Raw genomic sequence first — 51618 nt, forward strand, 5'->3', positions numbered from 1 at the left:
CCATGTTGGCGTAGGCGCGGGCCTCCATCGCATACAGCATGGCCTGGGTGCGCGGGCCGGCGCAGTCGCGGCTGCCGTACTGCGCGAGGTGGATGAGTTCCAGGGCGTCCTCGGGGCGGCCCAGGTGGATCATCTGGCGGCTCATGCTGGACAGGATGTACGAGCCGAGCGGCTTGTCCCCGCCCTCCTTGGCGGCGTGCAGCGCGAGGACGAAGTACTTCTGGGCGGTGGGGTGCAGGCCGATGTCGTAGCTCATCCAGCCGGCGAGTTCGGCGAGTTCGGCGGCCACTTTGAAGAGCCGCTTCATGACCGGGGCCGGGTGGTTCTCCTGGAGCAGGTCGGTGACCTCGTGCAGCTGGCCCACGACGGCCTTGCGGCGCAGTCCGCCGCCGCACTGGGCGTCCCACTGGCGGAACATCACGGTGGTGGCTTCGAGGAGGTCGAGTTCCGGTTCCGAGAGCCGGGGCGGCCGGTGGCCGCCGGCCTGGCCCGCCGGCCCGCCCTCGGCGCGCGGTCCGGGGTCGGCGGCCGGGACCGGGACGAGCCAGCGCTGCATGGGCTCGATGAGGGCGGGGCCGGCGGAGAGCGCGAGCGAGGTCCCGAGGAAGCCGCGGCGGGCGAGCATGAGGTCGCTGCGGGAGAACTCGCTGAGCAGCTCGACGGTCTGCGGACCGGCCCAGGGCAGGTCCACGCCGGAGACCGAGGGCGTCTGGTGGGCGGTGCGCAGGCCGAGCTGTTCGATGGCGACGACGGAACCGAAGCGTTCGGAGAACAGCTCCGAGAGGATGCGCGGCACGGGTTCGCGGGGCTGTTCGCCGTCCAGCCAGCGGCGGACCCGGGAGGTGTCGGTGCTGATGTGGTGGGCGCCCATCTGGCGGGCCCGGCGGTTGACCTGGCGGGCCAGTTCGCCCTTGGACCAGCCGCTGCGGACGAACCACGAGGTCAGCTGAACATTGCGGTCAGCGGATTCCTCGATCGTTCCGCTTGCGCCGTTGCCGCTCACTGGAACGCCCCCATCCGCATCGCCTCTTCACACGGAACCCTGGCCGTGGCGGCCGTTGCCGCCGGGGACCTTCACAGGTCCTCCACGGATTGCCTCCGGCATACCCACGGTCGGGTCCGCCTTCGGGGTTCGTGCACCGAAAGTAATCCTACGATCACCCCTGCGGCGAGGTCGATTCCAGAAACGCCACCATTCGCCACCCCTTCGAATGAACTCGCCACCGGCCAGGCGCGATTCACTTGACATGAAGGCGGAACGGAACGGTTGGACGGGAGTGCGCACGGGGCGCGCGCGGCGAGGAGTGCGCCGGGCGGGCCCCGCCGGAGAACGTGCCGCACCCGGCCGCCGACAGGTCCCGCCGACGTCGTAACCACCGGCGCGTCCGACCCGTTGGAGGGGGCATGGGCATGGGCTTCACGATCGGCGGCAGCCGCGGCACCAAGGAGTTCCGTTCCGGCGTCCGGCGCCGGGGCAGGACCTCGGAGTGCACGACGGTGGCGGAGTACACGGGGCTGTGGGGCTGGGACACGGTGCCCGGCGCCCGGGCCGCCGCCCCCGCCCGGGACTGCTCCTGCGGTCATACGAAATGCGGTGCGCCGGGGGCGCATCCGCTGGACTTCGCTCCCACCGTCCCCGCGGGCGCCACCCTCGACGAGGTCACCGAGGTCTGGGGCGAGTACCCGGGCGCGGCGATCCTCCTCCCGGTCGGCCGGAGCTTCGACGTCATCGAGGTCTCCGAGGAAGCGGGGCGCCGGGCCCTGGTCCGGATGGAGCGGATGGGGCTGCCGCTCGGCCCGGTGACGGTGACCCCAGACGGCCGGTCGCAGTTCTTCGTGGCCCCCGGCGCCGCCGCCGAGCTGCCGCAGCTGCTGTACCGGATGGGCTGGGACGACGCCGATCTGGACCTGCGCGCCCTGGGCCACGGCGCCTTCCTGACCGCCCCGCCCTCCGACCACGCGGGCCTCGGCCCGGCCGGCTGGCTGCGCCGCCCCGCGCTGGACTGCGCGGGCGGGCCCCCGCAGGCCCGGCTGCTGCTCGGCACCCTGGCCTACATCTGCCACCGCTTCCGGCGCTGAGGCCCCGCACGGCGGCGGACGGCCCCGCAAGCGTCGGTGCCCCCGGGTCCGTGGGGACCCGGGGGCACCGGTGTGCGGAGCGGAGCGCGGTCGGCGCGTGGGGCGGGCTCAGTCGCCGATCAGGGCGTCCACGAACGCCTCCGGCTCGAAGGGGGCCAGGTCGTCCGGGCCCTCGCCGAGGCCGACGAGCTTGACCGGGACGCCCAGCTCGCGCTGGACGGCGACGACGATGCCGCCCTTGGCGGTGCCGTCGAGCTTGGTGAGCACGATGCCGGTGATGTCGACGACCTCGGCGAAGACGCGGGCCTGCGTCAGACCGTTCTGGCCGGTGGTGGCGTCGAGGACGAGCAGGACCTCGTCCAGCGGGCCGTGCTTCTCCACGACGCGCTTGACCTTGCCGAGCTCGTCCATGAGGCCGGTCTTGGTGTGGAGGCGGCCGGCGGTGTCGATGAGCACCACGTCGGCCCCCTCGGAGATGCCCTCCTTGACCGCGTCGTAGGCGATCGAGGCGGGGTCGCCGCCTTCGGGACCGCGCACGGTGCGCGCCCCGACCCGGTCGCCCCAGGTCTGGAGCTGGTCGGCGGCGGCCGCGCGGAAGGTGTCGGCCGCGCCGAGGACCACGCTGCGGCCGTCGGCCACGAGGACGCGGGCGAGCTTGCCGGTGGTGGTGGTCTTGCCGGTGCCGTTGACGCCGACGACCATCACGACGGCCGGGGTGTCGACGCCGGACTCGGTCTTCACGGCACGGTCGAAGTCGGTGCCGACCAGCGTCAGCAGCTCCTCCTTGAGCAGGGCGCGCAGGTCGGCGGGGGTGCGGGTGCCGAGCACCTTGACCCGCTCGCGGAGCCGGTCCACCAGCTCCTGGGTCGGCGCGACGCCCACGTCGGCGATGAGGAGGGTCTCCTCGATCTCCTCCCAGGTGTCCTCGTCGAGGTGCTCGCGCGAGAGGAGCGTGAGCAGCCCCTTGCCGAGGGAGTTCTGCGAACGGGCGAGCCGCGCGCGCAGCCGGACCAGGCGGCCGGCGGTGGGCTCGGGCACCTCGATCTCGGGCGCGGCCGGGGCCTCGACGACCGGATCCTCGACCGCGACCGGCGATTCGAGGGCGGCCCCGGCGTCGGGGAGGGTGACCTCCTCGATCGTGCGGCGCGGCTCTTCCGCCGTCGGTGCGGCGTCCTCCCCCACCTGCGGTTCGGCGGGCGGGGCAGTGATGGTCGGCGTGCTCGGCGGCGCCGTGGGGGGCAGCTGCTTCTTCTTGCGGCTGCTGACCACGAGCCCGCTGATCGCGCCGACCGCGACCAGGGCGATGACTACAGCAAGGATGAGGATTTCCATAACAGGGCCAGTATGCGCGACCGCGCGCACGGCACTCCGTCGGTGCGGCCCGGGCGTCCCCGGCGGTTCCCCAGAGCACTAAGCCTCTATTTGTCTTCTTCGCCGCGAATCTACGATGATGGGCGACTCCCCCACCCTGCCCCCACGGAGTAGCGCATGCCTGCCGAGACCGCCGACGGCGCGATAGCCGCCCCGGCCGAGACCGCCGTCGAGACCCGCGGGCTGGAGCCCGTACCCGACGGCGAGCGCACCGGACGCGTCCGCGAGCTCGTTCCCACCTGGGTCGCCGCGAACATCAGCGTGCTGCTGCTCACCATGGGCGCGGGGCTGGTGATCCTCAACGGGCTGAACATCTGGCAGGTGCTCGTCGTGGCGGTCGCCGCGCCCGTGATCTCGTACGGGATCGTGGGCCTGATCTCCATCGCCGGCAAGCGCGGCGGGGCGCCCGGCATGGCCCTGTCCCGGGCCGTCTTCGGGCAGCGCGGCAACCTGTTCCCGGGCGCGCTGATCTGGGTGGCCCGGTGGGGCTGGGAGACCATCAACGCGGTCAGCGGGGCCTACGCCGTGCTGACCGTCCTGGACCTCCTCTTCGGGATCGGGAGCAGCACCCCGCTCATCGTCGTGACCCTGCTGTTCTTCGTGGGCTGCACCTTCGTGGTCTCCGGGCTCGGCATCAACGCGCTGCGCGTCTGCTCCACCTGGTCGACGTACCTCTTCGGCGGCTTCAGCGTGCTCGTGCTGGGCTACCTGCTCTTCAACACCGACTGGTCGGCCGTCTTCGACAAGCCGGCCGGCTCCACGGCGATGATGATCGCGGGCATCGGCACCATCGCCGCGGGCGGCATCTCCTGGGTGCCCTCCGGCCCGGACTTCACCCGGTACCTGCCCCGCACCGCCTCGTCCCGCGGCATGGTCGGCGCGACGATCGGTGGCGCGGGGGTCGTGGTGCTGCCGATGGTGCTGATGGGCGCCGTGATGGCCGTCGGCACCCCCGACCTGGCCACGGCCCAGGATCCGGTCTCCTTCATCGGGGAACTGCTGCCCACCTGGCTCGCGGTGCCGTACCTGCTCATCGCGCTCATCGGCATGCTGCTGATCAACTCGATGTCCATGTACTCGGCCGGCTTCACCGCGCAGACCCTCGGCATCAAGGTCCCGCGGGCCTGGGCGGTCAGCGTCAACGCGATCATCAGCCTGGTCTTCGGCTTCCTGCTCATGGTCGTCGCGACGAGCTTCTTCGGCTCGTTCATCTCCTTCCTGACGCTGCTGGCCGTGGCCTTCTCCGCGTGGATCGGCGTGTTCGGCGTCGACATGCTGCGCCGCAGGACATACGACGGCCCCGCCCTGCTGGACACCACCCGGACCAGCGCCTACTGGTACCGGGGCGGCTTCGCCTGGCAGGCCATGACGGCCTGGGCGCTCGCCCTGGTGACGGGCCTGCTGTTCACCAAGGTGGACTGGTTCAGCGGGCCGCTCGCCTCCACCTGGATCGGACAGAACGGCCTGGGCTGGGTGACCGGCATCGTCACCTCCGGCGTGCTGTACGCCGTACTGCCGCGCACGGCGCCGGCGGAGCCCGCCCGCGGGGCCGCCGAGCAGCGCGAGCCCGCCGGGACCCTGTCCAACTGACGCCTCGTCAGCTAACGTCCCCCTTCGCCCGCCCACCCACATCCGGCGAAGGGGGACTCCTCCATGCCCATCACCGTGGCCCGGTTCAATCTCGTCGACCCGAACGGCGCCCCCGAGACCCTCTCCGCCCGTTACCGGGCGGCGCTGGAGATGGCCGCCTACGCGGACGACCGCGGGATCGACACCCTCCAGACCGAGGAGCATCACGGCACCGCGAACAACTGGATGCCCTCCCCCTTCACCTTCGCGGGCGCGGTCTTCGGCGCCACCCGCAGGATCGCGGTCACCGTCTCGGCGATCATCGGCCCGCTGCACGATCCGCTGAAGGTCGCCGAGGACATCGCCGTCCTGGACCTGCTCAGCGGGGGACGCCTCGTCACCGTGGCGGGCATCGGCTACCGGCCCGAGGAGTACGAGCAGCACGGCGTGGAGTGGGGCCGGCGCGGCAGGCTCCAGGACGAGCTGCTGGAGACCCTGCTGAAGGCCTGGACCGGCGAGCCGTTCGCCTTCCGCGGCCGGACCGTACGGGTCACCCCGCGCCCCTTCACCCGGCCGCACCCGCTCCTGCTGGTCGGCGGCAGTTCCGAGGCGGCGGCCCGCCGCGCGGCCCGGCTGGGGCTGCCCTTCTTCCCCAGCGCGCACCTGCCGGAGCTGGAGGCGTACTACAACGCGAGGCTCGCGGAGTACGGCACGGAGGGCTTCTGCATGATGCCGGCGGCCGAGACCCCGCTGCTGCACCTCGCGGAGGACCCGGACCGGGCGTGGGCCGAGTACGGCGGCCACTTCCTGCACGAGGCGGGCACGTACGCCTCCTGGCAGTCCAAGGACATCCGCAGCGCGGTGCGCTCCGGGGCGCGCACGGTCGAGGAGCTGCGCGCGGAGGGGGTGTACCGGATCCTGACCCCGGATCAGGCGGTGGAGTACGCGCGGGGCGCGGGCGAGGCGGGGAACCTGGTGCTGCACCCGCTGTGCGGGGGGATGCCGGTGGACGAGGGCTGGCGCAGCCTCCAGTTGCTGTGCGAACAGGTGCTGCCCCGGCTCAAGGACTGAGCCGGGGCAGCGCCCAGGGAGGAGAAGGGGTGGTGGCGGGGATGATTACCCCATCTCCTCCAACGCCTTGCCCTTGGTCTCCGGCACCCACTTGAGGACGAACGGGATCGAGAGCACGGCGAAGACCGCGTAGATGACGTAGGCGCCGGACAGGTTCCAGTCCGACAGGGACGGGAACGACACCGTGATGACCCAGTTGGCGATCCACTGGGCGGCGGCCGCCACGCCGAGGGCGGCGGCGCGGATCCGGCCCGGGAACATCTCGCCGAGCAGCACCCAGACCACGACGCCCCAGGACAGGGCGAAGAAGAGGACGAAGAAGTTGGCGGCGATGAGGGCGACGAGCCCCTGGGTGTGCGGCAGGGCGATGTCGCCGCCGGTGGTGTCCTTGTAGGAGAAGGCCCAGGCGGCGAGTCCGAGGGAGATCGCCATGCCGGTGGAGCCGATGAGGGCGAGCGGCTTGCGGCCGATCCGGTCGACGAACACCATCGCGATGACCGTACCGACGATGTTCACGACGGAGGTCTCGAAGGAGTACAGGAACGAGGAGCTCGGGTCGACGCCGACCGACTGCCACAGCGAGGAGCTGTAGTAGAAGATCACGTTGATGCCGACGAGCTGCTGGAAGAGCGAGAGGCCGATGCCGACCCAGACGATGGGCAGGAAGCCGAAGCGGCCGCCGAGCAGGTCCTTGAACGTCGACTTCTGCTCCGAATGGATGGCGTTGTCGATCTCGCGGACCCGGGCATCGGCGTCGATGCCCTCGCCCTCGACCTCGCGCAGGACCGTCTTGGCCTTCTCCATCTTGCCGACGGAGACGAGGAAGCGCGGGGACTCGGGGATGACGAAGGACAGCAGGCCGTAGAGCACGGCCGGGACGACCATGACGCCCAGCATCCACTGCCAGGCTTCCAGGCCGCCGATCTCGCCGCGCTGGTCGCCGTCGGCGAGGTTGAGGATGCCCCAGTTGACCAGCTGCGAGACGGCGATGCCGATGACGATGGCGGCCTGCTGGAAGGAGGCGAGCCGGCCGCGGTAGGCGGCCGGGGAGACCTCGGCGATGTAGGCGGGTCCGATCACCGAGGCCATGCCGATGCCGAAGCCGCCGACGATGCGCCACATGGCGAGGTCCCAGAGGGCGAACGGCAGGGCCGAACCGATGGCGCTCGCGCTGAAGAGGACGGCCGCGATCTGCATGCAGCGGATTCGGCCGATCCGGTCGGCGATGCGGCCGGCCGTGGCCGCGCCGAAGGCGCAGCCGATGAGTGCGGCCGCGATCACCTGGGCGAGGGTGGCGGAGCCGACGTCGAAACGGTCGCGGATGGCCTCGACGGCGCCGTTGATGACGGAGCTGTCGTAGCCGAAGAGGAAACCGCCCATGGCCGCGGCCGCGGTGATGAAGATGACGTGCCCGAGGTGGTCGGGCTGCGGCGTGCCGCCGCCCGGTGCGGGTGCCTTCGCTGTGCTGCTGGTCAAGGTGCGCTCCGTGGGGGGTTTTGTCCGTTCTCCTAGTGGCGCACAGGTCAAGATCGGGCACCACCCGAAGTCGGGGGACAGCGGAGCGAGCCTATGTGTTCATTTCCTGAAGTCAAGAGGTCATGTGAAGGTCTCGTTAACTGAGGCGATCGCCACTTGAGTTCACTTCTTGAAGAATGGACGGCTTGTGGAGTCTTCAGCGCAGCCGCTGGCTGATGACCTTCGAGACGCCGTCGCCCTGCATCGAGACCCCGTAGAGGGCGTCCGCGACCTCCATCGTCCGCTTCTGGTGCGTGATGACGATCAGCTGGGAGCTCTCCTGGAGCTCCTCCATGATGCGGATCAGCCGCTGGAGGTTGGTGTCGTCCAGGGCGGCCTCCACCTCGTCCATCACGTAGAACGGGCTGGGGCGCGCCTTGAAGATGGAGACCAGCAACGCCACGGCCGTCAGCGACCGTTCGCCGCCGGACAGCAGCGACAGCCGCTTGACCTTCTTGCCCGGCGGCCTGGCCTCGACGTCCACTCCGGTGGCCAGCATGTCGTCCGGGTCGGTGAGGATCAGCCGGCCCTCGCCACCGGGGAACAGCCGCGAGAACACCCCCTCGAACTCCCGGGCGGTGTCCCGGTAGGCCTCGGTGAACACCTGCTCGACCCGCTGGTCTACCTCCTTCACCACTTGAAGGAGATCGGTCCGCGTCTTGCGCAGGTCCTCCAGCTGCTCGCTGAGGAACTGATGACGCTCCTCCAGCGCCGCGAACTCCTCCAGCGCCAGCGGGTTGATCTTGCCGAGCTGCTGGTACGCCTTCTCGGCCGCCCGGAGCCGCTTCTCCTGCTCGGCCCGTACGAACGGTCCCGGCCGGAGGAGCGCGTCCTGCGGATCGGCCCCGTCCTCCCCGGCGGCGGGCACGGGCGGCGGGACGGGCTGGTCCGGACCGTACTCCGCCACCAGGGCGACCGGCTCCACCCCCAGCTCCTCCAGCGCGCGCGTCTCCAGCTGCTCGATCCGCAGCCGCTTCTCGGCGCCGAGCACCTCGCCCCGGTGCACGGAGTCGGTCAGCTTGTCCAGTTCGCCCTTCAGGTCGCGGCCCCGGCCCCGGGCCTCCGCCAGCTCCCGCTCGCGCAGCCCCTTCGCGTGCTCGGCGGCCGTACGCTCCCCCTCCGCGCGGCCCACCGACACCTCCAGGTGCGCCAGCAACTGCCGTGCCCCGTCGGCGACGGCCCGGGCCACCTCGGCCTCGTGGCGCAGCCGGGCGCGACGCCGCTCCGCGCGCGCCCGGGCCTCGCGTTCCGCCCTGGCCCCCCGGTCCAGCGCGTCCGCGCGCCCGGCCAGCCCCTTGACCCGTTCCTCGTGGGTCCGCAGCTGGAGCCGGGCCTCCATCTCGGTCTGCCGGGCGTTCGCCCCGTCGGCCGCGAGCCGCTCCCGCGCCGAGGTGTCGGGCTCCTCCTCGACGGGCATCTCCTGCGCCACCGCGAGCCGCTCCGCGCACTCCTCCACGTCGGCCCGCGCCCGCTCCAGCGCCTCCTGGGCGGTGGCCGCCGCGAGGGCGCTGCGCTCGGACTCGCCCAGTGCCCCCTTCGCCTGCCCGGCGAGCCTCCCGAGCTGCTGCGCGACCCCGGCCCGGGCCTGCTCGCCGGCCCGCCGCAGCCCGTCCAGCTCCTCGGCACGGGCGGCGGCCGCGGTACGGCGTTCCCGGGCGGCGTCCTGCGCCCCGGCCAGCTCGCGGCACCGTTCCTCCAGCCGGTCCAGCTCCGCCGCCGCCTCGTCGACGGCGGCCTGCACCTCGATCAGGCTGGGAGCGCCCGCCGAGCCGCCGTGCGCGCAGTGGGCCCCCAGCACGTCGCCCTCGGCGGTGACCGCCACCAGGTCCGGATGCGCGGCCACGACCGCCTCGGCCTCTTCCAGGGTCCCGACCACGACGTGGTCCCGCAGCACCCAGGCCACGGCCCGCCGCACCTCCGCGTCCCCGCCGACCAGCCCGGCGGCCTCCCGCCCGGGCCGTACGAGCACACCGACCGCGTCCCCCGCGGGAGCCTGGTGCGGCACGCCCCCCGACACCCCGCCCGGCACGTCGGTCCGGGCGGCACCCGCATCGGCCGTCCCCGCGCCGGCCGGGGCCGGGACGGTCTCGGCCGCACCGACGCCGTCCGGGGCGGGGACGCTTCCGGCCTGCCCCGCCCCGGCCGCGGGGTACTGACCCGGTACCCCGGGCACCGGGGCCGGCGGGGCGATCAGGAAGCTGGCGCGGCCCGCGTCGGCGGCCCGCAGGTGGCGGATGGCCTCCGCCGCGGCCCCGGGGCCCGTCACCGCCACCGCGTCGGCGGCGGCCCCGAGCGCCGCCGCCACCGCGACCTCGTACCCCGGGGTCACCGTCAGCCGCTCGGCCGCCGGACCGAGCAGACCGGCCGGCCTGTCGCTCGCCGCGAGCAGCGCGCCCGTTCCGTCCTTGCGGCGCAGCCCCAGCGCGAGGGCGTCCCGCCGCGCCGAGACGGCCGCGCGGGATCGTTCCGCCGAGGTCAGCGCCTCCCGGGCGGCGCCGAGCGCGGTCTCCGCCTCGGCCAGCTCGGCCCGGGCGGCCTCGTACTCCCCGTCCGCCGCGGGGTCCTCCAGTCCGCCGACCTCCTCGGCCAGCGCCTCGTACTCCTCCCGTGCCGCGTCCGCCCGCTCCCGCGCCGCGTCCCGGGCCGCCACGAGCCGGTCGATCTCCGCCTGGGCGGCGCCCGCCCGGGAGCGGGCCGCGCCGAGGCGGCCGGTCAGCCGGGCCAGCTCCTCGCGCCGGTCGGCGATGGCGCGCGCCGCGTCCCGCAGCCGGCGTTCCTCCGCGGCGAGCGCCCGCTCCAGCTCGGCGCGGTGCTCGGCGGTGTCCTCCAGCGCCCGTTCGGCGGCCTCCAGGGCGGCCGTCAGCTCCGCCTCCTGCTCGCGGATCCGCTCGGCCTCCCTCTCCATGTCCTCCGGGTCGCGCCCGCGCCGCTCCTCCTCCACCGGGTTGGTCGCGCTGCGGACCCGGGCGTCGGCGAGGGAGGCGGTGCCCCGTACCCGCTCGGCGAGCTGCGCCAGTTCGTGCCAGGTCTGCTGGGCCCGCTGGAGCCGGGGGGAGAGCTCCCGTACGGCACGTTCCAGGTCCGCCTCGCGGCGCATCGCCCCCGCGAGCTCGCGCTCGGCCGACTCCTTGCGCTCCTTGAGCGCCTCCTCGTCCGCGAGCTCGGCGTCCAGCGCACCGCGCAGCGTCACCAGGTCGTCGGCGAGCAGCCGCAGCCGCGCGTCGCGCAGGTCGGCCTGGATCACGGCCGCCCGCCGGGCCACCGCGGCCTGCCGTCCGAGCGGCTTGAGCTGGCGCCGCAGTTCGTCGGTGAGGTCCTGCACGCGCGCGAGGTTGGCCTGCATCGCGTCGAGCTTGCGGAGCGCCTTCTCCTTGCGCTTGCGGTGCTTCAGTACGCCCGCCGCCTCCTCGATGAAGGCGCGGCGGCCCATGGGATCGGCGTGCAGGACGGAGTCCAGCTGGCCCTGGCCGACGATGACGTGCATCTCGCGGCCGATGCCGGAGTCGGAGAGCAGTTCCTGGATGTCGAGGAGCCGGCAGGTGTCCCCGTTGATCTGGTACTCGCTGCTGCCGCCGCGGAACATGATCCGCGTGATGGTGACCTCGGCGTAGTCGATCGGCAGGGCGCCGTCGGAGTTGTCGATGGTCAGCGAGACCTCGGCGCGGCCGAGCGGGGGGCGTCCGGTCGTCCCGGCGAAGATGACGTCTTCCATCTTCCCGCCGCGCAGGGATTTCGCTCCCTGTTCCCCCATGACCCAGGACAGCGCGTCCACCACGTTGGACTTGCCGGAGCCGTTCGGACCGACGACGCAGGTGATCCCCGGTTCGAAGCGCAGGGTGGTCGCGGAGGCAAAGGATTTGAAGCCGCGCAGGGTCAGGGACTTGAGGTGCACGCCGCCGGACTCTACCTTTCGCGTTCGGTTTCACCCATGAAGGTGCAGGGCAGATCAGACGCCAAAGGAATCAGCCCCCCGCCTGGCCCAATGAGGATCCGGCGGCGGTGGTGACAGGAAGGGACGGGACCGCGGGAGGGGGGAAGAGGGCGCGGGTGAAAGAAAGAAGGGACGCCGGAGCGTCCCTTGCAGATCATGCGGGGCTGGAGTTGCGACGAGTGAAGCGCGGATCAGGTGAGCGCAGGCTCCGCCTGGGGTACGTCGAGGTCGATGCTGTCCAGCAGCGAGTCTCCGTGCTGAGCGGCGGCCGCGTTCAGTGCGTCGTTCTCGGACTGGATTCGTCCGAGCTCGGACTCGAGGTCCTGGACGCGCTGCTGAAGCCGTCGCATCTCGGCGAGGAGTCGCGGGTCGGAACCGCCGACGTAACCGAGAAGCGCCTTTGCCATGATGGATGGTCCTCCACACTGAGTGACCGACCGAAGCGGTGTGGGTCGTGAGGGAATCGCACCCGCGGATGTCCGGCAGCGACTGACAGTCACTGCGCTTACTACTGCCAACACTGCCAAACAGCTCAGGTGCGCGGGGCTTCCAGCGTCTCACCAAAAAGTTTGACGGTCAACACGATCACGCCCCGTATCGGCGGGCAGCCCGGCCCGCACAAGGGGCGGGGAGATCATCCTCGTCTCCGAGCCTTCCACGGATCGGCGGCCGCGGCAACGCGTCGGCGATGAATGCGCAGATCCGACCATGTGCGCGCCACCCGGGGATCTGATCAGTTCATGATCAGTCGAAAGATCACCGGATCCCGAACCCGTCGTAGCCACCGCGCGGTGTGCCCCATATCTCTGTCACCCCGTCCACCCTCCCGGGCGTGTCGGCCGAGCGGAGCCAGTCCAGCAGCCGGTGGCAATTCTCACGTTGACCTTCGGCCACCACCTGGACTCGTCCGTCGTCGAGATTGAGGGCGAAGCCGACCACGCCTCCGATCTCCAAAGCGTTAGCCCTGGTGAACCAGCGGAAGCCCACTCCCTGTACACGGCCGCGCACCCAGGCGGTCAGGCGGACATCTTCATTCATGCGTGAACGCTAACCGGGCAAACACTTTCCGGGCACATCGCCCCCCTGGCGTCATGGACTACAGTCCCCCACCAATGCATCACCCGTTCGGGTGAGTAACGGTTGATCTTGCAAGGAAGGGCGAGCCGCCGATGGGACGCCACCGACTCCACGCCGCGCCGCCCCGCCGCGGCGTCACGCGCCGCACCGCCGTGCGCACCGGCCTGCTCGGCGTCTCCGTGGCGGTGGCCCTCGGCACGGCGGCCGTCACGACGGGCTTCGTGCCGGTCGGCGGCTCCTTCCCCTACGTAGGCCCCGGCGCCGCCGGGGACGAGGCGAAGGCGAAGCCCTCCAAGAGCGCCGACCGGGCGCTGGAGCAGCAGGGCGGTCTCGCCAACCTCTCCGGCCGGGCCTCGTCGGCCCCCGGGGGCGGGGGCGCCGTGAGCAGCCCGCCGGCCTCCCCCAGCGCTTCGGCCTCTCCTTCCCCCTCCGCCTCGGCATCGGCTCCGGCCTCGCCCTCGGCCTCCCCGTCGACGGCGGCCCCTTCCCCGTCTCCCTCCACGAAGGAGCCGGAGCCGGAGAAGAGCGCCGCTCCGCCCGCCCCGCCCGCCCCGAAGCCGCCGGCGCCCAAGCCCCCGGCGCCGAAGCCCACCGCCCCGGCCCCCGGCGACGGTCACAACGCCGAGGAGGCGGCCGTCCTCACCCTGGTCAACCAGGAGCGGGCGATGGCCGGCTGCGGTCCGGTCCGGGCGAACCCGCCGCTGGCCGCGCTGGCCGGCGCCTTCAGCAAGGACATGGCGGTCCGGGGTTTCTTCGACCACACCGACCCGGACGGCAACACCCCGTGGATGCGGGCCGACAAGGCCGGTATCTCGGGCATGGGCGGCGAGAACATCGCGCGCGGCCAGGGCGACGCCGACGCCGTGATGAAGGCCTGGATGAACAGCCCGGGCCACAAGGCGAACATACTCAACTGCGAATTCCGCACCCTGGGCGTCGGCGTGTACGTCGCGTCCGGCGGCCCCTGGTGGACCCAGGACTTCGGCTTCTAGGGACACGGCCCAGCAGGCCCCGGGGCCGGCTTCCGGGACGGTCAGACGGCGGAGGCCGCCAGGGCCGCCCGGCCCGCCACGAGCACGCGGGCGTGGTCGGCGACCCGGCCGCCGAGGTGCTCGGCGGTCGCGATGTCGGCCTTGTGCACGCCCTCCGGGCCCTCGTCGGAGTTGGTCTGGGCGGCGGCGCCGGAGAAGAAGCCGAGGCGGTTCAGGTCGAACTCGGAGCCTGCGGTGGAGTTCCAGCCGGGCTTCAGGCCCAGGTTGACCCAGCTCATGCCGTGCTGCGCGGCCAGCGTCTGGAAGAACTGCAGGGTGTGCAGCTTGTCGCCGCTCTTGGAGCCGGAGTTGGTGAAGCCGGCGGCGACCTTGTCCTGCCACACGTCGCCGAACCAGCGCTTCGAGGTGGCCTCGGCGAAGACGTGGAACGCGCCGGAGGCGGTGCCCATGTAGGTCGGGGAGCCGAAGACGATGGCGTCGGAGCCGTCGAGCAGCTCCCATTCGGCGTCGGTGATCTCGTCGACCTTGATCAGGTGGACGGTCGCGCCGGCCGCGACGGCGCCCGCCCGCACGGCTTCGGCGACGACCGCGGTGTGCCCGTACCCGGAGTGGTAGGCGATCGAGACGACGGGGGCGGTGGTGACTGCGGACATGACGGTTCTCCTCGGGAGCGGTGCGGGGTGTGCCGCGGTGCGACGAGAGCAAGAGAACCACTAACTTTTAGAAAGCGCAAGCAGACAGTTAGCGCTACCTGGGGGTAGGCTTGCCCCTATGGAGACCCCTGTCTGTACCGAAGCCGACGGCGCGGCGAACCTGCCGTTCGACGTCTTCGCGCGCGCCTGCCCGTCCCGGGAGACCCTGGAACACGTCACCGGCCGCTGGGGCAGCCTGACCGTCGGCGCCCTGCGCGAAGGCCCCTGCCGCTTCAACGAGCTGCGCCGCCGGGTCGAGGGCGTGAGCGAGAAGATGCTCTCCCAGACGCTGCACGCGCTGGAGCGCGACGGCATCGTCAACCGCGAGGCCCAGCCGACCAACCCGCCCCGCGTCGACTACGAGCTCACGCCGCTCGGCCGCGAGGTCGCCGACCGGCTGCTGTCCCTGATCCACTTCCTGGAGCACAGCATGGACGAGGTGCTGGTCTCCCGGCAGGCCTACGACGCCACGCGCGGCGGCCGCTGACAGCGCGGGCAGAAGTAGCTGGACCGGTTCATCCAGGCCCGGCGCCGCATCGGCGTCCCGCAGCGCCGGCAGGGTTCACCCTCCCGGCCGTACGCGTCGAGCGAGCGGTCGAAGTAGCCGGACTCGCCGTTCACGTTGACGTACAGGCTGTCGAAGCTGGTCCCGCCCACCGCGAGCGCGGAGTTCATGACCTCCCGTACGTGGGTGAGGAGTTCCGTGCTCCGGGGGCGCGTCAGGGTGCCGGTGGGGCGCTCGTAATGCAGCTTCGCGCGCCAGAGAGCCTCGTCGGCGTAGATGTTGCCGACCCCGCTGATCAGCGACTGGTCCAGCAGGGCCCGCTTCACCGTGGTGCGCTTGGCGCGCAGCGCGAGGTGGTAGGCGCCCTCTTCGAAGAGCGGGTCCAGCGGGTCCCGGGCGATGTGCGCGATGACGTCGGGCAGCCCGTCGGCGCTGCCCGGGACGCTCTCGTGCAGCGAGAGCCCGCCGAAGGTCCGCTGGTCGACGAAGCGCAGCTCGGTCCCCGCGTCGTCGGCGAAGCGCACCCGGATCCGCAGGTGCTTCTCGTCGGGGGCGTCCGCCGGCTGCACCAGCAGCTGCCCGCTCATCCCGAGGTGGCCGAGCACCGAGAGCTCCCCGCCCTCCAGCGGCAGCCACAGGTACTTGCCGCGCCGGCGCGGCACCCCGATCGTCCGCCCGGCCAGGCGCGCCGCGAAATCGGGGCCGCCCGCCAGGTGGCGGCGTACCGCGCGCGGGTGGAGCACCTCCACGGACGCGACGGTCCGGCCGGCCACCCATCGCTCCAGACCCCGCCGCACGACTTCGACTTCGGGCAGCTCGGGCACGGCGTCTCCTCCGGAGGGTCCACGGACTGTGGGGGCTCCGGCGAGCCTACCGGCCCGTCCGTCCCGCGCGGAAAGGGCCCGGAAACGGGTCCGCCCGCCTCCTGCCGGGGCAGGGGGCGGGCGGGGAAAAACCCGAAGGGATCGGTCGGTCAGGCGCCCGGCGTCGGTTCGGCGGGCGTCGGCGCCCCGTCGTCCTCGGCCGGAGCGGCCACGGAAGCCGCGGCGGCCGCCGCGATCCGCTCGTCCGCCGCGGCACGGATCCCGCGCCAGGCGGACTCCGCTGCCTGCTGTTCCGCTTCCTTCTTGCTGCGGCCGGTGCCGGTGCCGTACGAGACACCACCGACGCGAGCGGCAGCGGTAAAGGTCTTCTCGTGGTCCGGTCCGGTCTCGGTCACCAGATATTCCGGTACGCCGAGGCCTTCAGCCGCCGTGAGCTCCTGGAGACTGGTCTTCCAGTCCAGGCCGGCCCCGAGGTTGGAGGACTTCTCGATGAGCGGGTCGAAGAGCCGGTGGACCAGCTCCGAGGCCGCGTCGAGGCCCTGATCGAGGTAGACCGCGCCGATCACCGCTTCAAGGGTGTCGGCGAGGATGGAGGCCTTGTCCCGGCCGCCCGTGCCCTCTTCGCCCCGGCCGAGCCGGATGAAGGAGCCGAGTTCGAGGCCGCGCCCCACCTCCGCCAGCGCACGCGAGTTGACCACCGCGGCCCGCAATTTGGCCAGCTGGCCTTCAGGCAGGTCGGGGTGGGTGGTGTACAGCGTGTCCGTGACCACCAGGCCCAGCACGGAGTCCCCGAGGAACTCCAGGCGTTCGTTGGTGGGCAGACCGCCGTTCTCGTACGCGTACGAACGGTGGGTGAGCGCACGCACCAGAAGGGCGGACTCGAGTTGATACCCGAGCCGCCCTTCCAGAAGCGTGTGGGACGAGGCCGCGTTGTTACTGTCTGCCTGCTTCTCAGCGTTGGACAGCTCAGACATTGCGCCTCTCACCAGCCGCTCAGACCTCGAGGACCTGGCGCTTGTTGTAGGTGCCGCAGCTCGGGCACGCGATGTGCTGGAGCTTCGGCTCCTGGCAACGCTCACACGAAACCAGGGTGGGGACCGCAGCCTTCCACTGCGACCGGCGGTGGCGCGTGTTGCTGCGCGACATCTTCCGCTTCGGAACAGCCACGGCTACTTCTCCTGCTTCTCGGCGGCGCCCTGAACTCCGTCAGAGGCAGTGCCGCTCATGTTGTCCTTCTCGTCGTCCTGATCGGTCACGACGAGTCCCTGCAATGCCGCCCAACGGATGTCGACGGCGTCATGGTGGTGGTCCGGGTCGTCGTTCAGGCTGAGCCCGCAATCGGGGCACAGTCCGAGACAGTCCTCCCGGCACACCGGCTGCATGGGCAGTGCGAGCACCACCACATCGCGCAGCACGGGTTCGAGGTCGAACAAGCCGTCCTCGAGGAAGAGCGTGTCCTCGTCGTCCTCGGCGTCGTCGGCCGGCTCCGCCTTGGAGCGGTTCCGGTCGTCGGCGTCAGGGTACGAGAACATCTCCTGGAAGTCCGCCTTGAGCTCGCGCTCGACGGTCTCCAGACACCTTACGCACTCCCCCACGGCCGATGCACGGGCGGTGCCTGTGACAAGCACCCCTTCCATGACCGACTCCAGGCGGAGGCTGAGCTTCAGCGGGGCGCCCTCCGGCACTCCGATGACACCGGCGAGACCGAAGTCCGCCGGGGTCGCGATCTCGCGGGACAGCCGCTGCATGGCACCAGGACGCCGACCCAGCTCGTGCGTGTCGAACACGAGGGGGTTGCGGTGGTCGAGGCGGGTATTCAGGGCCGTTCCTGCTTTCACAGATCGCTGAAGATCAAAGAATGCTGCATGAAATGCCGCACGTAAGGGCAGCACGGATCGCGGTGCATACGCGCGACCGAAGAGCCAGGATACCCGGCGACGCGCCCTGCGCCCAATCCGGTCCTACCGCCCCTGTTCGTACTGGCGCAGCTGGTCCAGGTTGATCATGCTCGTGTCGAAGAAGCTGGTCTCGTCGAGCGCCGGCTGCTGGAACTGCTGGTGCGGCTGCTGCTGGTAGGCCGCGTACGGATCGGGCTGCCCGCCGCCGCCGTACGGATCGGCGTACGGGGCCTGCTGCTGCATCCCGTACGCCTGCCCCGCGTAGGGGTCCTGGTATCCGTACCCGTCCTGCTGCGCGGCCGCGGGCTGCGCGTACCAGGCCTCGTACACCGGCTCCGGCTGGGCCTGGACCTGCGCGGGGATCGGGACGTGCACCGGACCCGGCTCGGCCAGGCCCGCCAGGAAGTCCGCGTCGCTGGACGCCCGTCCCGCCTGGGCGCCCGCCGCGTCCTGGGCGGCCATGTGGGCGCCGAGGTCGTCCGTCGGAACCCGGCCCAGCAGCTTCTGCCGGCCCCGGCCGACGGCCTCCAGGGTCTTGGCGAGCACCGCCTCGAAGGTCGCCAGCTTCGTGTCGACGTACGCGTCCGCCTGCTGCCGCTGCGTCTGCGGGTCGTGGCTGCGTTCCGGGGCGTCCGTGTCGTCCGGGAGGCCGTGGCCCTGCCCGTCCGGGCCCGGGCCGCGGCCCAGCAGCTTCTCGCGGCCCCGGTCGACCGCACCGATGGTCTTGCTGAGCACGACCTCGAAGTTGGCGAGCTTGCTGTCGACGTAGTCGTCCGCCTCGGCCCGGATCTCCTCGGCCTCGCGGCGGGCGTCCGCCAGGATCCGGTCCGCCTCGGCCTGCGAGCGGCGGGCGATCTCGGTGTCGGAGATCAGCGAACCGCGCTGCGCGTGCGCGGACTCGATGATCCGGTCCGCTTCCCGGCGGGCCTCCTCGACCATCTGCTCCCGCCCCCCGATGAGTTCGCGGGCCTGCGCGAGCGAGCCGGGCAGGGCCTTGCGCACCTCGTCGAGCTGGGCGAGGAGCTCCGCGCGGTTGAGCACGCAGGAGGCCGACATGGGCATGGACCGGGCGCCGCCGACGGCCGCGACGATCTCGTCCAGCTTCTTCTGTACGTCCATGGGGCTCGCACTCTCTGCCCCGGGCCGGTGCCGGGACGGACGGGACGGCTGAGGAGACGACTGTAGGGCCAACGGGCGGACCGGCGGGGCGGTCCGGGCGAAGCTCAGCCCGGGCCCCGCCGGGTCACCTGGCGCCCAGCCGCTCGATCAGCGCCGTGTGCACGTGCGCGGGCAGCAGGTGGGCGACGTCGCCGCCCCAGGCCGCGACCTCCTTGACCAGGGAGGACGACAGGAAGCTGTAGGTCGGGTTGGTCGGCACGAACAGTGTTTCGACCCCCGACAGGCCCATGTTCATCTGGGCCATCTGCAGCTCGTAGTCGAAGTCGCTGACGGCACGCAGGCCCTTGACGATGGCCGGGATGTCCCGCTGCTTGCAGAAGTCGACGAGCAGTCCGTGGAAGGACTCGACCTCGACGTTCCCGTAGTCGGCGGTCGCCTCGCGGATCAGCTCGATCCGCTCCTCGACCGTGAAGAGTCCCTGCTTGGACTGGTTGATCATCACGGCGACGTGGACGACGTCGTAGAGCCTGGAGGCCCGGCCGATGATGTCGAGGTGCCCGTTGGTGATGGGGTCGAACGACCCCGGACAGACGGCGCGGCGCAACTGAACTCCCTCGCTCTCCCGTGCGGGCATCATGAACCTTCGCTGGTGAAGGCGGCGCGACCGTACCAAAGGGTGCCCTCGCCGTACTTGCGCGACCGGAGCGCCTCGAATCCCTCGGGCCACGGGAACGCACCGCTCCTCGTGCTGCGCTCCACGGTGACGAGCGCGTCGTCCGTGAGCCAGCCATTGGACCGGAGTGTGAGGAGGATCTCGCCAAGATCGCCGTGCTCGACGGCGTACGGGGGGTCCAGGAAGACGATGTCGTACGGGTCCGCCTGCGCGGCGGCCGCGACGATCTGCTCCGCCTTGCCCGGCCGGAACTCGGCGCCGGGCAGGCCCAGCGTCTGGATGTTGTCCCGGATCGCCTTGGAGGCCTTGGCGTCGGCCTCGACCAGCAGGGCGTGGGCCGCGCCCCGGGAGAGGGCCTCCAGGCCCACGGCGCCGGAGCCGCCGTAGAGGTCGAGCACCCGGGCGCCCTCCAGGCCGTGCAGCGACTCCCAGGTGGAGAAGAGCCCCTCGCGCATCCGGTCGGAGGTCGGGCGGGTGCCGGTGCCGGGCGGCACGGCCAGCCGCCGCCCGCCGGCGGTGCCGGCGATCACGCGGGTCATCTGGGGGTCCTTCGCTGGGGTGGGCGGGTACGGGCGGTTTCGGTCTCGACCCCACGATAGGTCGTACCGCCCGGACGCCACCGCTCAGCCCTTCTCCAGGTACTGCTCCCGCTCGGTGTCGAGCAGCGCGTCGAGCGCGGTCCGCAGCCCCGGCAGCGCTTCCAGGTCCGGGTCTGCGGCGACGACCCGGGTGGCCTCCTCCCGGGCCTGGGCGATGACCTCCTCGTCCTCGATGACGGCGAGCATGCGCAGCGAGGACCGCACCCCGGACTGGGCCTGGCCGAGCACGTCTCCCTCGCGGCGCTGTTCCAGGTCGATGCGGGAGAGCTCGAACCCGTCGAGGGTGGCGGCGACCGCGGCGAGCCGGGCCCTGGCCGGGCTGGCCTCGTGCATCTCGCTGACCAGCAGGCACAGGCCCGGGGCGGAGCCGCGGCCGACGCGGCCGCGCAGCTGGTGGAGCTGGGAGACGCCGAACCGGTCCGCGTCCATGATCACCATGGCGGTGGAGTTGGGGACGTTCACGCCGACCTCGATGACGGTGGTGGCGACCAGCACCTTGACCTCGCCGGCGGCGAAGCGGCGCATCACGTCGTCCTTGTCGGCGGGGTCCATCCGCCCGTGCAGCACCTCGACGGACAGCCCGGCCAGGGGCCCCTTCACGAGCTGCTCGGCGATCTCCAGGACCGCGAGCGGGGGCCTGCGGTCGCCGTCCTCCTCCGCGGCCTTCTTCTTCTTGGGCTCGTCCTCGCCGTCGCCGATCCGGGGGCAGACGACATACGCCTGGTGGCCGTTCTCCACCTCCTCGCGCACGCGCTCCCAGGCGCGGGCGAGGAAGTGCGGCTTGTCCTTGGCGGGCACGACGTGCGTGGCGATCGGGGAGCGGCCGGCGGGCAGCTGGTCCAGGACGGACGTCTCCAGGTCGCCGAAGACGGTCATCGCCACCGTGCGCGGGATGGGGGTGGCGGTCATGACGAGCAGGTGCGGGGGCTGCTTGCCCTTCGACCGGAGGGCGTCGCGCTGTTCCACGCCGAAGCGGTGCTGTTCGTCGACCACGACCAGTCCGAGGTCCTGGAACTGGACCTTGTCCTCGATCAGGGCGTGCGTGCCGATCACGATCCCGGCCTCGCCGGTGACCAGGTCGAGCAGGGCCTGGCGGCGGGCGGGCATCCCCATGGACCCGGTGAGCAGCACCACCTTGGTGCCCTGGTCGGAGCCGCCGAGCATGCCCCCTTCGGCGAGTTCGCCCATCATCTCGGTGATCGACCGGTGGTGCTGCTGGGCGAGGACCTCGGTGGGCGCGAGCATCGCGGCCTGGCCCCCGGAGTCGACGACGGCGAGCATGGCCCGCAGGGCCACCATCGTCTTCCCGCTGCCGACTTCGCCCTGGAGGAGGCGGTGCATGGGGTGGCTGGTGGCGAGGTCGTCGAAGATCTCCTTCGAGACGTTGCGCTGGCCTTCGGTGAGGGTGAAGGGCAGTTTGGCGTCGAAGGAGTCGAGGAGGCCGCCGGGGCTGGGGCGGCGGGGGACGGCCGGGAGCTGGGAGTCGGCGTGCCGGCGGCGGGCCAGGGCGACCTGGAGGACGAAGGCCTCGTCCCACTTGAGGCGTTGGCGGGCGTCCTCGATGTCGGCCTTGGTGGTGGGCCGGTGGATCTTCAGGAGGGCTTCGGTGAGCGGGATCAGCCCGCGGCCCTCGCGCAGGGCGGGCGGGAGCGGGTCCACGACCTCGCTGACGCCGGCCAGGACCGCGTCCACGCATTTGGTGATCTTCCAGGACTCCATCTTGGCGCAGGCCGGGTAGATCGGGATGAGCTGGTTGGCGAACGCGGTGGCGGCGTCCCGGTCGGAGGCGTCCGCGCCGAGGGGTTCGTACGCGGGGTGGGCCAGCTGGAGCTTGTGGTTGAACTTCGAGACCTTGCCCGCGAACATGGCGCGGCTTCCCGGCAGCAGGTCCTTGTGCGGCTTGTGGACGCCCGCGCCGAAGAAGACCAGCTGGAGCCGGCCGCTGCCGTCGGTGATGGTGACCTCCAGGCGCTTCCCGCCGCCGCGGCTGCCCTGGTAGGTCAGCAGCCGGGCGTCGGCGACCTGGGCGACGACGGTGACGTGTTCGTCGATCTGGTCGGCGAGTTCGGCCAGCGAGGTCAGCTCGCCGCGCTCCGCGTACCGCCGGGGGTAGTGGTGGAGCAGGTCCAGGGCCGTGTGCAGGCCGAGCTGCTCGGCCAGCACCTTGGCGGTGGCGGGGCCGAGGGTCTTCTTGAGGTCTTCGTCGAGCGCGGGCACGTGTTCCATTGCACACCATGGCGCCGACAAGCCCGCTATTCCACCCCGATGAGCAGGGGCGCCGAGTAGCGGCCGCCCCGGTAGGTGACGGTGTCGACGGCCAGGTGCCCGTGCTGGACGTACGCCTCCAGGTGCGCGGCCAGGGTGTCGGGCACCTCGGGTCCCAGGACGAGGGTGACGAGTTCGCCGCCGGAGCCGAGCATCCGCTCCAGTACGGCCTCCGCGGTCTCGGGCAGTCCCGCGCCGATGACGGCGACGTCCCCGTCGATCAGTCCGAGCACGTCGCCGGCCTGGCAGATGCCGGCGGAGGTGAAGGACCGCGCCTCGGCGACGGCCAGTTCCGCGTACCGGGTGGCCCCGGCGGCCGCCGTCATGGCGACGACGTCCTCGTCGAAGCTGGCGTCCGGGTCGTGCACGGCGAGGGCGGCCAGGCCCTGGACGGCGGACCGGGTGGGGATCACGGCCACCCGGACCCCGTCGGCGCGGGCCTGCTCGGCCGCCGTGCCGGCGGCGGCGCGCAGTTCGGCGGAGCCGGGCAGCAGGACCACCTCGCGGGCGTGCGCCCGGGTGACGGCGTCGAGGAGTTCGGCGACGGCGGGCGCCTCCCCGGGGCGGGCCAGCACGGTCGTCGCGCCGGCCTCTCCGCACAGGGCGGCCAGCCCCTCGCCCGGGACGACGGCGACCACGGCCCGCTGGGCGCGCGGGGCCCGTGCGCGGCGGCGTTCGTCGCCGAAGTGCGTGATGCGGATCCGGTACGGGCGGCCGGCGACCACGCCCGCCTCCACGGCGGCGCCGGGGTCGTCGACGTGCACGTGGACGTTCCACAGTCCGTCGCCGCCGACGACCACGAGGGAGTCGCCGAGTCCGTCGAGGCGTTCGCGCAGCTCGCCGACGGCCTCTTCGGAGGCCTCCAGCAGGTAGATCACCTCGTACCCGGGTCCGCCCTGCTCCTCGGCGCAGGGCTGCGGCGCCTGCGGTACGGGCACGGCCCGGCCGCGCACCGGCTCGGGGGCGGGTGCCTCGCCGGACAGCGCCTGCCACAGGGCTCCGAGTACGGCGACCAGGCCGCAGCCCCCGGCGTCGACCACCCCGGCCCGGCCCAGCGCGGCGAGCTGCCCCGGGGTCTCGGCGAGGGCCGCGCGGGCCCCGTCGTAGGCGGCCCGGGCGACGTCGGCGGCGGTGCCGGCGGCGGCCTCCGCGGCCCGGCCGGCCCGTGCGGCGGCGCCCGCGACGGTGAGCATGGTGCCCTCCACCGGGTGCGCGACGGCCTGGTACGCCTCTTCCGCCGCCCGGGTCAGGGCCTGGGCCAGCAGCGGTCCGTGGTCCCGGCCGGCGGGCTCGGCGCCCAGGACGTCCGCGACCCCGCGCAGCAGCTGGGCGAGGATCGTGCCGGAGTTGCCCCGGGCGCCTATGAGGGCGCCGTGCGCGTAGGCCCGTACGGCTTCGGGCAGGGAGGCGGCCGCGGCTGTGCCGTCGGTCACGCCGGAGGAGGCGTTCTCGAAGGCCTCGGTGAGCGCGCGGTCGGCCGATTCGGCGGTCAGGTAGAGGTTGGTTCCGGTGTCGGCGTCCGCGACGGGGTAGACGTTGATCGCGTCGATGTCCTCGCGGGCCCGGCCCAGTGCGGCCAGGGCCAGCGAGCTCCAGGTGCGCACCGCTTCGGCGTCGAGGGTGTGCGGGCTGGGCTCGTGCGCCACCGGGCGTTCCTCCTTGTGCGGGCCAGGGTTCACCGCAGGGTAACGAAGGACTGCCCCGGGCCCGGGACCCCGGGGCGGGGCCGGTGGCGGACATGGTAGTTTTCTTGGACCGAAGCAGTCGTTGTATGCTGCTCAGGTTGCCCGTCGAGAGTCGGGTCATTCGTCCGGCAAGCCACTTCAGATCTCTGATTCCGGTGCGCCGGATTTCACTGTAATTGCATCTGAAGTCTTTGGAGTGACCTGTGGCTGCCAACTGCGACGTTTGCGCCAAGGGGCCGAGCTTCGGCAACAACATCTCCCACTCGCACCGCCGCACCTCGCGTCGCTGGAACCCGAACATCCAGCGCGTCCGTGCCGTGGTCAATGGGACGCCGAAGCGCCTCAACGCCTGCACCTCGTGCATCAAGGCCGGCAAGGTCTCGCGCTGACGCCTCCCGTCGTCGTAGCGCAGCCCCTTCCGGTTGCCAAAAAGGCCGGTTCACCTCTGGTGAACCGGCCTTTTGTCATGCCCGGAGGCCTTACCGGGCGGTAGTCCGCCACTGCCAGGCGTGGTCGACCGGGCCGATGCCCGCGCCCAGGGCGAAGCCCGCCGCGATGGCGCCGGTGACGTACGTCTTGGCCGCCGTGACGGCCTCCGGGACCGGCAGTCCCTTGGCCAGTCCGGCCGCGACGGCACTGGCGAGGGTGCAGCCCGTGCCGTGCGTGTGCCGGTTGTCGTGGCGGGGCGCCCGCAGCCACCGTTCCTCGGTGCCGTCGGTCAGCAGGTCGACGGCCTCGCCGCCGTGCGCCGCGAGGTGGCCGCCCTTGATCAGCGCCCAGCGGGGGCCGAAGCCGAGGATCGCGTCGGCGGCCCGCCGCATGCCGTCCTCGTCCTCGACGGCGATGCCGGTGAGCTGGGCGACCTCGTCCAGGTTCGGCGTCGCGACCGTGGCCCGGGGCAGCAGCTCTTTGCGTACGGCGTCCAGCGCCGAGGCCGCGAGCAGCGCGTCCCCGTGCTTGGAGACGCCCACCGGGTCCACGACCGCCGGGGCGTCCGTGCCGGCGAGCAGCTCCGCCACCGTTTCGACGAGGACGGCCGAGGCCAGCATCCCGGTCTTGACCGCCCGGACCCCGATGTCGTCCACGACGGCCCGGTACTGGGCCGTGACGGCCTCGGCGGGCAGTTCCCAGGCCCCGTGCACGCCGAGGGAGTTCTGGGCGGTCACGGCGGTGAGGACGCTCATGCCGTGCACGCCGAGGGCGAGCATGGCCTTGAGGTCGGCCTGGATGCCGGCGCCGCCGCCGGAGTCGGATCCGGCGACGGTCAGGCAGAGCGGCGGGTGGGCGCCGCTCACCGTGCGGGCTCCTCGGCGGCCGGGTCGGCTCCGAAGTGGTCCCAGCCGCCGGTGCTGGTCCAGGGGGCGCCGTCCACGGTCACCTGGGGCAGCGCGGAGCGGTTCTGGACCTCCCCGATGACCTTCCAGCGGGCGGGCAGCTTCACGTCGGGCGGGAAGGTCGCCACGATGGCGTGGTCCTCTCCCCCGGTGAGCACCCACTGGAGCGGGTCCACGCCGACGGCCTGGCCGATGTCGTGCATCTGGGTCGGGATGTCCACGGCCCCCGAGCGCACGTCGATGCGGACCTTGCTGGCCTCGGCGATGTGCCCGAGGTCGGCGATCAGGCCGTCGCTGACGTCGGTCATGGAGGTGGCGCCGAGTCCGGCGGCCGCCGGGCCCGCGTGGTACGGCGGTTCGGGCCGCCGGTGCGCCTCCACGAAGGCCCGTGGGGAGCGGAAGCCGCGCGAGAGCACGGCGAACCCGGCCGCGGACCAGCCGAGCCAGCCCGTGACGGCCACGACGTCGCCGGGGCGGGCGCCGGAGCGCAGCACGGGCTCGTGGTTGCGCAGGTCGCCGAGGGCGGTGATGGCGACGGTGATGGTGTCGCCGCGCACGACGTCGCCGCCGACCACGGCCGCGCCCGCGACCTGGCATTCGTCGCGGATGCCGTCCATCAGCTCGGTGGGCCAGGTGACGGGCAGTTCCGCCGGGACGACGAGGCCGAGCAGCAGTGCGGTCGGCACGGCGCCCATGGCGGCGATGTCGGCCAGGTTCTGGGCGGCGGCCTTGCGGCCGACGTCGTAGGCGGTGGACCAGTCGCGCCTGAAGTGCCTGCCTTCCAGCAGGATGTCCGTGCTCGCCACGACCCGCCGGTCGGGTGCCGACACGACCGCGGCGTCGTCGCCCGGTCCGAGCCGGACCGCCGGGGTGGTGGTGAGCCGTGAGGTGAGCTCCCGAATGAGCCCGAACTCCCCCAGCTCGCCCACAGTGCCCTTCATCGCTGTGCCCCTTCTTGGCAAGTCCGCTTGCGGTCGCGAGCCGTCACAGCTCTGGGTACCGTCAACAGATACGTCAACTTCTGCTCTCCGTGCGCCCCGCCGTGCGCGGCACCGCCCCCGTGGGTCTCCCCGCGGCACGCGGCGACGCGGTACCGTGGCGTCCCTTCGTCCCCGGGCCCGCCCGCTGTCCCCGGGCCCATCCGAAGGTTAGGGGAAATGATCCTCGTGGCCGCCCTGGAGGTTCCGTGGTACAGGCGTACATCCTTATCCAGACCGAGGTGGGCAAGGCGTCGTTCGTCGCCGAGTCCATCAGCGAGATCGCGGGGGTGATCCAGGCCGAGGACGTGACGGGTCCCTACGACGTGATCGTGCGCGCCCAGGCCGACACCGTGGACGATCTCGGCCGCATGGTGGTCGCCAAGGTCCAGCAGGTGGAGGGCATCACCCGCACCTTGACCTGCCCGGTGGTCCATCTGTAGCCCCCGTCTACTCTGGGCCGGTGATGTCACTGCACCGCCGGCCGCTCCGTCTGCTGGCCCTGCCCGCCGCTTCGGCCGTCCTGGCCCTCGCGGGCTGCGCCCCGGGGGATTCCGGGGTCAGGGTGGATCCGCCGCCCGCTCCGCCCGCCGACGTCGCGGGGCTCTGTGCGACGCTGCACGAGAGGCTCCCCGGGACGGTGGCCGGGCTGGCGCGGACCACCACCGAACCGCCGTCGGATCTGACCGCCTCGTGGGGCGGCTCGGCGATCGTACTGCGGTGCGGTATCCCCAAGCCCCCCAAGATGGCTGATCCGAAACAGGAGGGCGTCGAGGTCAACGGCGTCGGCTGGCTGCTGGAGAAGACGGCCGACGGCGGGTTCCGGTTCACCACCGGGGCGCGGCTGGCGTACACGGAGGTACTGGTCGACAAGGAGCATGCCACGGATGCCGGGATGCTGGTCGGGCTGTCCGCTGCCGTGGCCGAGTCGGTACCGGCCGGCATCTCGTCCTACTGAGACCCCGCCGCCGGCCGCCCGCCGCCCCTCGCGCACACCGCCGCCCGCCGGCCGTGCTGGTGAGCGCGGGCCGGCGGGCGGTCGGCTGTCCGGGTTCCTCGGCTAGCGCAGTCCGGTGGAGCGGCGCAGCGCCGCCTGGATGAGCAGGTCCACCAGCTCCTGGTACTCGATGCCGGCCTCCTGCCACATGCGCGGGTACATGGAGATCGGGGTGAAGCCCGGCATCGTGTTGATCTCGTTGATGACGAACTCGCCGTCCTCCGTGAGGAAGAAGTCGGCGCGCACCAGACCCTCGCAGGACGCGGCCTCGAAGGCCTCGATCGCGAGCTTCTGCACCTCGGCGGTCTGCTCCGGGGTGAGCGGGGCGGGCACGATCCCGGAGGCGGAGTCGATGTACTTCGCCTCGAAGTCGTAGAAGTCGTGGCTGGAGACCGGCGGGATCTCGGCGGGCGCGCTGGCGCGCGGGCCGTCCTCGAACTCCAGGACCCCGCACTCGATCTCGCGGCCGCGCAGCAGCGCCTCCACGATGATCTTCGGGTCGTGGCGGCGGGCCTCGTGGATCGCGGCGTCCAGTCCGGCGGCGTCGTCGACCTTGGTGATGCCGATGGAGGAGCCGGCGCGGGCGGGCTTCACGAACAGCGGCCAGCCGTGCTCGGCGGCGAAGTCCAGGACCTTCGCCCGGGCTGCGTCCCGGTCGGCTTCCCACTCGCGGGGGCGGACGGTCACGTACGGGCCGACGTTCAGCCCGAAGGACGTGAACACCCGCTTCATGTAGTCCTTGTCCTGGCCGACGGCCGAGGCGAGGACGCCCGAGCCGACATACGGGATCCCGGACAGCTCCAGGAGGCCCTGCAGGGTGCCGTCCTCGCCGTACGGGCCGTGCAGGACGGGGAAGACGACGTCGACCTCGCCCAGCGCCTTGGGGACGGCGCCCGGCTCGGTGTAGACGACCTCGCGGCTGGCGGGGTCGACGGAGAGCACGACGCTGCCGTCGGCGGAGCCGGCGAGCGACTCCACGCTCGGCAGCTCGCGGTCCGCGATGGCCATGCGCTCGGGCTCGTCGGCGGTCAGCGCCCACCGGCCGTCCGTGGTGATGCCGATGGGCAGCACCTCGTACTTGGCGCGGTCGATGGAGCGCAGTACGGCGCCCGCCGTGACGACCGAGATGGCGTGTTCCGAGCTGCGGCCGCCGAACACGACGGCCACGCGGGGCTTGCGGCCCTGCTGCTCAGGGGTCTGGGGGAGGTTCTCGCTGCTCATATCGCCACGAGAGTACCCGCTCAGACGTCCGGAAAGGAGTCAGCGGCGTTCCGGTTTGGCGCTGCGTCCCATGAGTTCCTTCAGGGCGACCAGCGTGGGCTTGCCGTGGTGGACGATGTCGACCACGGTGTCCGTGATCGGCATGTCCACTCCGTACCGCTGCGCCAGATCCGCCACGGACTGGCAGGACTTGACCCCCTCGGCGGTCTGCTTGGTGACCGCGATGGTCTCCTCCAGGGTCATCCCGCGGCCCAGGTTGGTGCCGAAGGTGTGGTTCCGGGAGAGCGGCGAGGAGCAGGTGGCGACGAGGTCGCCGAGTCCGGCGAGACCGGAGAAGGTCAGCGGGTCGGCGCCCATGGCCAGGCCCAGGCGGGTGGCCTCGGCGAGTCCGCGGGTGATGAGCGAGCCCTTGGTGTTGTCGCCCAGTCCCATGCCGTCCGCGATGCCCACGGCGAGGCCGATGACGTTCTTGACGGCGCCGCCGAGCTCGCAGCCGATGACGTCGGTGCTCGTGTACGGGCGGAAGTACGGGGTGTGGCAGGCGGCCTGGAGGCGCTGCGCCACGGCCTCGTCGACGCAGGCGACGACCGAGGCGGCGGGCTGCCGGGCGACGATCTCGCGGGCCAGGTTGGGTCCGGTGACGACGGCGACCCGCTCGGAGGGGACCTTGGCCACCTCCTCGGTGACCTCGCTCATCCGCTTGGCGGTGCCGAGTTCGATGCCCTTCATCAGGGAGACGAGGACGGCGTCGGCGGGCAGCAGCGGGGCCCAGGCGGCGAGGTTGCCGCGCAGGGTCTGGGAGGGGATCGCGAGGACCGCGAAGTCGGCGCCGCGGGCGGCCTCGGCGGCGTCGGTGGTGGCCCGCAGGTTCGCGGGCAGTTCCACGCCGGGGAAGTAGTCGGGGTTGGTCCGGCCGTTGTTGACGGCGTCGGCCAGTTCCTGGCGGCGGCCCCAGAGGGTCACCTCGCAGCCGGCGTCGGCGAGCACCATGCCGAAGGCCGTGCCCCACGAGCCGGTTCCGAAGACGGCCGCCTTCACAGGACGTGTCACTTGTTGCCCTCCCCCGCGGCGTTGCGCCGCTGCTGCGCCCTGGCCTTGCGGTGGTCGTACGGCTGCGCGGGGGCGGTCTCGCCGCGCAGTTCCTCCAGGAGTTTGGTGATGTCGGCCATGATGGCCTCGGTGGCGCCCTTGAGGACCTCCGGAGTGGGTTCCCGGTCGTAGAAGGCCGAGAGGTCCACGGGCGGTCCGGCGAGGACCTGGAGGGTCTTGCGCGGGAACAGCCGGACCTTGTTCTCCTTGGCATAGGGCGGCATCGCGAGATTCGCGCCCCATTGGGCCACCGGAATGACGGGGGCCTTGGTGATCAGCGCGACCCTGGCCGCACCGCTCTTGCCGGCCATCGGCCACATCTCGGGGTCGCGGGTGAGGGTGCCTTCCGGGTAAAAGGCCACGCATTCACCGCGCTCGATGGCGTCCACGGCGGCCCGGAATGCGTCCAGGGCGTTCGTGGTCTCCCGGTAGACGGGGATCTGGCCGGAGCCGCGGAGGATCATGCCGACGAAAGGCACCTTGAAGAGTCCGGCCTTGGCGAGCAATCGGGGCACCCGGCCGGTGTTGTACTGGAAGTGCGCGTAGGAGAGCGGGTCCAGATACGAGTTGTGATTGACGGCGGTGATAAACCCGCCGTCGGCCGGAATGTGCTCCATTCCCCGCCAGTCCCGCTTGAACAGCACTACCAGCGGCGGTTTCGCGATGACCGCCGCCAGGCGGTACCAGAAGCCGATTCTGCGGCGGGACACTCGGACACCTTCCTCTAGGACCGGTGCGCGGCGTGGGCACCTCGTCGGCCGGACAAGTGTCGCCCCAGGTCCGGTCTCTGTCGAGGACACCGTACGCCCCGCTCGCACCACCCGGCCCCCCTGCGGTCGGTCGGGGGCGACAATGGGCCGACTGATGACCAGGCCATGACCTGCCGATGGCCCTGGCGGGTGCGGAAATGCGCCGGAGGGAAGGAGTCCGCCACGAACGCCGTGTGGAGTCTGGTGGTCCCGCTGAAACCCTTGGCGCTGGCCAAGAGCCGCCTCGCCGCGGCCGTCGGCGCATCCCGTCCGGGGCTCGCGCTGGCCTTCGCCCAGGACACCGTCGCAGGGGCTCTGGCCTGCGCGGCGGTCGCGGATGTGGTGGTCGTCACGGACGACTCCCTGGCGGGTGCGGAACTGGCCAGGCTGGGCGCGCGGGTCCTGCCGGACGCCCCCGGCGCCGGGCTCAACGCGGCCCTGGCGCACGGCGCCGGGGCGGTGCGCAGGGGGCGCCCCGGTGCCCGGGTGGCGGCGATGAACGCGGATCTGCCCGCACTGCGGCCACCGGAATTGCTACGCGTGCTCGATAACGCTTCGGTATTTCCCAGGGCATTCCTGGCGGATGCGGCGGGAATCGGGACGACCTTGCTTTCCGCTGCTCCGGACGTGGAATTGGCACCCTCGTTCGGCGGTTCCTCCCGGGCCCGGCATTCGGCGTCGGGGGCGGTGGAAATCGCCCTGGCGGACGTGGAGAGCGTGCGCCGCGACGTGGACACCGCCGCCGATCTGCGCAGGGCCCTCACCCTCGGCGTGGGGCGTCACACCGCCCGATACAGTGCCCGTATGCAGGCGACCGCGTACACGTACGACTCCCAGACCCGCAGCGGCAGCGTGCTGCTCGACGACGGCACCCCGGTGCCCTTCGCGGCTCCGGCCTTCGACGCGGGCGGCCTGCGGCTGCTGCGGCCCGGACAGCGGGTGCGGATCGAGACGGACGGCGAGGGCGCGGCCCTGCGCATCACGCTGATCACCCTGCAGACCTTCTGACCCTCCGGTCCCGCAACGGCTTCGGCACCCTTGTGACCTGCGGGAAAGCACCGCGGGCCGACTTCCCCCAGCAGGGGAAACCGGCCCGGCGTGTGTGACTCGTGCCCTACTTCTTGCGAGCGGTGGTCTTCTTCGCGGTGGTCTTGCGGGCGGTCGCCTTCTTGGTGGCGGGCGCCGTGGTCTTCGCGGTGGCCTTCTTGGCCGCGGGAGCGGTCTTCTTGGCGGTGGTCTTCTTCGCCGCCGCCGTCGTCGACTTCACGGCCGCCTTCTTCGCGGTCGCCGTGGTCTTCTTGGCCGTGGCGGTGGCCTTCTTCGCCGTGGCGGTGGTCTTCTTCGCGGTGGCGGTCGTCTTCTTCGCCGCCGCCGTGGTCTTCTTCGCGACCGTGGTCTTCGCCGCCGCCTTCTTCGCGGTGGTGGCCTTCTTGGCCGCGGCCTTCTTGACCGTCGCCGAGGCTCCGCCGCTCAGGCTGCCCTTGGGCGCCTTCTTCACGGACACCTCGCCGCCCTTGGGCAGCTTCTTGGTGCCGCTGACCAGGTCCTTGAAGCCCTGGCCCGCGCGGAAGCGGGGAACCGAGGTCTTCTTGACCCGGACGCGCTCACCCGTCTGCGGGTTGCGGGCGTAGCGGGCCGGCCGGTCGACCTTCTCGAACGAGCCGAAGCCCGTGACCGAGACCCGGTCGCCCGCGACGACCGCGCGGACGATCGCGTCGAGTACCGCGTCGACAGCGTCCGCGGCCTGCTGGCGGCCGCCAACCTTGTCGGCAATCGCTTCTACGAGCTGCGCCTTGTTCACGTCTTCCCCTTCGGAGACTTCGCCAGAACGAATGTGTTCAAGCTTATTTCGCACGTTAGGCGGATATATACCGCAAATCAAACACGAAACGGGCTAATCACCCTAGTGCCGCAACGATGTAGGCCGTTACGGAGTTCCTTCGCATCAGTCGCCTTCAGGGAATCGACCCTCGTCGAGGTCCTTCATCAACCTGTCCAGGCGCCTTGCCGCGTCGGCGAGATCGTGCTTCGCCGAGGCGGTGACGACCAACAGCTTCCGGGACAGCGCCATCCTTACGCCCTCCGGGACTTGCAGTGTGCGCACCCTTGTGTGTGCTTCTTTCAGCCGGTCCGCGACGAGTTCGTAGAGCTCCAGTTGACTGTCGCGTTCCATGCACAGATTGTGCCATCTGGGGCGAGTTGTCGCCTCACGGGGCCTCAACATACAGCTGTGCCCCCCGCCGGAAGGCGGGGGGCACAGTGTTGTCGAGGTGATCACCCGTGGGTGAATAAGCGCTGATCAGGCTGGAATCAGGCCTGAATCGTGCGCGGCTTGAAGGCCGGGCGGGTGCTTTCGTACGTGTCGATGTCCGCTTCGTTCTGAAGGGTGAGCGAGATGTCGTCCAGCCCCTCCAGGAGACGCCAGCGGGCGTTGTCGTCGAGTTCGAACTCCGCCTCGACGCCAGCGGCTCGGACCTTGCGGTCGACCAGGTCGACGGTCACCTCGGCGGTGGGGTCGGCCTCGGTCAGCTCCCACAGCCGGTCGACGGTCTCCTGCGGCAGGACGACGGTCAGCAGACCGTTCTTCAGCGAGTTGCCGCGGAAGATGTCGGCGAAGCGGGAGGAGATGACCGTCTTGAAGCCGAAGTTCTGCAGGGCCCAGACGGCGTGCTCGCGCGAGGAGCCGGTGCCGAAGTCGGGGCCCGCGATCAGCACGGTCGCGCCGGCGCGCTCCGGGCGGTTCGTGACGAACTCCGGGTCCTTGCGCCAGGCCTCGAAGAGCCCGTCCTCGAAGCCGTCGCGGGTGATCTTCTTCAGCCAGTGGGCCGGGATGATCTGGTCGGTGTCGACGTTGCTGCGCCGCAGCGGAACGGCCCGGCCGGTGTGGGTGGTGAAGGCTTCCATGGTTCAGACTCCGGCGGTCGCGTCGGCGGCGGACAGGTCGGCGGGCGAGGCCAGGTGGCCCAGTACCGCGGTGGCGGCGGCCACCTGCGGGGAGACCAGGTGGGTGCGTCCGCCCTTGCCCTGCCGGCCCTCGAAGTTGCGGTTGGAGGTGGACGCGGAGCGCTCACCGGGGGCCAACTGGTCGGGGTTCATGCCCAGACACATCGAGCAGCCCGCGTGCCGCCATTCGGCGCCGGCCTCCTTGAAGACCCTGTCCAGACCCTCCTCCACGGCCTGGAGCGCGACCCGGACGGAGCCGGGGACGACCAGCATCCGTACGCCGTCCGCGACTTTGCGGCCCTCGACGATCCCGGCGACGGCACGCAGGTCCTCGATGCGGCCGTTGGTGCAGGAACCTACGAAGACGGTGTCGACCTTGATGTCCCGCAGCGGCTGGCCGGCGGTCAACCCCATGTACTCCAGGGCCTTTTCGGCGGCGTGGCGCTCCGAAGCGTCCTCGTACGAAGCCGGGTCGGGGACGTTGGCCGACAGCGGCGCGCCCTGGCCCGGGTTGGTGCCCCAGGTGACGAACGGGGACAGCGTGGTGCCGTCGATGACGACCTCGGCGTCGAAGACGGCGTCGTCGTCGGTGCGCAGGGTCTTCCAGTACGCGACGGCCGCGTCCCAGTCCTCGCCGACGGGGGCGTGGTCGCGTCCCTGGAGGTAGTCGAAGGTGGTCCGGTCGGGGGCGATCATGCCCGCGCGGGCACCGGCCTCGATCGACATGTTGCAGATGGTCATGCGGGCTTCCATCGACAGCTTCTCGATGGCCTCGCCGCGGTATTCCAGGATGTAGCCCTGGCCGCCGCCGGTGCCGATCTTGGCGATGATCGCCAGGATGAGGTCCTTGGCGGTGACGCCCTCGGCCAGCGCGCCGGTGACGGTGATGGCCATGGTCTTCGGGCGGGCCAGCGGCAGCGTCTGGGTGGCCAGCACGTGCTCGACCTGGCTGGTGCCGATGCCGAAGGCCAGCGCGCCGAAGGCGCCGTGCGTGGAGGTGTGCGAGTCGCCGCAGACCACGGTGGTGCCCGGCTGGGTCAGACCCAGCTGAGGGCCCACGACGTGGACGACGCCCTGCTCGACGTCGCCCAGCGAGTGCAGGCGTACGCCGAACTCGGCGCAGTTCTTGCGCAGCGTCTCCAGCTGGGCCCGGGAGACCGGGTCCGCGATCGGCTTGTCGATGTCGATGGTGGGGGTGTTGTGGTCCTCGGTCGCGATGGTGAGGTCGAGGCGTCGGACTTTGCGGCCGGCCTGGCGCAGACCGTCGAAGGCCTGCGGGCTGGTCACCTCGTGCAGCAGGTGCAGATCGATGAAGAGGAGGTCGGGCTCGCCTTCGGCGCGCCGGACGACGTGGTCGTCCCAGACCTTCTCCGCGAGTGTCCTACCCATCGCTTTCCCTCCGGCCGGCCGGTTGTGCCGGCGCTTCATAGAGATCTGGTGCGCCTGATCGCCCGCACCCCCCGTGCGGATCGACGGCTCGGACCCAGTGGTTCGTGGACCCGCACATACAGACTCGCTTGTTCTTGGAAAAATTGAACTTGCGTTTCACAGTGTGAGACGTGAATATCGTTTCATGGACAACTCTAGCGGCGTCGGCGTTCTCGACAAGGCAGCTCTGGTACTGAGCGCACTGGAGTCCGGTCCGGCCACCCTCGCCGGGCTGGTCGCGGCGACAGGGCTCGCACGACCCACGGCACATCGCCTTGCCGTGGCACTGGAACACCACCGGATGGTGGCGAGGGACATGCAGGGCCGGTTCATCCTCGGTCCGCGGCTGGCAGAGCTTGCCGCCGCGGCCGGCGAGGACCGACTGCTGGCAACGGCCGGACCGGTGCTCACGCACCTCCGTGACGTGACGGGCGAGAGCGCGCAGCTCTACCGGCGTCAGGGCGACATGCGCATCTGCGTGGCAGCGGCCGAGCGGCTGTCGGGCCTGCGGGACACCGTCCCGGTGGGCTCGACCCTGCCCATGAAGGCGGGCTCGGCCGCGCAGATCCTGATGGCCTGGGAGGAGCCCGAGCGGCTCCACCGCGGCCTTCAGGGCGCGCGCTTCACGGCCACGGCCCTGTCCGGCGTACGGCGCCGGGGCTGGGCCCAGTCGATCGGCGAGCGGGAGCCCGGCGTGGCCTCCGTCTCCGCGCCGGTGCGCGGGCCGTCGAACCGCGTGGTGGCCTCCGTGTCGGTCTCCGGCCCGATCGAGCGCCTGACCCGCCACCCGGGCCGGATGCACGCCCAGGCCGTCATCGACGCGGCCGCACGTCTGACGGAGGCCCTGCGCCGCTCCAGCTGACCCGCCCCGCTTCACCACACCCCCGGGTCCGGGGGCGCGTACGACGCCGCACACGTCCGAACTCGCGCCTCCGGGCCCTTACTTACACCCCGCTCCGGTAGCCGGGGGAACGCTCCGGGAACGGCGAAGAGGCCCTCCGCGATGATCGCGGAGGGCCTCTTCGATGCGTACCCCCGACCGGATTCGAACCGGCGCTACCGCCTTGAGAGGGCGGCGTGCTAGGCCGCTACACAACGGGGGCTAGCTGGTGTTGCGCTGGGCTACCAGGACTCGAACCTAGAATAAGGGAACCAGAAACCCTCGTGTTGCCAATTACACTATAGCCCATAGTGGTCTAGACCTCGCTAGACGTAGTACCCCCGACCGGATTCGAACCGGCGCTACCGCCTTGAGAGGGCGGCGTGCTAGGCCGCTACACAACGGGGGCCCTAGCGATCCTGCATCAAGACGTCCGGGAGCTACCCAATGGAGATCTTGCGGGAAGGATCTGTACCCCCGACCGGATTCGAACCGGCGCTACCGCCTTGAGAGGGCGGCGTGCTAGGCCGCTACACAACGGGGGCAAAGCACTGCGTTACTACTGCACTGCGCTGGGCTACCAGGACTCGAACCTAGAATAAGGGAACCAGAAACCCTCGTGTTGCCAATTACACTATAGCCCACCAAAACTCAAGCCCCTGGGGGACTTTCGTTCGGTTAGCGCCTCCGTCCGGCCTTCCGGCCCGCTCGGGCGGCGCAGAAAGAACATTACCGGATGCCTGACCGTGCTCCAAAACGGGTATCCCCGGCCAGCACGCCGGGGAGGAGGGCGAGCCCGGTGATGTGGTGGACGCCGTCGGGTGCCGGGCCGCGCGTGCCGTCGCGGTCGAGCCAGACGGCCGTGAGGCCCGCGTCGCGGGCGCCCCGGGCGTCGATCTCGGGCTGGTCGCCCACGTACGCCACGTCCGCGGGCCGCAGGCCCAGGGCCTCGCAGGCGCCGAGGAAGGCGGCCGCCTCCGGTTTGCTGACACCGAGTTCGGCGGCGCAGACCAGCACCTCGAAGCGCTCGCGCAGCCCGAGGTGGCGCAGCTTGGGGTCCTGGTTGGCCACGGAGGAGTTGGAGAGCACGCCGTGCCGGTAGGTGCCGGCCAGGGTGTCCAGTACGGGCACGACGTCCGGGAAGAGCGCCCAGGCGGCCTTGTAGTGGGCCACGTAGCGGTCGAACCAGACGTCGGCCTCCCCGGCCGTCATCGCGGGCTCCCCGAGGAAGTCCCGGACGCGGTCCTGCCGCTGGCCCTGGAAGGTGACCTCGCCGGCGGAGAAGCGCTCCCAGTGCCGTTCGGTGAGGCGCCGCCACAGGGCGAGGGCCTCGGCGGGGGTTCCGTAGCGCTCCCCCAGCCCTTCCTGGGCGAGGTGGCGTCCGAATCCGGCGGTGTCGGCACCCGTGTAGTCGAAGAGGGTGTCGTCGATGTCCCACAGCACGGCGCGGATCGGCATGCGGCCGAGCCTACGCCGGGGCGCTGCGCGGCGGGGGCACGACGGGGAAGTCGGTCACGGAACAGGTGGCCCCGCCCGCCGCGTCACGGCCGGCAGGGTGCGGGGCCAACGCCGCGGGGGCGGCAGCCGGATCGGCTGCCGCCCCCGCGGGGTGGTGCGGGTCAGGCCGCGAGCTTGGCGAGGGTCGCGTCGATGCGGGCCAGCGAGCGCTCCTTGCCCAGGATCTCCAGGGACTCGAAGAGCGGCAGGCCGACGGTGCGGCCGGTCACGGCGACGCGGACCGGGGCCTGGGCCTTGCCGAGCTTGAGGCCGTGGGCCTCGCCGGCGGTCAGGACGGCCTGCTTGAGGGACTCCGGGTCCGACCAGTCGGCGGCGGCCAGGTTCTCGCGGGCCGTCGTCAGCAAGGCCGCGGGCTCGCCCTTCATGGCCTTGTCCCAGGACGCCTGGTCCTCGACGGGCTCCTGGCGGAAGAGGAAGTCCACGTTCGCGGTGATGTCCGACAGGACGGTGACGCGGGTCTGGGCGTGCGGGGCGATGCGGGCCCAGGCCTCGGTGTCGAAGTCCTCGGGCGCCCAGTTGGCGTGCGGGGCCGTGAGCCAGGGGGCGCAGGCGTCCGCGAAGGCCTTCGGGTCGAGGCGGCGGATGTGGTCGGCGTTGATCGCCTCGGCCTTCTTGAGGTCGAAGCGGGCCGGGTTGGCGTTGACGTCCGGAATGTCGAACTTCGCCACCATCTCCTCGATCGAGAAGATGTCCTGGTCCTTGGAGAAGGACCAGCCGAGGAGCGAGAGGTAGTTCAGCAGGCCCTCGGGGAGGAAGCCGCGCTCGCGGTACAGGTTGAGCGAGGACTCGGGGTCGCGCTTGGAGAGCTTCTTGTTGCCCTCGCCCATGACGTACGGCAGGTGGCCGAACTCCGGGACGCCCTTGGCGACGCCCAGCTCGATCAGCGCCCGGTACAGGGCGATCTGGCGGGGGGTGGAGGACAGCAGGTCCTCGCCGCGCAGGACGTGCGTGATCTCCATCAGCGCGTCGTCGACCGGGTTGACCAGGGTGTACAGCGGGGCGCCGTTGGCCCGGACGATGCCGAAGTCCGGCACGTTCTCCGGGGTGACCGAGATCTCGCCGCGGACCAGGTCCGTGAAGGTGATGGTCTCGTCGGGCATCCGGAAGCGGACGATCGAGGCGCGGCCCTCGGCCTCGTACGCCGCCTTCTGCCCGTCGGTGAGGTCGCGGCAGTGGCCGTCGTAGCCCGAGGGCTTGCCGGCCGCGCGGGCGGCGTCGCGGCGCTGGTCGAGCTCCTCGGTGGTGCAGTAGCAGGCGTAGGCGTAGCCGCCGTCCTGGAGCTTCTTCGCGACGTCCGCGTAGATGTCCATGCGCTGGGACTGGCGGTACGGGGCGTGCGGGCCGCCGACCTCGGGGCCCTCGTCCCAGGTGAAGCCGAGCCAGCGCAGCGAGTCGAGCAGCTGGACGTACGACTCCTCGGAGTCGCGGGCCGCGTCGGTGTCCTCGATGCGGAAGACGAACGTACCGCCGTGGTGGCGCGCGAACGCCCAGTTGAAGAGGGCGGTGCGGACCAGGCCCACGTGGGGGTTGCCGGTCGGGGAGGGACAGAAACGTACGCGGACAGGTCCGTTAACCACGCTTGATCACCTTGTTGGTGAGAGTGCCGATGCCTTCGATGGTGACGGCGACCTCGTCGCCGACGTTGAGGGGGCCGACTCCGGCCGGGGTCCCCGTGAGGATGACGTCGCCCGGGAGCAGCGTCATGGCCTCGCTGATGTGCACGATGAGGTCCTCGATGGAGCGGACCATGTCGCTGGTGCGGCCGAGCTGGCGCTGTTCGCCGTTGACGGTGCACTGGACGGTCAGGTCGCTCGGGTCGAGGTCGGTCTCGATCCAGGGGCCGAGGGGGCAGGAGCTGTCGAAGCCCTTGGCCCGGGCCCACTGCTTCTCCCGCTGCTGGACGTCGCGGGCGGTGACGTCGTTGGCGCAGGTGTAACCGAGGATCACGTCCTTGACGCGCTCCTTCGGGACCTCGCGGCACATGCGGCCGATGACCACGGCGAGCTCCGCCTCGTGGTGGAGGTCCTGGGAGAAGGAGGGGTACGCGATCGGGTCGCCCGGGCCGACCACCGAGGTGGAGGGCTTGAAGAAGACGATCGGGGCTTCCGGACGGCCTTGGTCGTCGACGATGGAGTGGCCCAGCTCCGCCGCGTGCTCCGCGTAGTTGCGGCCGACGGCCACGACCTTGTTCGGGAGCACGGGCGGGAGCAGCCGGACCTTGCTCAGCGGGACCTTCGTGCCGGAGAGCTCGAAGTCCGCGAAGGGGATGCCCTTGATGATGTCGAGGACGAGCTCGCTTCCGGCGCCGGGGGCGGCATCGCCCTCGACCGCGCCGAAGGCGACATTGCCGTCGATCGAGAACCTGGCGATGCGCACGTGTTGCGTCTGCCCCTCTGTATTTCCGCTGGCTGGAGTCTGCGGACTCCAGGCTAACGCGGTGGGCGGGGGCGTTCGGCGCTCCGTGCCCGGGCGGCTACTGCGCGGCGGCGACCGGGGCGTCCATCAGGACGGTGCGGCGGGGGTTCGCGGTCTGGGCCGGCAGCTCGACGGAGTGCTCCGGGGTGGCCGGGGCCGCCTGCAGGTCCTCGGCGTCCTTCAGGTGCGCCAGGGTGGTGCGGCGGGGGTTGGCTATGTTGCGGAACATCATCGTCGTCTTCATCGGAGTCTGGGGCCCTCGGCTCGGTCGTGGGTGATGGTTGTCGGATGCGCCGACCTCGGCGCCAACCCTTCAATGGGCAAGGCTAAACATCTGAATCCCCGGCCGAACCGGGAAGTAATGGCCACGGCCGTGTGAGTTTGCTCACCAATCACCGGACATTCACGGCAATTCGGGCTGCCCATTCCGGTTACCGAAACGGACATTGCGTCACTGAATGAGCTATTCCGCTCCTGATCATCAGGACTGGGACACCTTGCCAGGCGCAAGCTTTGATTGGCGTAAGTCCGATTCATCCCGGTAGCGGATCCACATCGCGTAGCGCACCTGTCACAAGCCGTGACCGGCTCGCCGGGGCGACACACGCACCTTGTTGGAGGTCCCCCTCTGTGCTGGAATTCGCGGGACCGCCGCGGGAATCAGCCGGCGCGCAGGTGGCGCGAGACAGCGCCGAGCGCGGCGGCACGGAGAGGGAGACGCGCCGGTCACCGACGACCACCATGGGGCCGTCAGTGCCCCAAGACTCGACACCGCCCCACCGGTCACCCGGCGGGGCGCCTGGTCCAGAGGTTGCGACGCTAGTGCAGGGACGATTCAAGAGGGATGGCAGCGCTGCGGCGGAGCAGGAGCCGCGCGGCGGGACCGACCGTGGCTCCTCGCCCCAGCACGCCCAGAACCGCGGGCCGGCTGTCGAAGGAGGGGCCCCCAACGCCTCCGCCTCGGTGAAGGCGAAGGGCCGTGGCAAGTCGGGTAACCCCGCCAAGTCCGGCAAGGCCGCCAAGCCCGGCAAGGCCAAGGGCAAGAACGAGGCGCCCGAGCCGGCGGCCGAGGCGATACCGAAGGCCCCCAGTGGGCCCGGTTCCCGTCTCGGCATGCAGAACTGGCGCATCAGCACGCGACTGGTGTCGCTGCTGACCCTGCCGGTCGTCGCCGCCACCACGCTCGGTGGCTTCCGCATCAACGACTCGATGAACGACATCTCGCAGCTGGAGCACATGCAGCTGCTGACGACGATGACCCGGCAGGCCACCAACCTGGCCGCCATGCTCCAGGAGGAGCGGGACAAGTCGGCCGGTCCCATGTCGATCGTCAAGGACGGCAAGACCAACAGCCTCGTCCAGGGTGTCCGCGAGCAGACCAACGCCGCCGCCGAAGCCTTCACCGCCGCGACCGACAAGATCGACAGCGCGGAGGACAAGGACGAGACCCTCAAGTCGATCCGCAACAACATCCTGCAGATCGGCCGCCAGCTCACCGGCATCGAGGACATCCGCAAAAAGGCGTACATGAACGGCGCCCAGCAGACGGTCACCGAGTACAACGCGCTGATCGTCTCGCTGCTCTCCCTCTCGCAGGACATGGCCCAGGCCACCTCCAGCCCCGAGATGATCAAGCGCACCCGTGCCCTGGCGGCCTTCTCCTCCGCCAAGGAGTACGCCTCCATCCAGCGCGCGATCATCGCCGCCTCGCTCCCCGAGAGCGGCGACAAGCCGGGCAAGCTGGAGGAGAACGACCGTCTCTACGCGCTCTCCGCCCTCCGCGGCGAGAGCCAGTCGAAGAAGACCTTCGAACTCGTCTACCAGGGCAAGCCCGAGGAGCTCCTCGCGGCGCTCGGCGACGGCAACACGGAGATCGGCAGCGCCGACCACTACGCCCGCCGCGTGCTCAGCACCCAGGGGCAGTTCGGCAAGGAGAAGAACCGGTCCTGGATGGACTGGTACGACGCCGACGACACCAAGCTCCAGGCGATGAAGGTCATCGAGCTGACCCTGCTCGAGGACATGGAGCAGAAGGCCCGCGAGCTCAAGAACGAGTCGCAGCAGGACGCCATCATCAACGGTGCCCTGATCCTCATCGTCCTCGGTGTCTCCCTCGTCGGCGCCTTCGTCATGGCCCGGTCGATGATCCGCTCGCTGCGCCGCCTTCAGGACACCGCGACGCGCGTCGCCCAGGACCGTCTGCCCGAGCTCGTCAAGCAGCTCTCCGAGTCGGACCCGCAGGACGTGGACACCTCCGTGGAGTCCGTCGGTCTGCACACCCGCGACGAGATCGGCCAGGTGGCCGCGGCCTTCGACGACGTGCACCGCGAGGCCGTCCGCCTCGCCGCCGAGCAGGCCCTCCTCCGGGGCAACGTCAACGCGATGTTCACCAACCTCTCGCGCCGTTCGCAGGGCCTCATCCAGCGTCAGCTCTCGCTCATCTCCGAGCTGGAGTCGCGCGAGGCCGACCCGGACCAGCTGTCCTCGCTCTTCAAGCTCGACCACCTCGCGACCCGCATGCGCCGTAACGGCGAAAACCTCCTCGTCCTCGCGGGCGAGGAGCCGGGCCGCCGGTGGACCCGCCCCGTCCCGCTCGTCGACGTGCTCCGCGCCGCGGCGTCCGAGGTGGAGCAGTACGAGCGCATCGAACTCTCGTCGGTGCCCGGCACCGACGTCGCCGGCCGCGTCGTCAACGACCTCGTGCACCTCCTCGCCGAGCTGCTGGAGAACGCCACCTCGTTCTCCTCGCCGCAGACCAAGGTCAAGGTCACCGGGCACGCGCTGCCCGACGGCCGCGTCCTCGTCGAGATCCACGACACCGGCATCGGCCTCTCCCCCGAGGACCTCGCCGCGATCAACGAGCGGCTCGCGTCGCCGCCGACCGTGGACGTCTCCGTCTCCCGCCGCATGGGCCTGTTCGTGGTCGGCCGCCTGTCCCTGCGACACGGCATCCGCATCCAGCTGCGCCCCTCCGACTCGGGCGGTACGACGGCCCTCGTCATGCTGCCGGTGGACGTCGCCCAGGGCGGCAAGAAGCCGGCTCCGATGCCGGGTCAGGGCGGTCCGGGAGCCCAGGGCGGTCCCGCCGGCCCCGGTGGCCAGGCCTCCGTTCCCGGCGCAGCCGCGCGTCCCCCCGTGGGCGGCGGTCCGCAGCGCGGGCAGGTCGCCGGTGGCGCGCAGCGCCCCGCACTGCCCGGTCAGGGCGGTGGGCCGGGTGGCCCCGGTCAGCAGCAGCGTCCCCAGGGCCCGGGTCAGGGCCAGGGTCAGGGCCAGGGTCAGGGTCAGGGCCCGCAGGGCGGCCGCCCGCAGCAGGGCGGTCCCTCGGCTCCGACCGGTCAGGGCCAGGGCGCCTTCGGCAGCGGTGCTCCGCTGCCGGCGCGCGGCCAGTCCGGCGGCCCGCAGGCCCGTCCGGCGGCCACGCCGCAGGGATCCGGTCCCGCCGGCTTCCCGCAGGGCAACGGCTTCGAGCGGCCGCAGCCGCCGCAGCCCCAGCAGGGGCAGCAGGGCCAGTACCAGCAGGGACAGCAGGGCCAGCAGCAGTCGCCGCAGCAGGGCCAGCAGCCGCAGCAGCAGTCGGGCGGCCAGCAGCAGCCCGCCGCCCCGGTCCAGCGCAAGCGGCCGCAGCTGCCGCCGCGCGGCGGCGCGCCCCGTCCGGAGCTTCCGGGCGCGGGCGGTTCGCCGACCGGGATCCCGCAGGGCGCCAGCTGGGGGGCCGGCCAGGGCGGCCACGAGGTCCCGCGCGGCCACGACGAGCTCTCGGGCCCCGGCTCGACGGCCGAGTTCGCCCGTCCGGACTACAACGCCCCGTACCCGCAGGCCACCGGCGGCAACCCGGCCAACAGCACGACCGGCCAGTTCGAGCGCCCCGACGTACGGGGTCCGCTGGACCCGTCCGCCACGGGCCAGTTCGAGCGCCCGCAGCTGGGCGGCCCGCTGGATCCGGCCCAGACCGGCCAGTTCGCCCGGCCGGCCGCGCCCCAGCCGCACGCGCAGGCACCGCGGAGCGGCGGCCCGGGGGTCGGCGGCTACGGCCAGCAGCCCCAGCAGGAGCAGCAGCCCGGCGGTTACGCTCCGGCGCCCGTTCCGGCTCCGCGTCCCGACGCGCCGCGGCTGCCCCAGGCCCACCAGCCCGAGGCCCTGCCGCCGGCGCCCGCGCAGCCCTCGGGCGAGGCCCGCAGCCCGATCTTCGACACGCTGGAGTCGAACTGGTTCCGCGAGGAGGGCGAGCAGCCCCCCGCGCAGGCACCTGCCGTACCCCAGCAGCCTCAGCAGCCTCAGCAGCACCAGCAGCGTCCGCAGCAGCAGCAGGCGCAGCGCGGCCAGGAGCTCGCCGCCGCCGAGCCCGCCGCCGCGGTGACCGGCAGCACGCCGACGGTCAGCTGGCGCTCCTCCCCCAACGACGAGCTGATGCGACAGGCCGAACGCGTCCGTCAGCCCGCCGCCGGAGGGATCACGACGTCGGGGCTGCCCCGCCGGGTACCGCGGGCGAACCTCGTGGCCGGCACCGCGCAGCAGCAGGCCGAAGCCCAGGCGGGCCCGCAGGTATCGCGTGCTCCGGACGACGTCCGCGGCCGTCTCACCAACCTCCGACGCGGTATCCAGCAGGGGCGCCAGGCCGGCACCACCGGCCCCGCGACCGGCAGTTACCACATCGACCCCACTTACCAGCAGGAGCGATAGTTGAGTTCGATGAGCCAGGCGGCACAGAACCTGAACTGGTTGATCACCAACTTCGTGGACAACACCCCTGGGGTGTCCCACACGGTGGTGGTTTCCGCCGACGGACTCCTTCTGGCCATGTCCGAAGGATTCCCCCGTGACCGCGCCGACCAGCTGGCGGCCGTGGCCTCCGGTCTGACGTCGCTGACCGCCGGCGCCTCCCGCATCTTCGAGGGCGGCGCCGTCAACCAGACCGTCGTCGAGATGGACCGGGGATTCCTCTTCCTCATGTCCGTCTCTGACGGATCCTCGCTGGCCGTGCTCGCGCACCCCGAGTGCGACATCGGCCTCGTGGGCTACGAAATGGCCCTCCTCGTGGACCGCGCGGGCAGCGTCCTCACCCCGGACCTGCGCGCCGAGCTTCAGGGAAGCCTGCTCATCTGACCTCACCCCTCCCGGCCGGACGGTACTTCCGGCCGGGAGACCGGGACCCCACCCCCGGTACCCAGTACCCCCGCCAGGCCGTCATCACGTCTCCCCCCACCGGCCGCCCCGTCAGACGGCACGCTGACCACTGCTGTCCAGCCCGGAGGATCAATGACCCCGCCCCCCGCCTATCCCGATGCGTACGGAGACTCGTACTCGGAAGGCGACCAGCCGCTGGTACGTCCGTACGCGATGACCGGTGGCCGGACCCGTCCGCGCTACCAGCTCGCCATCGAGGCGCTGGTCAGCACCACGGCCGATCCGATGCACCTCTCCAGCCTGCTGCCGGAGCACCAGCGCATCTGCACGCTCTGCCGTGAGGTGAAGTCGGTCGCGGAGGTCTCCGCACTGCTGTCGATGCCGCTCGGTGTCGCCCGGATCCTCGTCGCCGACCTGGCGGAGGCCGGAATGGTGGCCATCCACCAGCCGGGCAATGGAGAGGCCGGCGGAACGCCGGATGTAACGCTGCTCGAGAGGGTTCTCAGTGGACTTCGCAAGCTCTGACGGCGGAGCGGCTCCTCGCTCCACCACCTCCGCGAAGATCGTGGTCGCGGGCGGCTTCGGCGTGGGCAAGACCACGTTCGTCGGCGCGGTCTCCGAGATCAACCCGCTGCGCACCGAGGCCGTGATGACGTCCGCCAGCGCGGGCATCGACGACCTCACCCACACCGGTGACAAGACGACCACCACGGTCGCCATGGACTTCGGCCGCATCACCCTGGACCAGGACCTGATCCTGTACCTCTTCGGTACCCCCGGCCAGGACCGCTTCTGGTTCATGTGGGACGACCTCGTCCGCGGCGCCATCGGTGCCATCGTGCTGGTCGACACGCGGCGGCTGGCGGACTGCTTCCCGGCCGTGGACTACTTCGAGAACAGCGGGCTGCCGTTCGTCGTGGCCCTCAACGGCTTCGAGGGACATCAGCCCTACACGCCGGAGGAGGTCCGCGAGGCCCTGCAGATCGGCCCGGACGCCCCCATCATCACCACCGACGCCCGCCACCGCGCGGACGCCAAGAGCGCGCTCATCACGCTCGTCGAGCACGCGCTGATGGCGCGGCTCAAGTAGCACGGTTCCCAAGGCCGTACGCGGGGGCGGGCTGTGTCATACGACACGGCCCGCCCCCTTCGTTCATAACGTTTCGACAGAGAATTACCGCCGCCCGGACACGGGGTGCGTTCGGCCGGTGCCGCTGCGCGCACAACTGGCCCCGCTTTTGCCGCAGGTCGCTCTTTATGTCCGGTTTATGTGGGGCGTAAGGCTCTGGGAATGGTCGTTTTCAACTGTTTGGAACACTGCCGTCAACCGTGCTGGAATTCAACGAACTAGCTAGTAGCACCGCCGAGAGGTTGTTGGTCGAGTGAGGCGAAGCAACTCGAGCCCCGCGGATGAACCCGCGCGCGGCAACTTCACCCCGCCGCCACGCGCGGCCACGTCATCCGTCGACGTACCCGTGGACCCACCCACGGCCGGCGGCAGCACCAGCAAGTTCTCGCCGCGCAACTGGCGCGTGCCGACCCGTCTGAACGCCATCCTCCTCGTGCCCGTCCTCGTCGGACTGGTCATGGGCGGATTCCAGGTCAAGGGTTCCGTAGACACCTGGAACGAGGCGAAGGACGCCGAGAAGACTGCGCGCATCGTCCAGGCGGCGGCCGAGTACGGCCAGGCCCTCCTCAACGAGCGCGACCTGACCGCCGAACCCCTCCTCAAGGGCGAGCGCAGCAGCGACGCCGTGGCGAAGTCGTACGCCGCCACCGACGCGGCGAAGGCCAAGTTCGCCCAGGCCGCGAAGGACCTGCCCGCGAAGCAGGGCCTGGAGCGCCGCCTGGAGCTCTTCCGTCAGGAGGAGCCGAAGCTGGAGCAGGTCCGCAAGACGGCCTACGCCGTTCCCGAGTCGGCCAAGAAGAACCTCCCGGCCTCGGCGGGCCCCATCCCGACCGAAGAGGGGTACGTGCTGGTCCAGCACTACCTCATGCAGTTCTCGAACGAACTCGGCCTGGGCACCGGCAACGTCACCAGCTACGGCCGCATGGTCTACGCGATCGAGCTGGCGAAGGCCGCGAACTCCCTCCAGCGTTCCGTCGGCACACACCTGCTGGTGCGTCCGAACGAGAACGAGGAGATCCGCAAGGCCCAGCTCGTCGCCTTCTCCTCCTACGCCTACCTCGAAGAGATCGCCATCGGCGAGTACGTCGCCGCCGGCACCGACGAGGACACGAACCGGCTCAAGGAGGTCATGGGCAAGAAGTCCCAGGAGGGGGCGGCCAAGCTCGCGCAGGCCAAGCAGGCCGCCGAGCAGTCCGGCGCCGTCTTCAAGGCTCCGCCCGTGGTCAACGGCTCCCCGCTCACCGGTATGACCGAGGCGATAGCCAGCGGCGCGAAGAACACGAAGCTGGCGCAGGACGGCACGACGCCGGCCGCCTGGCAGGCCGCCGCCACCGCCAAGTTCGACGGCTACGCGGAGATCGAGAAGGAACTCCTCGACAAGGCCGTCAACGACGCCGTCGCGGTTTCCGACGAGTCCCGCGGCGACGCCATCCTGACCGGCGCGATCGTGGTCGTGGCCCTGCTCGCCGCCTTCATCCTGGCCGGCATGATGGCCCGCCAGATGGGCCGCGCGATGCGCCGCCTGCGCAGCTCGGCCTTCGACATCGCCGAGCAGCGCCTGCCGATGCTCGTCGACCAGCTCTCGCGGACCGACCCCGGCAAGGTGGACACCCGGGTCGAGCCGATTCCGATCACTTCCCAGGACGAGATCGGCGAGGTCGCCCGCGCCTTCGACCAGGTCCACCGGGAAGCGGTCCGGCTCGCCGCCGAGCAGGCGCTCCTGCGAGGGAACGTCAACGCGATCTTCACGAACCTCTCCATGCGCAACCAGTCGCTGATCGAGGGCCAGCTGACCCTCATCACCGACCTGGAGAACAACGAGGCCGACCCGGACCAGCTGGAGAACCTCTTCCGCCTGGACCACCTGGCCACCCGTATGCGCCGCAACGGCGAGAACCTGCTCATCCTCGCGGGTGAGAACCCGGGCCGCCGCTGGGACCAGCCGGTCCCCCTCGTCGACGTCCTGCGCGCCGCCTCCTCCGAGGTGGAGCAGTACGAGCGCATCGAGCTCTCGGGCGTCTCCGAGGCCGAGATCCACGGCCAAGCCGTGACCGACCTCGTGCACCTGCTCGCCGAGCTGCTGGAGAACGCCACCACGTTCTCCTCCCCGCAGACCAAGGTCCGCGTCAACGCCACGCGTCTGCCCGACGGCCGCGTGATGGTCGAGATCCACGACAAGGGCATCGGCCTCACCGCCGAGGACTTCGCGGACATCAACCACAAGCTGGCCAACCCGCCGACCGTGGACGCCGCGATCTCGCAGCGCATGGGTCTGTTCGTGGTCGGCCGGCTGGCGGACCGCCACAGCATCCGCGTCCAGCTGCGCCCCTCGGGCGAGGCCGCGGGCACCACCTCGCTGGTGATGCTCCCCGACGCCATCACCCACGGTGGCGGCGGCGAGGGCATACCGGACGACGACTTCACGGTCTCCTCGATCATCCCGGAGCAGAAGACCCAGCAGGCCGCCCCGCTGCGGACGGCCGCCGAACTCGGGTTCGACGACTCCGCCTACGACCGCCAGGGCGACCGGAACGCCGAAGTCCAGCCCGCCGACCCGGTCGTGCGGTCCCTAGGCCGCGAGGAGCGCAGGGCCGCCCTGGAGGCTCAGGTCGGCTACCCGCAGGCGCAGCCCGAGTACCCCGCGCAGGACTATCCGGAACCTCAACCGGAACACGGCTACCAGCCGTACCAGGGCTATGAGGAGCCGTCCGCGCAGGGCTACGAGAACTCCTACGAAGCCGCGCCGCAGCAGTCGGGCTACGAGTCGTACCCGGACCAGGGCTACGCCTATCCGGAAGTCGGCTACCAGAACCCGCAGCAGCCCGCTCCCTCGTACGAGGGTGGCTACGAGGAGCAGGCCCAGCCTTCCGAGTGGCCCGAGCAGAACACCTATTCGGGCGCCTACCAGCAGAATTACGGGACCGAATCGGAATCCCAGGCCGCTCCCGAACCGGCTCGGGACCGCGTAGGCTTCGACCGTCCGGGCGCCGCTGCCGACACCGGTCACGAGATGACCGGAGCGGGCCTGCCGCGACGCGGCAGCCAGCAGCAGTGGCAGCCGGCACAGCAGGAAGCGGAGTCCACCGGATCTCTCTTCGAGCAGCGGCCGCAGCGTCAGCAGCAGCCCGCCGAACCGAAGCGGGCGACGGCGGATGCGGAAGGCCCCGAGGCCTGGCGCTCGACGAACGACGAGCGCTGGCAGCAGGCCGGCAAACTCCGTGAGCCGAAGGCGGGCGGGGTCACCCCGTCCGGTCTCCCTCGGCGGGTGCCCAAGGCCAACCTGGTCGAGGGCGCTGCGGAGACGACCCCGCAGGGCGGCCCCCAGGTCTCCCGCGCACCGGAGGACGTCCGCGGCAGGTTGAGCAACCTGCGGCGCGGTGTCCAGCAGGGACGCAGCGCGGGATCCGAGCAGTCAAGTAACAGCTATGACCAGGAGCGTTAGTGTGAGCCCGATGAGCCAGGCGGCACAGAACCTGAACTGGTTGATCACCAACTTCGTGGACAACACCCCTGGGGTGTCCCACACGGTGGTGGTCTCCGCCGACGGCCTTCTTCTGGCGATGTCCGACGGATTCCCGCGCGACCGCGCCGATCAGCTGGCGGCCGTGGCCTCCGGTCTGACGTCGCTGACCGCCGGAGCCTCCCGGATCTTCGAGGGTGGCGCCGTCAACCAGACCGTCGTGGAGATGGACCGGGGGTTCCTCTTCCTCATGTCGGTCTCCGACGGATCCTCGCTCGCGGTGCTCGCGCACCCCGAGTGCGACATCGGCCTCGTGGGCTACGAGATGGCCCTCCTCGTGGACCGCGCCGGCAGCGTCCTCACCCCGGACCTGCGCGCGGAGCTCCAGGGAAGTCTTCTCAACTAGCAAACAGGCAGTGCGTTTCGCGTCACCGCACCATAGGGTGCGGTGGCGCGGTTCCACAGGGAGTACTGCGTTCTTGGAGTCGGAGGAGGAAACGTGACAACACCCGGAGGACATCCTTATGGCGGCGCGCAGCAGCCGCAGGGTGGGCAGCACGACCAGAACCGATTCAACTTCCCCTCCGCTCCCAGCCGGCCGGTGCCGGAGCACAACCCCTACCAGCAACAGCAGTACGGCCAGCCCCAGCAGCCTCCGCAGTCCCAGCGGCCTTCGCAGCAGCCCATGAGGTCTGCTCACCCGCAGGCTCCGAAGGCGCACAACCCGCTGGTGCGTCCGTACGCCATGACCGGCGGCCGTACCCGGCCGCGCTACCAGCTCGCCATCGAGGCGCTGGTCAGCACCACGGCCGATCCCGCGCGGCTGCAAGGGCAGTTGCCCGAGCACCAGCGCATCTGCCGTCTGTGCCAGGAGATCAAATCCGTAGCGGAGATCTCGGCACTTCTCTCCATTCCTCTTGGTGTCGCCCGCATCCTCGTCGCCGACCTGGCGGAGGCGGGCCTTGTCGCCATTCACCAGCCCGGCGGCGACGAGTCTGCCGGCGGCCAGCCAGATGTGACACTGCTCGAAAGGGTGCTCAGTGGACTTCGCAAGCTCTAACGGCGGAGCGGCTCCCCGCTCCACCACCTCCGCGAAGATCGTGGTCGCGGGCGGCTTCGGCGTGGGCAAGACCACGTTCGTCGGCGCGGTCTCCGAGATCAACCCGCTGCGCACCGAGGCCGTGATGACGTCCGCCAGCGCGGGCATCGACGACCTCACCCACACCGGTGACAAGACGACCACCACGGTCGCCATGGACTTCGGCCGCATCACCCTGGACCAGGACCTGATCCTGTACCTCTTCGGTACCCCCGGCCAGGACCGCTTCTGGTTCATGTGGGACGACCTCGTCCGCGGCGCCATCGGCGCCGTCGTGCTCGTGGACACCCGTCGCCTGGCGGACTGCTTCCCCGCAGTGGACTACTTCGAGAACAGCGGCCTGCCGTTCGTGATCGCGCTCAACGGCTTCGACGGGCACCAGCCCTACACGCCGGAGGAAGTCCGCGAGGCCCTGCAGATCGGCCCGGACGCCCCCATCATCACCACCGACGCCCGCCACCGCGCGGACGCCAAGAGCGCGCTCATCACCCTGGTCGAGCACGCGCTGATGGCCCGCCTGCGGTAGTCGCGGCACCTCTTCGCGCGGAACGCCGGGAACCCGATACGGGTTCCCGGCGTTCTGGGCTTCTGGGCTTCTGTGCTTCTGTGCTTCTGGCGGAGGGGGCGGTCCGAGGACGTGGCCGCCGCCGTGACGGCCCGGGACGGCCGGTGGGCGGGTCGGGGCCGGAGCGGCGCTGGGCGACGCCCAGCGGCCCTGCTGCGCCGCGAGGCGGCTCCCGTGCGGCCCGGGACCGGAGCAACTCCCCGGCTACGGGCGCCCCTTGACGGCCCTCCTCCGGGCGCGGACCCGCTCTGCGCGGTCGCTCTGCCGTGCGCGCACCGCCTGAACGGGTGCACCACGGCCGACGGCCGCCCGCCGGACCTGGACCCGCTGCCCGAGGGGCGTGGGGGTCCGGTTCGGCTGAGCGGCCGTGGGAAGAGCTGCGGTGGAGGGGTCAGCGCCAGCTGTGCGGTGCCTGGAAGCCGCGGCTGCGCTCCAGGCGGCGCCAGCCGGCCGGGGCGGCGGGGGCGCTGGCGGCCTCGGGGGTGGCGGCGGCGCGGGCGAGCAGGATCGCGGTGATCGCGGCCAGCTCCTCGGGCTCGGCGTTGCCCTTCTCGACCTTCAGCAGGGTGTCGGTGGCGATGCTCATCGGTGGCATGTCTCCTTCGGTTACTGCGGCGGGTTGCCGTGCTTGCGCGACGGCAGGTCGGCGTGCTTGGTGCGGAGCATCGCGAGGGCGCTCGCGAGTACCTCACGGGTTTCCGCGGGATCGATGACGTCGTCGACGAGACCGCGCTCGGCCGCGTAGTACGGGTGCATCAGCTCGGCCTTGTACTCCTTGACCATCCGCGCGCGCATCGCCTCGGGATCCTCGGCGTCCGCGATCTG

At 71.4% G+C, this 51618-nt stretch carries 48 protein-coding genes, 5 tRNA genes and 1 pseudogene (1 of these 54 running past the window's edge); 18 read left to right on the forward strand and 36 right to left on the reverse strand.

Annotation, left to right across the window (positions count from 1 at the left end):
- Positions 1–1003, reverse strand: partial view of a hypothetical protein gene (locus tag ABZZ17_RS21425; RefSeq protein WP_356877885.1) — the 5' portion only. Its footprint begins 491 nt before the window's first position; the window shows 1003 of its 1494 coding nt (coding positions 1–1003); it begins with the start codon at positions 1001–1003; its stop codon lies beyond the left edge, outside the window.
- 407 nt (positions 1004–1410) lie between these two features.
- On the opposite strand from ABZZ17_RS21425, the gene ABZZ17_RS21430 reads away from it, so the two are divergent.
- Positions 1411–2079 (forward strand): bifunctional DNA primase/polymerase, encoded by a 669-nt coding sequence (locus tag ABZZ17_RS21430; protein WP_356877886.1) that lies wholly within the window; start codon positions 1411–1413, stop codon positions 2077–2079.
- 108 nt (positions 2080–2187) lie between these two features.
- Here the strand turns inward: ABZZ17_RS21430 and ftsY are convergent, their stop codons facing one another.
- Positions 2188–3411 carry a signal recognition particle-docking protein FtsY gene (gene ftsY, locus ABZZ17_RS21435; protein WP_356877887.1) on the reverse strand — a complete coding sequence of 408 codons (1224 nt, stop codon included), beginning with the start codon at positions 3409–3411 and terminating at the stop codon, positions 2188–2190.
- Positions 3412–3567: 156 nt separating this feature from the next.
- Between ftsY and ABZZ17_RS21440 the strand changes: the two genes are divergently transcribed.
- Together ABZZ17_RS21440 and ABZZ17_RS21445 are read left to right on the forward strand one after the other, a co-directional pair.
- Positions 3568–5040: a cytosine permease gene (locus tag ABZZ17_RS21440; RefSeq protein WP_356877888.1), complete on the forward strand. Its 1473-nt coding sequence runs from the start codon at positions 3568–3570 to the stop codon at positions 5038–5040.
- A 63-nt stretch (positions 5041–5103) separates the two neighbouring features.
- Positions 5104–6090, forward strand: a complete 987-nt coding sequence (locus ABZZ17_RS21445; RefSeq protein WP_356877889.1) for an LLM class flavin-dependent oxidoreductase — start codon at positions 5104–5106, stop codon at positions 6088–6090.
- Positions 6091–6135: 45 nt separating this feature from the next.
- Here the strand turns inward: ABZZ17_RS21445 and ABZZ17_RS21450 are convergent, their stop codons facing one another.
- The 4 genes from ABZZ17_RS21450 to ABZZ17_RS21465 all read right to left on the reverse strand — a co-directional run bounded on the left by ABZZ17_RS21450 (position 6136) and on the right by ABZZ17_RS21465 (position 12574).
- Entirely contained in the window at positions 6136–7566 is a 1431-nt protein-coding gene (locus ABZZ17_RS21450; RefSeq protein ID WP_356877890.1) for a sugar porter family MFS transporter, read from the reverse strand.
- Between the two features lie 196 nt (positions 7567–7762).
- On the reverse strand, positions 7763–11497 hold the full coding sequence (locus ABZZ17_RS21455; protein WP_356877891.1) for an AAA family ATPase: 3735 nt from the start codon (positions 11495–11497) through the stop codon (positions 7763–7765).
- A gap of 230 nt (positions 11498–11727) precedes the next feature.
- Positions 11728–11943: a hypothetical protein gene (locus ABZZ17_RS21460; protein ID WP_030227372.1), complete on the reverse strand. Its 216-nt coding sequence runs from the start codon at positions 11941–11943 to the stop codon at positions 11728–11730.
- A gap of 349 nt (positions 11944–12292) precedes the next feature.
- Complete coding sequence (locus ABZZ17_RS21465; protein ID WP_356877892.1) at positions 12293–12574, reverse strand: acylphosphatase; 282 nt, start codon at positions 12572–12574, stop codon at positions 12293–12295.
- Positions 12575–12705: 131 nt separating this feature from the next.
- Between ABZZ17_RS21465 and ABZZ17_RS21470 the strand changes: the two genes are divergently transcribed.
- A complete protein-coding gene (locus tag ABZZ17_RS21470; protein WP_356877893.1) occupies positions 12706–13605 on the forward strand; it encodes a CAP domain-containing protein in 900 nt (299 codons plus the stop codon).
- A gap of 41 nt (positions 13606–13646) precedes the next feature.
- Here the strand turns inward: ABZZ17_RS21470 and ABZZ17_RS21475 are convergent, their stop codons facing one another.
- The gene (locus ABZZ17_RS21475; RefSeq protein ID WP_356877894.1) at positions 13647–14258 is read right to left on the reverse strand and encodes a flavodoxin family protein; all 612 of its coding nucleotides are present in this window, start codon (positions 14256–14258) and stop codon (positions 13647–13649) included.
- Between the two features lie 118 nt (positions 14259–14376).
- Here ABZZ17_RS21475 and ABZZ17_RS21480 point away from each other — a divergent pair, with 118 nt between their 5' ends.
- Positions 14377–14784: a helix-turn-helix domain-containing protein gene (locus tag ABZZ17_RS21480; protein WP_356877895.1), complete on the forward strand. Its 408-nt coding sequence runs from the start codon at positions 14377–14379 to the stop codon at positions 14782–14784.
- Here the strand turns inward: ABZZ17_RS21480 and mutM are convergent.
- The 9 genes from mutM to ABZZ17_RS21525 all read right to left on the reverse strand — a co-directional run bounded on the left by mutM (position 14757) and on the right by ABZZ17_RS21525 (position 23826).
- Entirely contained in the window at positions 14757–15626 is an 870-nt protein-coding gene (gene mutM / locus ABZZ17_RS21485; protein ID WP_356877896.1) for a bifunctional DNA-formamidopyrimidine glycosylase/DNA-(apurinic or apyrimidinic site) lyase, read from the reverse strand. The genes ABZZ17_RS21480 and mutM overlap by 28 nt on opposite strands.
- Positions 15627–15775: 149 nt before the next feature.
- Entirely contained in the window at positions 15776–16600 is an 825-nt protein-coding gene (rnc, locus tag ABZZ17_RS21490; protein WP_356877897.1) for a ribonuclease III, read from the reverse strand.
- A gap of 19 nt (positions 16601–16619) precedes the next feature.
- Positions 16620–16793 carry a 50S ribosomal protein L32 gene (rpmF, locus tag ABZZ17_RS21495; protein WP_003965982.1) on the reverse strand — a complete coding sequence of 58 codons (174 nt, stop codon included), beginning with the start codon at positions 16791–16793 and terminating at the stop codon, positions 16620–16622.
- 2 nt (positions 16794–16795) lie between these two features.
- Positions 16796–17446: a DUF177 domain-containing protein gene (locus ABZZ17_RS21500; RefSeq protein WP_356877926.1), complete on the reverse strand. Its 651-nt coding sequence runs from the start codon at positions 17444–17446 to the stop codon at positions 16796–16798.
- Between the two features lie 141 nt (positions 17447–17587).
- A complete protein-coding gene (locus ABZZ17_RS21505) occupies positions 17588–18643 on the reverse strand; it encodes an ATP synthase F0 subunit B (protein WP_356877898.1) in 1056 nt (351 codons plus the stop codon).
- 124 nt (positions 18644–18767) lie between these two features.
- The gene (gene coaD, locus ABZZ17_RS21510) at positions 18768–19247 is read right to left on the reverse strand and encodes a pantetheine-phosphate adenylyltransferase (protein ID WP_356877899.1); all 480 of its coding nucleotides are present in this window, start codon (positions 19245–19247) and stop codon (positions 18768–18770) included.
- Positions 19248–19276: 29 nt separating this feature from the next.
- Entirely contained in the window at positions 19277–19855 is a 579-nt protein-coding gene (rsmD, locus tag ABZZ17_RS21515) for a 16S rRNA (guanine(966)-N(2))-methyltransferase RsmD (RefSeq protein ID WP_356877900.1), read from the reverse strand.
- A gap of 84 nt (positions 19856–19939) precedes the next feature.
- Positions 19940–22141: an ATP-dependent DNA helicase RecG gene (gene recG, locus ABZZ17_RS21520; protein WP_356877901.1), complete on the reverse strand. Its 2202-nt coding sequence runs from the start codon at positions 22139–22141 to the stop codon at positions 19940–19942.
- Positions 22142–22167: 26 nt separating this feature from the next.
- Positions 22168–23826, reverse strand: a complete 1659-nt coding sequence (locus tag ABZZ17_RS21525; RefSeq protein WP_356877902.1) for a DAK2 domain-containing protein — start codon at positions 23824–23826, stop codon at positions 22168–22170.
- A 242-nt stretch (positions 23827–24068) separates the two neighbouring features.
- On the opposite strand from ABZZ17_RS21525, the gene rpmB reads away from it, so the two are divergent.
- On the forward strand, positions 24069–24254 hold the full coding sequence (gene rpmB, locus ABZZ17_RS21530) for a 50S ribosomal protein L28 (RefSeq protein ID WP_007266795.1): 186 nt from the start codon (positions 24069–24071) through the stop codon (positions 24252–24254).
- Between the two features lie 90 nt (positions 24255–24344).
- On the opposite strand, the gene thiD is transcribed toward rpmB, so the two are convergent.
- Positions 24345–25160, reverse strand: a complete 816-nt coding sequence (gene thiD, locus ABZZ17_RS21535) for a bifunctional hydroxymethylpyrimidine kinase/phosphomethylpyrimidine kinase (protein WP_356877903.1) — start codon at positions 25158–25160, stop codon at positions 24345–24347.
- On the reverse strand, positions 25157–26140 hold the full coding sequence (locus ABZZ17_RS21540; RefSeq protein WP_356877904.1) for a thiamine-phosphate kinase: 984 nt from the start codon (positions 26138–26140) through the stop codon (positions 25157–25159). Before ABZZ17_RS21540 ends, thiD begins: the two co-directional genes overlap by 4 nt.
- Before the next feature lie 245 nt (positions 26141–26385).
- Between ABZZ17_RS21540 and ABZZ17_RS21545 the strand changes: the two genes are divergently transcribed.
- On the forward strand, positions 26386–26619 hold the full coding sequence (locus ABZZ17_RS21545; RefSeq protein WP_356877905.1) for an Lrp/AsnC ligand binding domain-containing protein: 234 nt from the start codon (positions 26386–26388) through the stop codon (positions 26617–26619).
- A gap of 23 nt (positions 26620–26642) precedes the next feature.
- A complete protein-coding gene (locus ABZZ17_RS21550) occupies positions 26643–27134 on the forward strand; it encodes a DUF3515 family protein (RefSeq protein WP_356877927.1) in 492 nt (163 codons plus the stop codon).
- 102 nt (positions 27135–27236) lie between these two features.
- Here the strand turns inward: ABZZ17_RS21550 and ABZZ17_RS21555 are convergent, their stop codons facing one another.
- Genes ABZZ17_RS21555 through ABZZ17_RS21565 form a run of 3 tightly spaced genes read right to left on the reverse strand, consistent with a single transcriptional unit; the run spans position 27237 to position 30193 of the window.
- Entirely contained in the window at positions 27237–28394 is a 1158-nt protein-coding gene (locus ABZZ17_RS21555) for a D-alanine--D-alanine ligase family protein (RefSeq protein ID WP_356877906.1), read from the reverse strand.
- 39 nt (positions 28395–28433) lie between these two features.
- Positions 28434–29444, reverse strand: coding sequence for an NAD(P)H-dependent glycerol-3-phosphate dehydrogenase (locus tag ABZZ17_RS21560; protein WP_356877907.1), 1011 nt, complete (start codon positions 29442–29444; stop codon positions 28434–28436).
- The gene (locus tag ABZZ17_RS21565) at positions 29441–30193 is read right to left on the reverse strand and encodes a lysophospholipid acyltransferase family protein (RefSeq protein ID WP_356877908.1); all 753 of its coding nucleotides are present in this window, start codon (positions 30191–30193) and stop codon (positions 29441–29443) included. Before ABZZ17_RS21565 ends, ABZZ17_RS21560 begins: the two co-directional genes overlap by 4 nt.
- Positions 30194–30382: 189 nt before the next feature.
- Here ABZZ17_RS21565 and cofC point away from each other — a divergent pair.
- Positions 30383–31039, forward strand: a pseudogene (gene cofC, locus ABZZ17_RS21570) (2-phospho-L-lactate guanylyltransferase); the annotation flags it as partial.
- A gap of 307 nt (positions 31040–31346) precedes the next feature.
- On the opposite strand, the gene ABZZ17_RS21575 reads toward cofC, so the two are convergent.
- The 4 genes from ABZZ17_RS21575 to leuC all read right to left on the reverse strand — a co-directional run bounded on the left by ABZZ17_RS21575 (position 31347) and on the right by leuC (position 34564).
- Entirely contained in the window at positions 31347–32033 is a 687-nt protein-coding gene (locus ABZZ17_RS21575) for an HU family DNA-binding protein (protein WP_356877909.1), read from the reverse strand.
- Between the two features lie 144 nt (positions 32034–32177).
- The gene (locus tag ABZZ17_RS21580) at positions 32178–32405 is read right to left on the reverse strand and encodes a hypothetical protein (protein ID WP_356877910.1); all 228 of its coding nucleotides are present in this window, start codon (positions 32403–32405) and stop codon (positions 32178–32180) included.
- 137 nt (positions 32406–32542) lie between these two features.
- Positions 32543–33136, reverse strand: a complete 594-nt coding sequence (gene leuD / locus ABZZ17_RS21585; RefSeq protein ID WP_356877911.1) for a 3-isopropylmalate dehydratase small subunit — start codon at positions 33134–33136, stop codon at positions 32543–32545.
- A gap of 3 nt (positions 33137–33139) precedes the next feature.
- Positions 33140–34564, reverse strand: coding sequence for a 3-isopropylmalate dehydratase large subunit (gene leuC, locus ABZZ17_RS21590; RefSeq protein WP_356877912.1), 1425 nt, complete (start codon positions 34562–34564; stop codon positions 33140–33142).
- A gap of 184 nt (positions 34565–34748) precedes the next feature.
- Here leuC and ndgR point away from each other — a divergent pair, with 184 nt between their 5' ends.
- Entirely contained in the window at positions 34749–35465 is a 717-nt protein-coding gene (gene ndgR / locus ABZZ17_RS21595) for an IclR family transcriptional regulator NdgR (RefSeq protein ID WP_112450208.1), read from the forward strand.
- Between the two features lie 168 nt (positions 35466–35633).
- Here ndgR and ABZZ17_RS21600 read toward each other — a convergent pair.
- The 9 genes from ABZZ17_RS21600 to ABZZ17_RS21640 all read right to left on the reverse strand — a co-directional run bounded on the left by ABZZ17_RS21600 (position 35634) and on the right by ABZZ17_RS21640 (position 39660).
- Positions 35634–35706: transfer RNA gene (locus ABZZ17_RS21600), tRNA-Glu, on the reverse strand.
- A 14-nt stretch (positions 35707–35720) separates the two neighbouring features.
- Positions 35721–35792, reverse strand: a tRNA-Gln gene (locus ABZZ17_RS21605).
- Positions 35793–35819: 27 nt separating this feature from the next.
- Positions 35820–35892 (reverse strand) — tRNA-Glu (locus tag ABZZ17_RS21610).
- Positions 35893–35955: 63 nt separating this feature from the next.
- Positions 35956–36028, reverse strand: a tRNA-Glu gene (locus tag ABZZ17_RS21615).
- Between the two features lie 27 nt (positions 36029–36055).
- Positions 36056–36127, reverse strand: a tRNA-Gln gene (locus ABZZ17_RS21620).
- 85 nt (positions 36128–36212) lie between these two features.
- Complete coding sequence (locus tag ABZZ17_RS21625; protein WP_356877913.1) at positions 36213–36941, reverse strand: HAD family hydrolase; 729 nt, start codon at positions 36939–36941, stop codon at positions 36213–36215.
- A 161-nt stretch (positions 36942–37102) separates the two neighbouring features.
- On the reverse strand, positions 37103–38578 hold the full coding sequence (gltX, locus tag ABZZ17_RS21630) for a glutamate--tRNA ligase (protein WP_356877914.1): 1476 nt from the start codon (positions 38576–38578) through the stop codon (positions 37103–37105).
- Complete coding sequence (locus tag ABZZ17_RS21635) at positions 38571–39377, reverse strand: fumarylacetoacetate hydrolase family protein (protein WP_356877915.1); 807 nt, start codon at positions 39375–39377, stop codon at positions 38571–38573. The genes gltX and ABZZ17_RS21635 overlap by 8 nt, the downstream gene beginning before the upstream one ends.
- Positions 39378–39474: 97 nt before the next feature.
- The gene (locus ABZZ17_RS21640; RefSeq protein WP_356877916.1) at positions 39475–39660 is read right to left on the reverse strand and encodes a hypothetical protein; all 186 of its coding nucleotides are present in this window, start codon (positions 39658–39660) and stop codon (positions 39475–39477) included.
- Between the two features lie 578 nt (positions 39661–40238).
- On the opposite strand from ABZZ17_RS21640, the gene ABZZ17_RS21645 reads away from it, so the two are divergent.
- From ABZZ17_RS21645 to ABZZ17_RS21680, 8 genes are all read left to right on the forward strand, one after another.
- Positions 40239–44096 carry a nitrate- and nitrite sensing domain-containing protein gene (locus tag ABZZ17_RS21645; RefSeq protein WP_356877917.1) on the forward strand — a complete coding sequence of 1286 codons (3858 nt, stop codon included), beginning with the start codon at positions 40239–40241 and terminating at the stop codon, positions 44094–44096.
- 9 nt (positions 44097–44105) lie between these two features.
- Positions 44106–44519 carry a roadblock/LC7 domain-containing protein gene (locus tag ABZZ17_RS21650; protein WP_008739864.1) on the forward strand — a complete coding sequence of 138 codons (414 nt, stop codon included), beginning with the start codon at positions 44106–44108 and terminating at the stop codon, positions 44517–44519.
- A gap of 153 nt (positions 44520–44672) precedes the next feature.
- Positions 44673–45065 (forward strand): DUF742 domain-containing protein, encoded by a 393-nt coding sequence (locus tag ABZZ17_RS21655; protein ID WP_329442171.1) that lies wholly within the window; start codon positions 44673–44675, stop codon positions 45063–45065.
- Positions 45046–45630, forward strand: coding sequence for an ATP/GTP-binding protein (locus ABZZ17_RS21660; protein ID WP_266573764.1), 585 nt, complete (start codon positions 45046–45048; stop codon positions 45628–45630). Before ABZZ17_RS21655 ends, ABZZ17_RS21660 begins: the two co-directional genes overlap by 20 nt.
- Positions 45631–45922: 292 nt before the next feature.
- The gene (locus tag ABZZ17_RS21665) at positions 45923–49111 is read left to right on the forward strand and encodes a nitrate- and nitrite sensing domain-containing protein (RefSeq protein WP_356877918.1); all 3189 of its coding nucleotides are present in this window, start codon (positions 45923–45925) and stop codon (positions 49109–49111) included.
- 10 nt (positions 49112–49121) lie between these two features.
- A complete protein-coding gene (locus ABZZ17_RS21670; RefSeq protein ID WP_030037347.1) occupies positions 49122–49535 on the forward strand; it encodes a roadblock/LC7 domain-containing protein in 414 nt (137 codons plus the stop codon).
- A gap of 93 nt (positions 49536–49628) precedes the next feature.
- Positions 49629–50189 (forward strand): DUF742 domain-containing protein, encoded by a 561-nt coding sequence (locus tag ABZZ17_RS21675; RefSeq protein WP_356877919.1) that lies wholly within the window; start codon positions 49629–49631, stop codon positions 50187–50189.
- On the forward strand, positions 50170–50754 hold the full coding sequence (locus tag ABZZ17_RS21680; RefSeq protein ID WP_007266770.1) for an ATP/GTP-binding protein: 585 nt from the start codon (positions 50170–50172) through the stop codon (positions 50752–50754). Before ABZZ17_RS21675 ends, ABZZ17_RS21680 begins: the two co-directional genes overlap by 20 nt.
- A 430-nt stretch (positions 50755–51184) precedes the next feature.
- Here the strand turns inward: ABZZ17_RS21680 and ABZZ17_RS21685 are convergent, their stop codons facing one another.
- The gene (locus ABZZ17_RS21685) at positions 51185–51379 is read right to left on the reverse strand and encodes an acyl-CoA carboxylase subunit epsilon (protein WP_356877920.1); all 195 of its coding nucleotides are present in this window, start codon (positions 51377–51379) and stop codon (positions 51185–51187) included.
- Positions 51380–51399: 20 nt separating this feature from the next.
- Positions 51400–51618 (reverse strand): carboxyl transferase domain-containing protein (locus ABZZ17_RS21690; RefSeq protein ID WP_356877921.1); only part of this gene is annotated, 219 nt, incomplete at its 5' end.

The organism is Streptomyces sp. NPDC006512, assembly GCF_040611935.1.
Lineage (GTDB): Bacteria > Actinomycetota > Actinomycetes > Streptomycetales > Streptomycetaceae > Streptomyces.

Excerpts from the sequence above, each read along its gene's own strand:
- ABZZ17_RS21580 (WP_356877910.1), bottom strand. The coding sequence starts at position 32,405 with ATGGAACGCGACAGTCAACTGGAGCTCTACGAACTCGTCGCGGACCGG.
- ABZZ17_RS21655 (WP_329442171.1), top strand. The coding sequence starts at position 44,673 with ATGACCCCGCCCCCCGCCTATCCCGATGCGTACGGAGACTCGTACTCG.
- ABZZ17_RS21440 (WP_356877888.1), top strand. The coding sequence starts at position 3,568 with ATGCCTGCCGAGACCGCCGACGGCGCGATAGCCGCCCCGGCCGAGACC.
- ABZZ17_RS21460 (WP_030227372.1), bottom strand. The coding sequence starts at position 11,943 with ATGGCAAAGGCGCTTCTCGGTTACGTCGGCGGTTCCGACCCGCGACTC.
- leuC (WP_356877912.1), bottom strand. The coding sequence starts at position 34,564 with ATGGGTAGGACACTCGCGGAGAAGGTCTGGGACGACCACGTCGTCCGG.
- ABZZ17_RS21650 (WP_008739864.1), top strand. The coding sequence starts at position 44,106 with ATGAGCCAGGCGGCACAGAACCTGAACTGGTTGATCACCAACTTCGTG.
- ABZZ17_RS21445 (WP_356877889.1), top strand. The coding sequence starts at position 5,104 with ATGCCCATCACCGTGGCCCGGTTCAATCTCGTCGACCCGAACGGCGCC.
- ABZZ17_RS21505 (WP_356877898.1), bottom strand. The coding sequence starts at position 18,643 with ATGGACGTACAGAAGAAGCTGGACGAGATCGTCGCGGCCGTCGGCGGC.
- rsmD (WP_356877900.1), bottom strand. The coding sequence starts at position 19,855 with ATGACCCGCGTGATCGCCGGCACCGCCGGCGGGCGGCGGCTGGCCGTG.
- ABZZ17_RS21625 (WP_356877913.1), bottom strand. The coding sequence starts at position 36,941 with ATGCCGATCCGCGCCGTGCTGTGGGACATCGACGACACCCTCTTCGAC.
- rnc (WP_356877897.1), bottom strand. The coding sequence starts at position 16,600 with ATGTCTGAGCTGTCCAACGCTGAGAAGCAGGCAGACAGTAACAACGCG.
- ABZZ17_RS21555 (WP_356877906.1), bottom strand. The coding sequence starts at position 28,394 with ATGAGCAGCGAGAACCTCCCCCAGACCCCTGAGCAGCAGGGCCGCAAG.
- ABZZ17_RS21540 (WP_356877904.1), bottom strand. The coding sequence starts at position 26,140 with ATGAAGGGCACTGTGGGCGAGCTGGGGGAGTTCGGGCTCATTCGGGAG.
- ABZZ17_RS21465 (WP_356877892.1), bottom strand. The coding sequence starts at position 12,574 with ATGAATGAAGATGTCCGCCTGACCGCCTGGGTGCGCGGCCGTGTACAG.
- recG (WP_356877901.1), bottom strand. The coding sequence starts at position 22,141 with ATGGAACACGTGCCCGCGCTCGACGAAGACCTCAAGAAGACCCTCGGC.
- ABZZ17_RS21670 (WP_030037347.1), top strand. The coding sequence starts at position 49,122 with ATGAGCCAGGCGGCACAGAACCTGAACTGGTTGATCACCAACTTCGTG.
- ABZZ17_RS21470 (WP_356877893.1), top strand. The coding sequence starts at position 12,706 with ATGGGACGCCACCGACTCCACGCCGCGCCGCCCCGCCGCGGCGTCACG.
- ftsY (WP_356877887.1), bottom strand. The coding sequence starts at position 3,411 with ATGGAAATCCTCATCCTTGCTGTAGTCATCGCCCTGGTCGCGGTCGGC.
- ABZZ17_RS21550 (WP_356877927.1), top strand. The coding sequence starts at position 26,643 with ATGTCACTGCACCGCCGGCCGCTCCGTCTGCTGGCCCTGCCCGCCGCT.
- leuD (WP_356877911.1), bottom strand. The coding sequence starts at position 33,136 with ATGGAAGCCTTCACCACCCACACCGGCCGGGCCGTTCCGCTGCGGCGC.
- ABZZ17_RS21640 (WP_356877916.1), bottom strand. The coding sequence starts at position 39,660 with ATGAAGACGACGATGATGTTCCGCAACATAGCCAACCCCCGCCGCACC.
- ndgR (WP_112450208.1), top strand. The coding sequence starts at position 34,749 with ATGGACAACTCTAGCGGCGTCGGCGTTCTCGACAAGGCAGCTCTGGTA.
- ABZZ17_RS21480 (WP_356877895.1), top strand. The coding sequence starts at position 14,377 with ATGGAGACCCCTGTCTGTACCGAAGCCGACGGCGCGGCGAACCTGCCG.
- ABZZ17_RS21475 (WP_356877894.1), bottom strand. The coding sequence starts at position 14,258 with ATGTCCGCAGTCACCACCGCCCCCGTCGTCTCGATCGCCTACCACTCC.
- ABZZ17_RS21430 (WP_356877886.1), top strand. The coding sequence starts at position 1,411 with ATGGGCTTCACGATCGGCGGCAGCCGCGGCACCAAGGAGTTCCGTTCC.
- ABZZ17_RS21685 (WP_356877920.1), bottom strand. The coding sequence starts at position 51,379 with ATGAGCATCGCCACCGACACCCTGCTGAAGGTCGAGAAGGGCAACGCC.